The organism is Synechococcus sp. MU1611, assembly GCF_020514255.1.
In the GTDB taxonomy this organism is placed as follows: Bacteria; Cyanobacteriota; Cyanobacteriia; order PCC-6307; family Cyanobiaceae; genus Parasynechococcus.
Map to the genome: position 1 here is coordinate 225,323 of NZ_VTLC01000003.1, position 53,965 is coordinate 279,287.

Consider the following 53,965-nt stretch of genomic DNA (forward strand, 5'->3'; position numbering starts at 1 on the left):
TGCCTTCCCATGTGGAGGCGATTTTGATCAAAACGCGATCGTTGCTGATGCCGGCATCGTTGTACAAACGAATCAACTTGCGCCCTTTTTCAATCGTGGCGTCGGTATCGAAACTCAAGCGAGCATCCACCTCCGTTGACACACGACGGGGAACGATCTTGAGAATCTCCTTACCGAAGATCACACTGATTTCGTCCAGGGCTTCCCGCACCACGTCTTCCACCGGTGCATCGCTGCCCATCAGCTTGCGCGATGACCGCAGAGCCTCATCAATCAGGCTCTGATAGGCCGGAATCTGGGCGGCCGCAAGAATTAATGACGGGTTGGTGGTGGCATCCCGAGGGGTGAACTTACGGATCGCCTCCAGATCACCCGTGTCGGCAACGACCACGGTCATTTGTGAAAGCTGATCGAGCAGGCTGGCCATGATGTCGACGGCTCTTTACCCGTAACGTAGCGACGCTTTTTGATGCGTCAGCTGTTCAAAAGCTTGTTCAATTCAGCAGGTTTTGAGGGTGCAATGCGCTCCACAACCAGCAGGGCCTCAATGATTTGTTTGGCGACGGGAATGGCCACGGTGGATCCGTAAGCATTTTCACCTTGGGGCTCATCCACCACCACAAACACCACGTAACGGGGATCCTCAATCGGCAAGGTCGCCACGAAACTGCAGATTTTCGCGCCGGGAAGGTAAATCCCATTTAGGGCTTTTTGGGCCGTTCCCGTTTTGCCGCCGATCCGGTATCCCGGTGTTTTCACACCCTTGCCGCTGCCCTGCTCCACAACAGATTCCATCCACTGGAGCACCGTGCGGGTGACCTCTGGCTTCAGCAGCTGCTGACCGCTGGGTGCCGCCGCGGGAGCCAAAGCATCACCCGAGCGGAAGCCACGCGTGATGTGGGGGCTGATCAACTTGCCGCCATTCGCCAGCATCGCGTGGAGCTGCACCAGTTTGAGCGGTGTGAGTGAAAAACCCTGGCCAAATGCCGTCGTTGCCGGCTCAATCGGCTGACTGGTGAACTGCTCTTTGCTCTTGAGTTGGCCGGCCACCGCACCAGGGAGGTCGGTATCTGGACGCTGATCGATGCCGAGACGCTGCATCCAGTTCCAGTAGGCGTCATCGTTAAGACGGCGCATGGCCTGGACCATGCCGACATTGCTCGACACCTGCAGCACGGTGGCGAAATCCACGAGCCCATTGGCACGCTTGTCGTGGTTAAAAATCGGCCAACCACCAATGGTGAGCTGGCCAACGTCATTCACCCGATCCGTCGGCTGGATGGCGCCGTCCTGGAGCGCCAAAGCCAGATTGATCGGCTTGAACGTTGATCCCGGCTCATAGAGATCCTGAACGGACCATTCCCGAAAACGCCCGGTGGGGAAATCCCAGTACCGGTTGGGGTCATACGTGGGTGTCGATGCCAGCACCAACAGCTCACCATTGGTGGCATCCATCACGATCGCGGCGCCCTTTTGCGCTTTCCACTTAGCGACCTGCTCAGCCAGGGCGGTCAGAGCCACCTGCTGGAGCCTGGAGTCCAGCGTCAACTGCAAACGCAAATCGTCGCCGTAAAAGGCACCCGGGGCGAGATTGGCCGGCAACGGGGTGCCATCGGCTCCTCGACGGAGATATCGGGTCTGCTCATGGCGGGCAAGATCACCATCACGGCTCTGCTCAAGGCCTGCTTGAGGTTGCCGCTCCGCATTGAGAAAACCGACCACATTGGCGAACAACGATGCCTGGGGATAAACCCGCTGGGGATAGGGCTCCAAATCCAGGCCACTGATGCCGAGAGCACCGATGCGATCAGCTGTCTCAGGATCAAGCTCTTCGGCAAGTTTGATCCCCGACGCCTGAGTTCCCATCGCTTCAAGTAGCTCGGACGCGGGGCGGGCTAACGGATCAGCCAACACCGCTGCAACATCCTCAACAGGGCGGACAGCATTGGGGGCATCTCCAGGCATGTTGAAGTAACGGGGATGGGCCCAAAGCCGAAATCGCTTTTCATCCATGGCGACCAGGCGGCCGGTGCGATCGACGATCGGGCGCCGCTGCCCCAGAGGCTGGGTGCGCTGCGTCTGCAGTTGACGGGCACGCTGCTCCAAGGCTGGAGCTTGCACCAACTGCAGCCATGCCATGCGACCGATCAGGCCCAGCAGCCCTGCCGCCAAAATCCAGAAAATGATCAACAACCGCTTCGGCGGAACCTGCGTCAGAGGAACGACCCGTGCGCGGGAACGTCGCGAACGAACAGGTCGACGCCCTGACGACCGCGTCATCAGTACCCCGACCTAATGGGCTGATCTCCCAGCTCCTGAAACGAAACCATCGGAGAGGGAGTGGTCGGCTGGAGCGAATGGGAAGCGGGTCGATCGAGATGAACCAAGTTGGCCACCTGGGTGGGCACAAGGCTGTTCGGTTGTTGGGAACGTTGCAGCAGATGCTGTTCCATGACAGCAGTTGATTCCGTCAATCGATGCGCCTGGGTGTGTGTCGCCTCCAGAAGGCGGTAAGCCAGGGTCCAGCGATGCTGCCAGTGCAACGTCAGTCCCGCCAGAACAGCAACTGCCGCGATCAAGCCAAGCAGAGTGCCGTCCATCAAGCGATGGAGTCCCCCAAGGAGAGGGGATCGTCGTGCAATCCGTCCAGAGGACAGTGAACCTTGGATCAGCTCAAAAGCTGTGGTCGATGCACGCTGTTCCGGAGCGGCAACCACCGGGATCACAGGCGAATAGGCCAGTGAACCACCTGTGGAAAGGCGGGGCAAGGCTCAGAGCAGCAACAGATTCAAGAACGTCACTGCATTCCAAAGGCCATGCATCAGCACTGACGGCCACAACCGTCCGCTGCGAAGCCGCACCAACCCCAGCCCAACCCCGAGCACGGTGAGGGGTGCCAGCTCTCCAACACTGATATGGGCCATGGCAAACAACAGGCCACTGAGCAAGACACCCGCTAGGGGACCAAACCGGACCGCCAGAACTGGCAGCAGGGCGCCGCGAAAAATCGTCTCTTCGAAGAGCGGAGCTAGCACAACCGCTGTCAGAGCGAGCAAGCCGAGAGCGATCGGATCATGGCTGCCCAGCACCAACTCCAGCAGCGGATTGCTCCCCCCTGGATCCCCCACCAAGCGCACGAGCAACCATCCCGTGAGCATCACCAGGGGGGTCACCATCAACCAACCCGCCACTGCATCCAGCAGAGCGGAGATCAAAGGCCGCAGCCGCCACTGCATCCAGCCCAATGGTGGCGCACTCTGCTTCGGCAGGGCCCGCAATTGCCGCCAGAGGATCAGCAGGCTTGGCAGGGCCATCACGCCGTAGTTGATCACCACGCCCACGGCTTCACGGCGGGGACTGGCAAGCCCAGCCGTGAGGGCACCGACCAAGGGGAACGCCACCAATGGGACGCCAACGGCACTGATGACGACGAAGCCACCGGCCACCAACAAGGCCATATCAATCAAGGTCAGGTCCGGACCCTGAACCACTGGCCAGGCCATCAGACGCCCCCGCACCAGCCGCCAGGCCTGACCGATCAGCAGCAGACCACCGAGCAGGGCGGTCACCAGGGGCAGCACCGTGCTGAACGCCAAACGCAACGCCGCTTGGCCCGCCGCTGCACCATCAATGCAGAGCCCCGGATCAGACGCGCTGACTTCGCACAGCAGCTGCTGGAGCAGGGGATCTTCGGGTTCGCGTTCACGGTCTGCAGAGGCAGGAGTCTGGCCCTGCAAGAGCAGGAGCATCCGTTGCTGCCGCTCACTGCGATCCTCGGATGAGATCCCCTCCAGGGCTTTGATCAGCGCATCCCGCGGCGACTCCCCCAGCAAGGCTTCTCTCAACGAGGACGGCACCGCTGGCTCCGCCAGGAGCGTCAGCTCCTGCTGCTGAAGGCTCAGGGCCGGAGCCACCGATGGTCTGGACAAACTGTCAACCAAGCCCGACAGCCAGATAAAACCGGCCAGGGCCAGGGATAGGGCCGCCAGAAGCCCCTTCCAGCGCGGGGAAACCGGTCGTGGGGAACTGGGCACCAGCTGGCGTCAACTCCCCACGATTGTCCCCCCGAAAGGCCGCTTCCATACGATGGCCGCGCCCTGACGCTGAGCTGAACCGTGCCCCTTCGTCTTCTTTTGGTCCGCCACGGTCTCAGCAGTTTCAACAAGGAGCGGCGGATCCAGGGTCGAGATGATCTTTCGAACCTCAGTGATGAGGGTCATGAACAGGCAAGGGCCCTGGGCCGCTCGCTGCAGGAGGTGAGCTTCCAGGCCATCTACAGCTCGCCGTTGCAACGGGCTGCCGCCACAACCGCAAGCCTGCTGGAGGCCCATGCCGGTCAGGCACCGGATGTTGTGCTCGATGACGGCCTGCTTGAAGTGGATCTGGAACCCTGGTCCGGTCAAACCATCGATGAGCTCATCGAAGGGTCACCAGAGGCTTACAGCATCTGGAAACAGCAACCGATGAGGTTGGAACTTCAACGTCGGGACGGTTCGTCTTACAAGCCCCTGGCGGAGCTGATGGGGCAGGCGCGTGGATTCATCACCAACCTGCTGCAGCGCCATCCCGTCGATGGCAATGACACGGTGCTGGTGGTGGCCCACAACGCCATCCTGCGCTGCCTGATGCTGGTGTTATTAGGTGAGCCCGACAACGGGTTCCGGCGGCTCCGCGTCGACAACACCTCCCTCTCGATCTTCAACCTCCATCCCGGCGTTGATCGCCCCCAGGTGCAGATCGAATGCCTGAACAGCACCACACACCTGCAACCTCTGCCTGAGAAAGGCAAGAACGCCAGGCTGATCCTGGTGCGGCACGGCGAGACCGACTGGAACAAGGCAGGCCGCTTCCAGGGACAAATCGATATTCCGCTTAACAGCAACGGTCGCCGTCAAGCCGCGGCCGCCCGCGATTTCCTCAAAGACATCCCCATCGATCGGGCCTGGAGCAGCACCCTGTCGCGGCCAACGGAAACGGCACAGATCATTCTCGAGGCGCATCCCGATGTGCCCCTGACCCAGATCAATGGACTGGTGGAGATCGGGCACGGACTGTGGGAAGGCAAGCTCGAATCTGAGATCAGAGACGGCTGGTCGGAGCTGCTGGACACCTGGAAGCGTGCTCCAGAAACCGTGCAGATGCCTGAAGGGGAGACCATCCAGGACGTGTGGGCCCGTTCCGTCCGGAGCTGGGGAGAGATCTCTGGTGAGCTGAAGCCTGAGGAAACGGTGCTGGTGGTGGCCCACGACGCCGTCAACAAGACGATTCTGTGCGACCTCCTTGGCCTAACTCCGGCCGACATCTGGGCCGTCAAACAGGGCAACGGTGGCGTCACGGTGGTCGACATTGCCGCCGATCCAGGCCAGCCTGCAGTGGTGACCTGTCTGAACCTCACCTCCCATTTCGGAAGCGTGATTGACCGAACGGCAGCAGGCGCTCTCTGACGTCATGAACGACACCTTGCTTCTGGATCCGGTGCGCGTCCTGCGTGGCCCCGGACAACCGGTGATGCTCGGTGCAGTCCTGATCGATCAGGGGGTGCTGGTCGGCTTTGATGACGAGGCCCGGCAGCAAGCCCTTGGCCGGGGCATCAAGGCCAGCCCAGCACCGGATCAACTGGTCGCCCCCTGCCTGGTTGATCCCCATTCCATCCTTGAGACCCCCTTCAGCGGGGATCAGGAAACAGCCGTGAGCCTGCGTCACTGCGCTGCAGCGGCGGGCTATGGCCAGATTGCCCTGCTCCCCCGCAGCAACACCTGGCGCGATCGTCCGGAACGGCTGCAGGGATTCAGCGTCGATCAAGATCAGACGGCAACGGTTCGCCTGCACCTTTGGGGAGGCTTCAGCCGCGGCGGCAAGGCGGATGAACTTGCCCCCCATGGCGATCTTCTCGAACACGGTGCCATCGGACTGGCGGATGATGACGCCATGGTTCCAACCCCGTTGCTGGAACGGGGACTGCTGCTCGGAGAGATGGGGGGATGCCCAGTGCTTGTGGCACCCCGCGATCCCGCTCTGCAGGGGGAGGGGCTGGTGCGGGAAGGAGTGGAGACGCTTCGGGCCGGGTGGCCAAAGGATCCGATCACCAGCGAGACCGTTCCGCTCAGCCAGTTGCTGCTGCTGCATCAACGCCATCCGGAACAACAGCTGCGGCTGATGAACCTCTCCACAGCAGCAGCGGTGCAGCAGCTTTCAGGCTGCGAGTTCCCTCCCCTGAGCAGCGTGAGCTGGTGGCATCTCCTGACCGACCGCAGCATGCTGGCCAGCAGCGATCCAGGCTGGCGCGTCTGCCCCTCCCTCGGGGGTCCGGAGGATCGTGACCAGTTGATCCAGGCCGTTCAACAGCGAATCATTACTGCCGTGGCTGTCCATGCTGTGCCTCTGGATGCCGAGGACATGCTGTTGCCGGGTGACCAGCGTCCGGCAGGCCTCAGCGGCCACCATCTGGTGCTGCCAGCGCTTTGGAATGCTCTGGTGCAATCGGGCCGCTGGACCGTTGAAGATCTTTGGCAAGCCCTCAGCTTTGGGCCGTCGGCCCTGATCGATCAGCCCCCTGAACAGCTTGAGCAGGGCAGCCGGCGCTGGCTGCTGTTCGATCCCGAGCAACGCTGGTCGGTCGAGAGAAGCACGCCTGGAGCTCCGCGCGCTGCCAACATTCCCTGGCTGGGACGTGAACTTCAGGGCAGTGTTGTGGCCTGCGGACTCAGTTGCTGAGCGGACCGATCCGCGCAGGCGGCCAGAAGCGGAAGACAGCACGCCCGATGATCTGATCGTCGGGCAGGAACGGCCCCCCGGGCCAACGACGTGCATCCTGGCTGTTGCGACGGTTGTCACCCAAAACGACAACGTTGCCTTCGGGGACGACGGCATACAGACCTTTGCAGCCGATCATTCCATCGCGATCCGAACAGAAGTTGGTGACGTAAGGCTCTTTGAAGGCTGTGCCGTTGATGCTCACAGCGCCGCGACTGTTGACCTCAACAACATCGCCAGGCACACCGACCACCCGTTTAATCCAGGCCTCACATTCGGGATAGCGCTGCACCAGAACCCGATCGACAACCCAACTGATGCCTGGGAAGGTGACGATGCCGCACTTCAGTGGATTCGGTTGCCCCGACTCCAATTTCCAGACGGGATCAAACGCACTTGGGGAATTGAACACGACGATCTCACCACGCTGGGGAGGGCGGGACCGATACGAAAGTTTCTCAACGATCAACTTGTCGCCAACCTGCAGGCCAGGAAGCATCGATCCCGATGGGATGTAACGCGCTTCAAAGGCGAATTGCCGAAGCAAGAGATACAGCGAGACCGTGAACAGAAACGGGGCCCAGAACTCCCAAATCGCGCTCACTCTGCCCTTCACATCAGAAGGCCCTTTCTCCGCGTTCAATGTGGGCAGGCTCAATCTTTCGAACCACGATAGGGGGAGCCTGCAGGCCCCATGATCCGTCCACGCTGGCAAGCACTTAAGCCCCATCGAGGCCTGCTCAGCTGGCGCCGCTGGGACCAGGCCATTGCCGTGATCGCCGCAATCAATCTCAGCTGGGTCGCTCTTGACCTCACCTACATCCCCCTGCGCACTTTCTGGCTTCAACGCAATCTTTATCCGGTTCCATCGCTGCCCCTGGTGGTCCCTCTGCCCTGGCTGCCGGACATCACCCCACTTCTGGACCCCTTAAAGGGCATAGAACCCCATCGCGACACAGAGGCTTATCTCAAGGCCTACAGCGCCCTGGATCAAGCACTCCTGAAAAGCGGTTTGCGTACACCTGAAAGCAGCGATCTGCTGAAGCAGCAGGCGGCTCTAACCACGGGGCTGATGTACAGCAACCCGTTCATCAGTTCAGGCAATGCCGGTGCGCTTGAGAAATTCAAGAACCGACTCCGAGCTCGTACCGGCCTGGAATCAGCTCGCGCATCGGCCAACCTTCTACTGAGCCCCGAGCATCTCGAGAAATCCCCCTGGAGCCAGGAGCGTCAGTTCTGGAGCCAGCAGATCGTGCCCCTGGTGGAAAGCAATTACTGGCGAAGCATCGACGAAAACGGACGCCCCAGCGATCTGAGCTGGCGCATCGACACTCCGTTTCAACTCCTGTTCCTGCTCGACATCCTTCTGCGGACCCTGCGCCTGAAACAGCGCTACCCCGCGATCCGCTGGCGCGACGCCCTGTTACGTCGCTGGATCGACCTGCCACTGCTGCTTCCATTTGCGCGCTGGCTCAGGGTGATCCCTGTCACAGAACGCCTTTGCGGAGCAGGGCTGCTGCAATTGGAACCTCTTCGTGCGGTCATCAGCCGCGGCGTGGTGGCCCTGTTGGCGGTGGAACTGTTTGAGGTCATCGCCATCCGACTCGTCGACACACTCCAGCAATTGATCCGATCTCCGCAATTGCCAGAGAGGGTGCGGGGACTGTGCAGTTACCAAAGCAGTGATCTAAATGATGAGCGGGAGGTGGTCGAGCTGCTGCGGCTATGGGTGCCACTGCTGCTGACCCGTGTTGGCCCAGCCATGCGCCCGCAACTGCAAGCCTTGATCAGCCATCTGGTGCAGCAGAGTTTGGACCGGAACGTGGTGCCTGACGCCTTACGGCGGCTCCCCGGACTGCAAAACGCCGAATCGGAATTCAGCCGCCAGATGGCGGAAAGCATGGTGACCTCCGTCCTCGACCTCTCGAAGGGAGCCGGCAACCGCATCGGTCAGCGCGACCCTGTCCTCGAATCCCTGGGATCAGAGGCCCTCGATCGACTGTGGGAGGAACTTGCACACATGCTGGAACAAGGCCCTGTATTGACTCGAAGTCAGGATTTGCTCGTGGCCCTGCTGGAAGACATCAAACGATCGAGCTTCCGCCAAATCCGTGACCAAGGAGATGTCGATGCTCTGATCAGCGAATTGGATGGATTGAATTTCAGCCCTGGAGCGTCGACTCCCAGAGATCAGGCTTAAAGCCGATCAGAAACGTGGAGGAATCCACCACCACAAAAGGGCGTTTGATCAGTTTTCCGTCGGCAGCCAGAGCATCAAGAGCCTCGTCATCGGTGAGGGCCTTCACCGATGCAGCTCCCATGGCTCGATAGCTCTGGCCACTGGTGTTGAACAACAGCTTCCGCTCACCAAAACATTGATAAGCCGCCGACAGCAGCTCCCTAGACGGTGGGTTCAGGGTGATGTCGTGGACGTCGTGGGCGATTCCTCGCTCAGACAGCCATGCCAACGCCTTCCGACAGGTGCTGCAGCGGTTGTAGCTGTAGACCTGGAGAATTCCCGCCAAGACTCAGCGGCCAAACAGGGATTTGATCGCACCAACCAGGCTGTTGGAGCCGCGGCCAACACCTTCGGCCGGACGGGTGCGAACCGTCACATCACCGTTCACAGTGGTGCGGCAGCTCAAGCGGAAATTCGCAGGTCGGTCAGCCAGGTACACCTCTTCGACGTCGCTGCGGGGTGAAAGGTTGCCCTGACCTTCAACCACCTCCATCACACAGGTGCCGCACTGACCAACGCCACTGCAGTTGTTGAGGTTGTTGAGGCTCTTGTAGGGGTTGATCCCTGCATCAAGTGCAGCTTTTCGCAGATTCGCGCCCTCGATGCAGCCAACCTGCTGGTCTTCCTGCTCGAATCGGATGGTGGGCACAGTTTCGGCGAATCTCAATGCGCACCAACCTACAAGCAACTGGCCGAATCAAGCGGACCTTTTCTGAGATCAGTTGGCCGCTTTGATACAGAAATCCAGTAAGGGCTGGACCGCATCGATGTCGCGCCAACCATCAATCGACACAACTCCGCCTTGCAGCGTGCGGTATGTCCTGAAAAATTCAGCGACCTCCTCAAGCTGTGATGCCGCAATCTGGCGAATGCTACGGATCTCGTCTTGACGGGGATCCGCATCGGGAACACACAAGATCTTCCCGTCGTAGACATCCAGGTCATACAGATCCAAAACCCCGATAGGGCGGGCCTTGATCAGACAGCCAGCAAAAGTGGGCTCGGCCATGATGACCATGGCATCAAGGGGAGATCCATCGTCCGCCTGAGTGTTGGGAATGAAGCCGTAATCGAACGGGTAACGCACCGAGGAGTGCATCACCCTGTCCAGCACCATGACGCCAGCCTCAGCCAGATATTCGTATTTATTTCTGCTTCCTGCCGGAATCTCCACGATGAGATTCACCAATCCTTGCGAAGGAGACGGGGGGAGCTGATGGAGATCCATTCCGATGCGAGGCGGTTGGGATCAGTCGCGGAGAGGAGAAGGGTCGATCCGTGATCACAGCCACCAAAGGAGCACTGAAGCTGACAACAGCAATCAGCAGTCCAGTTAAGGCCGTCAAAGAGGCGCTACGACTAAACGGCTCATCCGTCTCAGACGACGCGATGGCGTCATCGCCAGACGGGAGGAAAGCATCTGAGGCCATAGAACGGGGAGTCACAAGGGCTCCCTCTTCTCATCACAACGTTGATCAATTCATTCTGTCACTGCCCAAAGACAGATGCATGGATCATTAAGCAGCTGGACGATCTTGCTGGTCGAGACGTGCACTTAGATCAGAAGGGGGCTGCACGCTGCCTTCGAGATGGGTGCGAATCAGACGGAGCTCTTCAAGGATTGATCCCAGAATCTGTTGCGTCGCCGTTGACGGAGAATTCAACACCTCAACAGTGACTTCCTTGATGCGCAGAACGTCCTTGGCGAAGCGTGCAACTTCGTTGGGATGGAACATCAGCGGATCTTTCTGATCACTGCGGTATTCCGGATTCAGCTTGCGGGGATTGAAGGGAGGATTGAGGTTGCGAGGGTCTGTGTTGGTGTAGCGATAGACCGATGCGCGAGAACGATTGAGAGATTTCTGAACGTCGTCAATGCCCACCAAGGCCTCAGGTTGCGCGGAAGCTTGGGCTGAATCCATGGAAAGTTCTGCCTGTTGTTGAACGTGTGACGCCACAGATTCAACGGACCGAGGAAACATGAGACGGGCCTAGGACAGGCTGGAATGAGCTGGACGGTAGCAGCCGAGACTCAGGGCGCACAGTGGAATCCCAGCAAAACGGACACTTCTGCGATCGGCATGCTTCCGGAGCGGTGATAGCTTCCAAATCTCGTTTTCTTGCGATCGATGCGCGTCTCCCGCCTGCTGCTGGTGACGCTTCGGGATGTTCCCGCCGAAGCGGAGATCACCTCGCATCAGTTGCTTCTGCGTGCTGGGTACATCCGTCGCATTGGATCAGGGATTTACGCCTATCTACCTCTGATGTGGAGGGTGCTTCAAAAAATCACAGCCGTGGTGCGTGAGGAGATGAACCGCGCCGGCGCCCAGGAGACCCTGCTTCCACAGCTGCACCCTGCAGAGCTCTGGCAGAAAAGCGGTCGCTGGCAGGGCTACACAGCTGGCGAGGGAATCATGTTTCACCTCGAAGACCGGCAAGGCAGAGAGCTGGGGCTTGGACCAACCCACGAAGAAGTCATCACGAACCTGGCAGGTGAGCTGTTGAGGTCGTACCGGCAGCTTCCGGTGAACCTTTATCAAATCCAGACCAAATTCCGAGACGAGATCCGTCCTCGCTTCGGTCTGATGCGAGGTCGAGAATTCATCATGAAAGACGCCTACTCCTTTCATGCCAGCGAAGCGGACCTTCGCGAGACCTACGGGTTGATGGATCAGGCCTATCGCCGCATTTTTGAACGTTGCGGACTCGATGCCGTCCCTGTCGATGCCGACAGCGGAGCGATCGGAGGTGCTGCCTCCCAGGAGTTCATGGTGACGGCGGATGCCGGGGAAGACCTGATCCTGATCAGCGATGACGGGCAATACGCGGCCAATCAGGAGAAGGCTGTTTCGATTGCCCCAGCGGCATCGCCCCTACCCGAAGGCCCTGAGGAGTGCATCCCGACCCCTGGCTTGGGGAGCATCGAGAGCCTCTGCGACGCCAAAGGCTGGGATCCAAGCCAAGTGGTGAAGGTGCTGCTTTGTGTGGCGGCCTTGGACGACGACACGCTCCAACCCCTGCTGATCAGCCTTCGTGGTGACCAGGACCTGAACCCCACCAAAGTCGTCAACGCCGTCAGCGGCATCCTGGGCAAGGGCGTCCTCGATTGCCGTTCGATCACGCCAGACGACCAAAACCGCCAACAAATCGATCCAATCCCCTTCGGATCCATCGGGCCTGACTTGTCCGATGACGTCCTGCAGGGAGCGAAGACCTGGGAGCCAACCTTCCTGCGTCTGGCAGACGAAACAGCCCTTGAGTTGGGCCATTTTGTCTGTGGTGCCAATACGCCTGATCAGCACCGTTTCAACACCAGCTGGGCCGCCCTCAAGCAACAGCCAACAAGGTTGGATCTGCGCAATGCAAGGGCGGGCGACGCCTGTCGACACAACGCGGAATCACGGCTGACTGAAAAACGTGGCATCGAAGTCGGCCACATTTTTCAGTTGGGCCGGAAATATTCCGAAGCCATGGATAGTCGCTTCACCAACGAGAACGGCAAGACCGAACCGTTCTGGATGGGTTGCTATGGGATCGGTGTTTCCAGGCTGGCGCAGGCTGCCGTCGAACAGCATCACGATGACGGTGGCATCTGCTGGCCACCCACAATCGCCCCATTCGAAGCGATTGTGGTCGTCGCCAACATCCAGGACGAGACCCAGGCCCAGCTGGGGGAAACGCTCTATGAGCAACTTCAGAAGGCAGGGGTCGAGGTGCTCATCGACGACCGAAAGGAACGAGCGGGCGTCAAATTCAAAGACGCGGATTTGATCGGTATTCCCTGGCGGATCGTGGTGGGACGGGACGCAACCGATGGCGTCGTTGAGCTTGTTCAGCGCAGCAACCGAGAGGTACAGAAGCTTCACCACGCAGAGGCCTTGTCTTGCCTGATCAAGGCACTCCACCCCTAAAGTCAGCAGATTCTCAAGGGTTTCATGCTCTCCGCACTGACACGCCTGCTTCGCCCCTTGAGCCGGGCTGCTGTAGCCCTCGGCCTGGGCTTATGCCTTTTTCTAACCGCCTGCAGTGGTGATGCTGAAGCCCGTTTGAGCGGCAATTACGTGGAAGACACCGTGGCGGTCTCCCGCACGTTGCGAACGGTGATCGACCTGCCCCAGGACGATCCAACCCACGCCGAAGCCGAAGCGGACGCTCGGTCACTGATCAACGACTACATGTCCCGCTACCGGCCTCAGCCGCGCGTGAACGGACTCAGCTCCTTCACAACAATGCAGACCGCACTGAACTCTCTGGCGGGTCACTACACCTCCTATGCCAACCGTCCCCTTCCTGAGGCACTCCATGACCGGATCGCCAAGGAATTAAGCAAAGCCGAGAAGTCTGTGGTCCGGGGCAGCTGAGCCCCTGGACACACGCTTTGACGAGGCCACCCGAGATCTGAGATACTCGCGGATTGTGCAGATCTGCGGCTTCGGGCCGCCGTGTTCTTGGCCAACGTTGTCGTCATCGGAGCGCAGTGGGGTGACGAGGGAAAAGGAAAGATCACCGATCTCCTCAGCCGCTCGGCCGATGTGGTGGTGCGCTATCAGGGTGGTGTGAATGCAGGCCACACGATCGTCGTTGACGAACGTGTCCTGAAATTGCACCTCATTCCCTCTGGAATCCTCTATCCCGACACGATCTGCCTGATTGGGTCAGGAACGGTCGTGGATCCCAAGGTGATGCTTGGTGAGCTCGACATGCTCATCGCCAATGACATCGATATTTCGGGCCTGCGCTTGGCATCCACGGCTCACGTGACGATGCCGTACCACCGCCTGCTCGATCAGGCCATGGAGAAGCAACGCGGAGCGCGTCGGATCGGAACAACTGGCCGCGGAATCGGCCCCACCTATGCGGACAAGTCGCAACGCAGCGGCATCCGCGTGATCGACCTGCTGGACGAACAACGGCTGAGGGAACGCCTTGAGGGGCCTCTGCAGGAAAAGAACGAACTTCTTGAAACCATCTACGGCGTTGCTCCTCTGAACGCCGAGGATGTCATCAAGGAATATCTGGAATACGGGAAGCGCCTCGCACCCCACGTTGTGGAGTGCACCCAGGCCATTCACCAGGCTGCCAGGGATCGCAAAAACATCCTGTTCGAAGGAGCCCAGGGCACGCTGTTGGACCTGGACCATGGCACCTACCCCTACGTCACCTCGTCCAATCCCGTCTCCGGAGGGGCCTGCATCGGTGCGGGCGTCGGTCCGACTCTGATTGACCGTGTTATCGGCGTCGCCAAGGCCTACACCACCCGTGTGGGTGAGGGCCCCTTCCCAACGGAACTGAGCGGGAGCCTGAATGATCAGCTCACCGAACGCGGTGGGGAATTCGGAACCACCACTGGCCGGCGGCGGCGCTGCGGTTGGTTTGACGGTGTGATCGGTCGCTATGCCGTGCAGGTGAACGGCTTGGACTGTCTGGCCGTGACCAAGCTGGATGTTCTGGATGAACTCGACGAGATCCAGGTTTGCGTGGCCTATGAGCTCAACGGCGAGCGGATCGAGCACTTCCCTAGCAGTGCCGAGGACTTCGCCCAGTGCAAGCCCATCTTCAAAACACTGCCTGGCTGGCAATGCTCAACCGAGGAATGCCGCAGTCTTGAGGATCTCCCCAAACCGGCCATGGATTACCTGCGCTTCCTCGCGGATTTGATGGAAGTGCCGATCGCCATCGTCTCGCTTGGTGCCAGCCGTGATCAGACCATCGTTGTGGAAGATCCGATCCATGGCCCGAAACGCGCGTTGTTGAGCGCCTGAGCCTCTGAGGTTCATACTTCGGGGCTGTCTTCACAGCACCGATGTCGCCTGAGACCCGTTTCCCCAGCACCTGCAATCTCGATGTCGTTGGCATCGGCAACGCGATCGTGGACGTTCTGGTTCAGACGGACGACAGCTTCATCTCTGACAACGGCCTCCAGAAAGGAGGCATGGCGTTAATCGATGAACAACAGGCCGAGACCCTCTACAAGGCGAGCGGTCCTGGCCTTGAGACCTCCGGCGGATCTGTCGCCAACACCATGGTCGGGATCGCCCAGCTCGGCGGTCGCGCTGGTTTCATCGGTCGTGTCCGTGACGACCAGCTCGGCACCATTTTCAGCCACGACATCCGAGCCGTTGGTGCACGCTTTGAAACCCCAGCCGCCACCAGCGGAGCCACAACAGCGCGCTGCCTGATTTACGTCACGCCCGACGCGGAGCGGACCATGTGCACCTTCCTGGGAGCCTCCACCCAGCTGGAGCCGGAGGATCTCGATCTGTCGATGGTCAAGCAGGCCAAGGTGCTCTATCTGGAGGGGTACCTCTGGGACAGCCCAGCCGCCAAGCGAGCCTTCATCGCCGCCGCAGAAGCCTGCCGAGAATCAGGAGGACAAGTGGCCCTCTCCCTATCGGATGGCTTCTGCGTGGATCGGCATAGGGAGAGTTTCCTCGAGCTGGTCAATGGCCATGTGGATGTGCTGTTCGCCAACGATGTCGAGATTCAGTCGCTCTACGAAACCGAGGATTTCGATCAGGCCCTCGACCGGGTCCGCGGCTGCTGCTCGGTGATCGCGATCACCCGTGGAGCCCAGGGATCCGTCGTGCTGAGTGGAGACGAACGCTGGGATATCGGCATCTTCGGCCTGGGCGACCTGGTGGACACCACAGGAGCAGGCGACCTCTATGCCGGGGGATTCCTGCATGCCTTCACCCAGGGCGAGTCCCTCGAACGCTGTGGTCAGCTCGGTGCTCTCTGCGCTGGTCAAATCGTGACGCAACTGGGGGCACGCTCCCAGGTCTCCCTCAAGCAGCTGGCGGCGACGCATCTGAACTGAGCTCAGCCAGGGCCCAAGCCCCATAGGCCGGTGAAGCCGTCACCGGCCAGCTCAACCACTCGGGTGTGTCATAGCTGTGCAGTTCTGACACAGCCAAGCGAACCGCCTCCAGATGCTGGGCGGAGGTCTTCATCAGCAGTTGGACCTCATCGGAATGCTCCAGCGCGCCCTCCCAGCGGTAGAAAGACTGAACGGGGTGAATGGAGACACACGCCACAAGATGGCGCTCCAGCAAGACCTCAGCCAGCTGTTGGGCGCGCTCGGCGTCCGCTTCCGTGGTGAGGGCAAGCACCATCCCACTCGCTTCAATCTCGCTCAAGCCGATCCAAAAGGCTGCTTACATCCTCGACACAAGCCATGCCATCGGGGGGGGATGGACGGCGCAACAGCACCAAGTTCAGCCCCAGCTCTGTTGTGAGTTGATGCCAGAGCTGTTCCGTCACACCACCAGACTGGCGGCACAACACCACGCTGATGCCCCAGCGTTGGCAGAGGGCTCGCTCGATCGCCCCTGGCACCTCCCCCTGCAGGGGACGCACCACGGCGAGGTGATCCGGATCCAAACCCGCCCGCAGGGCTGCGCGCAATCCATCAGGGGACGGAAGTGCACGGCCATAGGGGATGGCCCCAGCGCGGCGTACAGCAGCAGCCATCGCCGGAAGATGGCGACCCCCAATAGCCAGCAGCAGGTGCTGGCCCTGGAACGGCTGCACTGCCAATGCCTTGGCATCAGCCACCAGGGAGGCAGCTCCAAGCGGTTCGCGGCGACGCTCATAACGCAGCAGCGGTTGGTCCACCGAAGCACAGGCGGTGACCAGGGAATGGCTGATCTGAGCTGCAAAGGGATGCGTGGCATCCACCACCCAACGAAAAGGCCCGGCCTGGTGCAGAGCGGCAATGATTCCGCCAACACCTTGCAGGGCACCGATCGAGATCCGCTCCAGCGGCAGTCCCGCGTAAGCCTTCGCCGCACTTGAGGTCACCACGCTCACGCTCACACGCCAATTGCAGCGAGAGAGCTCCTGCACCAAGCGCGGCCCCTCACCGGTTCCAGCCAGCAACAGGACACGACGCTGGTCATTCGCGGGCCCTTGCATCAGGATGTGCGCCGACACCAGCTCAAGCCATGAACCATTGCGTGCTCGAAGTGGAGGTGATCGACGCACCGACGGTTCGATACACCCAAGACAACCAGACTCCCATTGCGGAGATGGCCGTGCGCTTTGACCCCCTGCGGGAGGGTGATCCGCCAGGCGAATTGAAGGTGGTTGGCTGGGGCAACCTGGCCCAGGAGCTACAGAACCGTGTGCAGACAGGGCAGCGGCTGCTGATTGAAGGCCGGCTGCGGATGAACACCATGCCCCGAGGCGATGGCATGAAGGAGAAACGGGCTGAATTCACCCTGGCTCGGCTCCATCCGATCGGCGCTTCAGCCACGGGTGCTCCCCCCGCCGGCAACCCCTCAGCCCCGGCCCCAGTCCGACAGGCCCCCGCAGCTGCGGCGACGAAAGTGGCGAAAGAGCCAGAACCAGCCAGCTGGAATGCTGCGCCCCTGGTTCCCGACACCGACGACATTCCGTTCTGAATCAGAGGATGTTCTCGGTTCGGAGCGGTTCAACGATCGGCTTCGTCCTGCAGCTCTGAAGCTCGGGTGATCAGTTGCCCGAGCTCTCGCTCGAGGGCCGCCAGGTCAAGCCGGAGCTCGGGCCAACGACCGCCATCAATCTGCTGCAACAACCAGCTGCGATCGCGATCGAGCTGCTGGAGCAGATCATCCATGCCGGTCGACGATGGATCAGGCATCTAGCTCGAGGCAGTGGATCTCCATCCTGATGGCCTAGAGGTCAAAATGACGATCAAGCCAAGGCCTTCATGAAGGATTTCTTCTCCCCCGGCAGCCTCGTCACCATCGCCGGAGGCGTGCTGACAGTGATCGGTGCCACCGCTTACGCGACGGGAAGCGCCAACCTCAGCCTGCCCACAATTTTCTATGGAATTCCCATCTTGTTGGGGGGACTGGCCCTGAAATCCTCGGAGCTGCCACCCGCTATCCGGGTGACACCCATCAAGACCTTTCAAAAAGAACGGGAAGCGGCAGCCCCTGAACTGGGCAAGCTTCTCGGGGATGTGACGCGCTGGCGCTACGGCCAGAAGGCCCATCTGGAGTCGTCACTCGAAGCGCTCAAGCTCTGGGATGAGGACACCCCGCCGCAGTTGGAGGAGATCGAAGAGCTGCATTCCGACGCTGGCTATGGCCTTCGGCTGCGTTTTCTGCTTGGAGCCGTTCCCCTCGAACGCTGGCAAGAGCGGCAGGAGCGTCTCGGGCGTTTCTTCGCCAAGGGAATGCGAGCGGAACTCAAGGAACTGGATGAGCAGCGGTTGGATGTTGTTCTGCTTCCCGCGGGTGAGGCATAAGCCATGGCCCAGTCAACCCAGAACAACGATGACGCCCTCAGGGTGTCGGTGCTCAGCGAAGCCCTTCCTTATATCCAGCGTTTCGCCGGACGGCGCATCGTGATCAAGTACGGCGGAGCGGCCATGGCCCATTCCGAACTGCGTGCTGCCGTCTTTCGCGATCTGGCTCTGCTTGCCTGTGTTGGGGTCCAACCCGTCGTGGTTCATGGCGGCGGGCCGGAAATCAACCAGTGGCTGCAGCGTCTGGAAATTCCAGCCGAATTCCGCGACGGATTGCGCGTCACTGACGCCGACACCATGGATGTGGTGGAGATGGTGCTGGTGGGTCGCGTCAACAAACAGATCGTGAATGGGCTCAATCAGCTCGGCACCCGTGCCGTTGGCTTGAGCGGAAGTGACGGAAGCCTGGTCGAGGCTCGCCCCTGGGGGGATGGCAGCCATGGGCTGGTGGGAGACGTTGCCCGCGTCAATCCCGATGTGCTGGAACCGCTGCTGGAGAAGGGCTACGTGCCCGTCATTTCCAGCGTTGCCGCAACCCCCGATGACGGGCGCGCCCACAACATCAATGCCGACACAGTGGCGGGAGAACTGGCGGCGGCCCTGGAGGCCGAAAAACTGATCCTGCTGACCGACACCCCCGGCATCCTCAAGGACCGAAACGATGCTGACTCCTTGATCCGCAAACTGCGCCTCTCAGAGGCGAGACAATTGATCGAAGACGGCGTCGTCGCAGGAGGCATGACCCCAAAAACGGAATGCTGCATCCGCGCCTTGGCGCAAGGCGTCGCAGCCGCCCACATCATTGACGGCAGGGTTCCCCACGCCCTGTTGCTCGAAGTCTTTACGGACGCTGGCATCGGCACCATGGTTGTGGGACGCGGCTGAAGGGTGAGCGAAAAAGACTCAGGACTGGACCTTTCCGAAGCGGAAGCAGCCCTCGAGCGCGGGGACTATGGACAGTGCCTGGATCTGCTCCTCCCCCTAGCGGAAACCCACCCGCCCAACAGTCCCGAGGGGCCCCGGCTGCGTTACTTGATGATCACCGCCTGGATGGGGCAGGGGCAGGACGACAAGGCCATCGCCACCTGTCGTCTGCTCAGTCGCTGCCGAGATCCCAAGTTGCGCCAGCAAGCGCAACAACTACTCGAGATTCTCGAGGCCCCCAGCCTGGATCGTCCGGAACGCTGGTCGATGACGATGCCGCAACTGGAGATGAATGCCTCCGGCAGCGGGCAGCCGAGCACCATGCGACGGCGGCGCTCCCGGCGCCCCGAACCACCGCCTCCGCCACCGACGGGGCCGACGCGACCACCGGCGGCCGGATTCGCCGTGCTGGTCCTGGCAGTTCTGCTGGGGATCACTCTGCTGTTGAGTGGCTGCGTAAGGATCCAGGCCGATCTCGAGCTTCGCGGTCCGGATCGACTGGCCCTCACCTGGGACGTGCAGAGCACCCAGGAACGCTCCCTGCCCTGGCAAGACCAGTTTGAACGCGATTTGGAACGGGAGGTGTCCGGGCTGAAGATCAAGCAGTCGGGGCCTGGACAACAGCACATCAGTAGCGGCGTTGCGTCATCGCATGATCTGGCGCAACAGATGGCCGCTGTGGTTGAGGTGGCTGGCCGCGCGGCAGGACTCTCTCTCCCTGCACCGGTGCTCAAGCTCGAGGAACGCAACTGGCTGCTGGGGGTGCAGCAGCACTTGCAACTGATCGTCGACCTCAGCGATTTGCCCGAGATTCCTGGGCTGGACCTGCATCTAAGCCTCAACCATGGGCGGATTCAAAGCACAGCGCATTCCGGAACAACCACCGAGATCAACTGGCGGGGCTGGCGCTGGAATCCTCTCGGCCTTGGTGGGCTGGTGATTCTGATGCTGCTGACGTGCAGCATGCTCCTGCAGGTCGTGCGGCGGAAGTTGGGCTTTGGCTTCCCGGAACTGCCCTCTTGATCAAAGCTGCTGCGGATCAGGATCCACGGTGAGCGCCACACCCCTGGGCAAGCCCTCCCAAAGGTCCTGCCCAGGAGGCAACGGAAGAGAGGAGCCCGACGGTCCATGCAAGAGCAGCTGCCATCGGCTCCGTCCTGCCACGCGGGCCACCGGAGCAGGGGCAGGCCCCAGCAGCCACCAACTCTGGCTCTGACACATCGGCCGGATCCGCTCAGCAAGAACCGCTGCCGCCGTTGCTGTTTTGCTGGGGGAATCTCCAGACAGACGCAACAGACAAGCGCGACTGAAGGGCACCAAGCCGGCCTCCTTCCGAAGAGCCACTTCCTGAGCAAGGAACGCCTCATAACGACCATCCACCAGGTGTTGAATCACCGGATGCTCCGGGGTGTACGTCTGGACAAGCACCTGTCCCGGTCGCTCGCCCCGGCCAGCTCGGCCCGCCAACTGCAACAACAACTGCAGTGCCTGCTCACCTGCGCGGAGGTCGGGGCGATGCAGAAGCCCATCCGCTGCGAGCACCGCCGCCAGGGTGACCCGCGGCAGATCCATACCCTTGGCCAGCATCTGCGTTCCGATCAAGACATCCGCCTCCCCGGCGGCAAAGCGGTCCAGCAGGCGTCGATGACCATCACGCCCCCCGGTGGAGTCCCGATCGAAACGGAGCAAGCGAAGGCCTTCAAGTTCCTGGGAAAGGAGTTCCAAGACCTTCTGCGTCCCCGCTCCAAAGGGCTTGAATGCCGTGGAACCACAGTGACTGCAGCGGCTCTCCAGCTCCTCACGATGGTCACACCAATGGCATCGCAGCCACTGGCGTCCACCTTGTCCACGGTGGACGGTGAGAGCCACATCGCAATGGGGGCACATCACCACCTCGCCGCAACTGCGGCAGCTCAAAAAAGGGCTATATCCCCGACGTGGCACCAAAACCACCGCCTGTTCGCCCTGCTCCGGCAGCGCCGCAAGACGGTCCATCAAGGCACGACTCACCAGACGTTTGTGCCCTTCAGCCAACTCATGGCGCATGTCAATCACATGCACGGGAGGTAGGGCCTGCCGCGAAATGCGCTGGGTCAAACGCACCAAGGTCAAGGCACCATCGGAGCCAGATTGAACCCAACTCTCAAGCGACGGTGTGGCACTGCCCAGCACAAGCCGTGCTTTTTGCATCACAACCCGATCCAAGGCCAAGTCGCGGGCGTGATAGCAGGGCATCGGAGCGTCTTGCTTGTAGGAGCTGTCGTGCTCCTCATCAAGAACGATCAATCCAAGCGGCTTCAGAGGAACAAACACGGCGGAGCGAGTTCCAACAACCACCAATGGCTGTTCCGCGGAAAGACAGCGGCGCCAGGTCCGGACCCGCTCAGCGTCACCACAACCGCTGTGGTATTCAACGACGCGCGAGCCGAAGCGTTTACGGCAGCGATCGACGAGTTGGGGAATCAAACCGATCTCGGGGGTCAGCAACAAGACATGGCGGCCCCGCTCCAGCTCTTGGGCAGCGAGTTGGAGGTACACCTCAGTCTTGCCGGAACCCGTAATTCCCCACAGCAACAGCCCACGCCCGGGAGAAAGCTGTTGGTAGGCATCGACCACGGCATGCTGCTCAGCGGTCAAGGCCTGGGGATGCTCCCGGAGATCAGCACCCCCAGCGACCTTGTCCTCCGCCAGCCGACGCTCACGCACCAGGTAACCCTGTTGAACCAGGGGGGGCAGCAAATGAGCACCAAATCCACTAGCCACAAGATCCCGTTGCCAGACGCCACCGCCTTGGGCCTTCAACCAAGCCAGAAGTTCCCGCTGGCGGGGGCTGGGTTGATCCGCGTCATCGAAGGGATCACAGCCCTGCACCCACCACATCTGACGTCCTCCCGCCAGCGAGCGCTGACCGGCCTGACCAATCCATCCCGCCGGCAGAGCCGCCTTCAACGTGCGAAAGGCGCTCAGGTGGCAGCGGTCCGCCACCCCCTCCAACCAGCCGTACCAATCAGGGTCAACAGCAGCCCGCTGTAGGAGTGCTTCCACCGGCTGCAGTTCTGGGGGTTCATCCGCTCCCCACTCCCGCTGCGCGACCACCAACCCATGCATGGCACGACCTCTCAGGCGCACCCGCACCAGGTCTCCTGGCATCAATCCCATGGACGGATCAGCGGAGTAGGTGAAGGACCGCCCCTCCCGCCCGGCCTCAAGCCAGACATCAACGCAGCGCCTTGGATGCGACAGGACCTTGCAAACTTCGGAAGACTTCATTAACGTGAGGAGGTTGGTCGTTTTCTGCCAACCCTGCGCTCGATCCAGAGGGAAGACACAGAGTCTGAAGTCAAGGTCTTGTCCTTGCCACTTTGACCGGTCTGAGACCACCCCGGGCAGCACAGACAATTAGTCCAAGCGTTTCGTCGACTCGCGGACACCACCATCAGCCCATGATCTCCGTCTCAGCGTCAGCTGCGTCGTTCTCTTCCGTTGTGACAGAAGATCAGGCTTTTTGGGCCTGAGCCCTTGGTGTGCTGTTGCCGCTTTTGCGTCCCCCCTTCATCCGACTTCGACTTTCACCATGACCCCAGCTGCCACCAAAGCTGCCAAGCCGGACATCGTTCTTCTGGCCAATGCTGACGGCACAGTGAAGGAAGTCTCGAGCAAAGAATCCAAAAAAGCCCCCGCGCGCCGCCGAGCCAGCAAGTCAAGCGCGAATGACCTGAGCGCCGCGGCAGATGAACTGCTCGCAGCAGCGGATCAGGCCAAGTCTTCCGGAACAACGAAGAAAGCAGCAGCCAAAACCGCCAAGGCAAAAACCACCACAAAGACCACAAAGAAAGCAGCAACCGCCAAGAAGACCACCACCAAGGCATCAACAGCTAAAAAATCGACCGCCAAGGCAGCTACAGCTCAACCAACAGCTGAAGAGAAGGCCAAAACAGCCGCTGCCGAGAAGGAAGCCAAGGCCAAAGCCCTGGCGAGCATCAAAATCGGCCCCAAAGGCGTTTACACCGAAGACTCCATTCGGGTCTATCTGCAGGAAATCGGACGGATCCGCCTTCTGCGTCCCGACGAAGAGATCGAACTCGCTCGCAAAATCGCGGATCTCCTCTACCTCGAAGAGCTGGCGTCTCAATTTGAAAGCGACAACGGCCGGGAACCCGACAAAAAAGAGTGGGCCGCGTTGGTTGAGATGCCGCTCATCCGCTTCCGCCGTCGCTTAATGCTGGGCCGACGAGCCAAGGAAAAAATGGTGCAATCCAACTTGCGCCTCGTTGTCTCGATTGCCAAGAAGTACATGAATCGGGGCCTGAGTTTTCAGGATCTGATTCAGGAGGGCAGCCTTGGCCTGATTCGAGCAGCTGAAAAGTTCGACCACGAAAAGGGCTACAAGTTCTCCACCTACGCCACCTGGTGGATTCGTCAGGCAATCACGCGAGCGATCGCGGACCAGAGCCGGACCATTCGCCTACCGGTTCACCTCTACGAAACGATCTCCAGGATCAAGAAAACCACCAAGGTTCTCTCCCAGGAATTCGGTCGTAAGCCAACGGAAGAGGAAATCGCTGAATCGATGGAAATGACCATCGAGAAACTGCGGTTCATCGCCAAGAGTGCCCAGCTGCCGATCTCGCTCGAGACCCCCATCGGCAAAGAAGAGGATTCCCGTCTGGGCGATTTCATCGAAGCAGACATCGAGAACCCCGAACAAGACGTCGCCAAGAACCTGCTACGTGAAGACCTCGAGGGAGTTTTGGCAACCCTCAGCCCCCGCGAGCGCGATGTGCTTCGACTCCGCTACGGATTGGACGACGGACGCATGAAAACCCTTGAGGAAATCGGCCAGATTTTCGACGTGACCCGCGAAAGGATCCGTCAGATCGAAGCCAAGGCCCTGCGCAAGCTGCGCCATCCCAACCGCAATGGGGTGCTCAAGGAATACATCAAGTAGGTCACGAACCCGAGGCTGTCATCGAACAGTCTTGGGAGTAATACATAAGTACATAACCCCTAGCTCAAAGCCCCAATGGGCTCCTATAACGATCTTGAGGGAATTGAGACGCCCTCCTCACACGGAAGAGATCAAACCTCAGTCTGAGACTGGGGTTTTCCTTTGGGAGAAAATAAAAATTCGGTGCATCAGTGTGGATTACGAAGGGCTTTCGAAGGTCTCCGTAAATTCCTGAAAGGCACGCTTCAAGCGCTCCACCGGTGTCTCCTCAAGAGGACATTCCTGACGCGTCTCCAAGGCATAGGCCTGAAGCAGACGTGGATCGGGCTCAAGCACAGAGGCGACTGCCGCCTTGAACAGCACAAGGTTGTGCTGGGACGTAAGCCCCGCCAGATAAGGCTGAAGCACCCAGCTCAGCTGACCATCCTCCGGGGGTTGTACAGCCGAGCGAACCAGACGCGGCCGGAGCAACTGATAGGCGTGATCACCATCACGATCGGTGGTGTGCCGAAGCCGCGCCATCAAGACGTCACCACTGCACAACAGGATCAAACGAATGCATCCCTCGGCCACCAAGGGGAGCATGGTCTCCTGCTCCTGGGGTTCAGGGGCAACCGAGCCGATCGCTCCCACCTGACGAACGCCATTCACAACGGGGCCTGGCATGAGGGTCCTACGCGGCACACGAATGTTACGTGTTCTTCACATAGGCGGCCTTCTCTTTCGAAGCTTCACAACCTCAAGGCTGCCAATCAATGGAGACCTGCCCAAAAGCGTAGGCTGGGCGGCTGATTCGCCTTGTACATGGCCCTCACCGAACTGCGCATCGCCTCACGACGCAGCCAGCTGGCCATGGTGCAGACCAATTGGGTCAAAGCGGAACTGGAAAAAGCGCATCCAGGCTTAAAAATCACCGTGGAAGCCATGGCGACCCAGGGCGACAAAATCCTGGACGTTGCCCTGGCCAAGATCGGCGACAAAGGCCTGTTCACGAAAGAACTGGAAGCCCAGATGTTGGTGGATCGTGCGGACATCGCCGTCCACTCCCTGAAAGACCTTCCCACCAACCTTCCTGAGGGGCTGATGCTCGGCATCATCACCGAGCGGGAAGACCCGGCTGACGCACTTGTCGTGAATGCCAAAAACCAGGCCTACAAGCTCGACACGCTTCCTGAAGGATCTGTGGTGGGAACCAGCTCCCTGCGGCGCCTGGCCCAGCTGCGTCACCACTACCCCCACCTGATCTTCAAGGACGTGCGGGGGAACGTGATCACCCGGCTGGAGAAGCTGGACAGCGGCGATTACGACTGCCTAATCCTCGCTGCAGCAGGTCTTGGCCGCCTGGGCTTTGCCGATCGGATCCACCAACTGATCCCCGGCGACATCTCCCTGCACGCCGTTGGCCAGGGAGCACTGGGCATTGAATGCGTGGAGGGCAAGCCTGAAGTTATGGAGGCAATCAAGGTGCTGGAGCACATGCCCACCTCCCAGCGCTGCCTGGCCGAACGCGCTTTTCTGCGGGAACTGGAGGGCGGCTGTCAGGTTCCCATCGGCGTGAACACCCGCTTCGAAGGCGATCAACTGATCCTCATCGGCATGGTGGCCAGCCTCGACGGCAAACGCTTGATCCGCGACCAAGCCAGCGGCCCCGCCAGCGACCCCGAGGCCATCGGCCTCTCCCTCGCCCACACCCTCAAAGATCAGGGCGCAGGAGAGATCCTTAAAGAGATCTTCGACACCGTTCGCCCCGAAGCCTGATCAACTGCGAATCTCAAGGCGTGTTCCCACATCCACGGCTTCAAACAGCTGCCGGATGTGGCTGTTGAGCATGCGCACGCAGCCAAGGCTCACGGCAGCACGGATCTGAACCCAATGCGGCCACGCCGTTCCATGGATTCCAAATTCGCCGCGCCCATTGCGGTGAAAAGCCATGTAGCGATCGCCGATGGGACTGCTGGGTCCGCGTAACTCGCGCCGCTGGCCCGACTTGTTCGTCACATAGATGGGATCAACTTTCTTGGTGAGAATGGCGAACTCCCCCTTGGGGGTGGGCGTCTTGGGATCTCCGATCGCTACCGGCCACGATCCAAGCCGCTGGCCACCCCGGACAAGAGAGATCTGTCGCTTGCTGAGGTCGAGAACGATGCGCGACTCCCGCGGAACACGCTGCAACGCCACTTCAGCGGCGTCAGCGGAAAGCGACGGCAGCAGGGATCCAGCCAACACACCGCCCAAGAGCACTGGAAACAACGACCACTTCATGAGACGCGCAAGACCCATTGGTCTCAACGTATTCATCGCTGCGCGAAAAAACCGCAGTGCCCAGTGACCAAGCCAATCTCTTCAGATTCTTTTCGGTCTCAAGCGTGACACCTGCGATCCAGCGGTACTCTTCTCCAACCCTCTTTCCTGCGTGTTGACCTCCACGGCGATCGCACCGGCACGGCCAACCCTTCTCGAAGGCAATGCCCTCAGCCAGGAGGTCCAGTCGATCAGTTTTCGCTTCTCCGACCTCCTCAGCAACCGCAGAACCTTCCTTGCCGCTGCCTGGACGCTGCGTCGACGGGGGATCATTTGCCTACGGGAAGCCGCAACTCCTGAACTGATCGCATCGATCAACAGGGATGTTGGCGAGCTGCTCGAAGAAATCGAATCAGGAAATCACGGTCGCCTCGCCTCCCTGGCCCATCTCAATCTTCCCGATCACCGTGTGCTGAAGGGCTACAACCAGTTCCGCGATGCGGATCGGGCCGTCATCAACTACCGGGTCAAACGCCCCGATGGCCGCAGCGGCAGCGATGCGGGAATGATCGACATCTTTCATCCCGAGCGCCTCTCAGAGAGCCTGAACTCCAGCATCCGAGAATGTCTTCAGGAATCCATGATTCAGAGGTTGCTTCTGGCAAGCAGCTTCAATCGTCTGCGGGTGAAGTGCCGCAATCTCTACATCAACAGGGGTGTTCAGGACACGCGCAGCTACCACTGCGATGGACGCTCCCTGAAGTTCAAATCCTTCGTTTACCTCAGTGATGTGCAATCGCTGGCCGATGGGCCCTATTGCTTTGTGCCCAAGTCCCAACGCCGACGACGGCTCTGGTGGCGCAATGCCAGCTACAACAAACGCCACGGTCTGGGACCATTTGAATTCAGTCAGCTCCAAGGGACTGAAGCCATCGCCTTGTATGCCAAGGCGGGAGACATGGTGCTCTCATCGCAGCGCGGCGCCCACTGCGGTCACCCGCAACGCCCCCAGGCACGCCGTGCCGTCCTGGTGAACATGTTCCAGCGCTGAGACATGAAAAAAGGCGGGGAAATCCCCCGCCCGATCACCAGCCGAAAACTGGCTTGTTCAGTCCACCAGCTTGGGATCGATCTCAGCCATGTAACGGGCCTCACAGCTCTTGATGATCTCAATGGCTTTTTCGGTTCCAAAGAAACCGTTCACAGTGCAGGTGCCAGGCTTCTTCAGATCCTTGTAGTGCTCCCAGTAATAGGTGGTCTCTTTCTTCCAGTGATCACCGAGATCTTCCCAGCTCTTGATGTGATCCATGCGCTTGTCATCAGCAAGAACAGCGATCACCTTGTCGTCAACTTCGCCACCGTCGTCGAAAGTCATGATCCCGATGATGCGGGCTTCCACAATCGAACCAGGAATCAAGGGCTCAGTGACACCAACAATCTCGATGTCGAGAGGATCACCGTCTTCATCCCAGGTGCGGGGAATGCATCCGTAGGCGAAGGGGTAAGACAGAGAGGAGTAACCGACGCGGTCAAGCTTGAGATGGCCTGTTTCAGTGATCAGCTCGTACTTGTTGATCGTGTTGGAGTTGAGCTCCACGATCGTGTTGAGACGAAGTTCGGCTTCATCAGCGAAGGCCGGCAGCACGTGCAGCAGGTTGGGCATACTGCGGCTGGGTGCCTGATCGAGGTTGGCCATAAACGGCGATGGACAGCGCGGCGCATCCTACGGGCCGCCTCGGCCAATCAAACCTGTAGAGGCTGGGACGCCTGGTGCAAGCGATCAAGTTTGCTCTCCAAATAGCCAAGGAAGGCTTCGGTGCTCAAGGGGCGACCGCTGACTTTTTCAACCAATTGCTCCGCATTCACACTGCGTCCCAGCGGGTGCACGTGCTCACGGAGCCAATCCAGTAGGGGCGTGACATCACCGCGATGCACATGGTCTTCTGGAGCACCGATGGCCTCCGTCATCGCTTCACTCAATTGCGCACTAATCAGGTGCCCCAACAGGTACGACGGGAAATAGCCAAACAGGCCTTCGCTCCAATGCACATCCTGAAGACATCCCTCCGCATCATTCATGGGGCGAACCCCCAAGAGCTCCCCATAACGCGTGTTCCACTCGCCGGGAAGATCCTTCACAGCCAAGCCCTTCTCGAGCAATGCGATCTCGAGATCAGTGCGGATCAGGATGTGTAAGCCGTAGCTGAGTTCATCAGCTTCAACGCGGTTCAAGCCGGGCGAGATGGGATTCATGGCCTGCCACATGTCCTGGGCACAGGTGAAGGGAGCTCCAGCCTGAGCAAAACGGGTCCACCACTGCTCCGCGAACGGACGACTCCGGGCAACGCGGTTCTCCCAGAACAACGACTGACTTTCATGAACGGCCATCGAGGTGGCCTGACCCAGCGGCCAGGCAAACCACTGATGGCTCTGGTCCGGGAGCCCTTGTTCATAGAGGGAGTGTCCCCATTCATGGGCGGTGGCCAGGAAGCACGACAACGGCTGACCTGGCACCACACGCGTGGTGATCCTGTAATCCGCGGGTCCCAACGTGATGGAGAAGGGGTGGGGAGAGCGGGCCATACAGGTGATGGCGGAGTTGCGGCCCCAGGCCTGCAGGAGCGCGTCACAGAGATGCTGCTGGCTCGACTCCTCGAGATCCCAGTCCGCTGATCGTGGGCGTGGGCGGGTGGATGCCTGAGCGACCAATTGCGGCAACCGTTGCCTTAACGGAGCAAACAGAGCCTCGAGACGCTCAAGCCGAAGGTCCGGTTCGAAGGGTTGAGCCAGGGTTTCCCAGCACGATCGAAGCTCGTCCAGCTGGTTGGCCTGCTCCTGGCGCAGGTCAATCAACGTCTGAAGCGCCGGTGCAAAAAGACTGAAATCAGACGCTGCTCGAGCCTGCTGCCACAGGTTGTACCCCTTGGCTTTGGCCGTCGCCAATGCAGCGACCAGGGCTGGATCGAGAGCCTGCTGCCTGCACAGGTCCTGCTCCAGCAAATCCAAATTGCGGCCCTGTTCGGGGCATCGTTCACCGGAGTTCCAATGCTCACGAGCTACGGCCAGCAGATCCGCATAGGCCGCGGAGCTCTGACGTGCATGAAGCTGGGTCGCCAGAAGCGTGAGCTGCTCACCTCGCCAGGGTGCACCACCAGAGGGCATGCGGGTGTTCTGGTCCCAATACAGGGTGCTCTGAATCGAACCCAGCAGCTGTGTTTCACGCAAATGGGCTCCCAGCTGCCCCCAAGCCGTTGCGGCAGAAGCCATCTCGCTCTCCTTTCAATCAATTTAACGACCTTGGGGGTGGCATCGAAGCTGCGATGCAGGGCATGGTGAAGCAGTTCAGTCTTCCTGCATCGATGCGCCGACTGATGCTGCGCGCAGCCTTTGGGCTCGCCCTTCCCATGGCTCTTTGGCCGCTCAAACTGATCTATCGACAGCCATCGACCATCCCGTAAGCCGATCAGTTCAACTCACATCGGCCTCGGCACAGGGTCTCCAAATCCGCTCGCCCCGTGATCTGAAGCCGCCGGGACGCCCAAATCCCATAGATCCAATTGACCACGCCGCCGATCAACGGCCAGCGGGTCGGTGCATACAGCCACCCCAGACCAATCAGGCGGTACGCCTCGCGGAAGACGGCCACATCCCGGAGCACCTCACCGGAGCCCGCAATGGCATGAATGCGGCCCATGGCCTCCCGGTAGCTGATGCCGGCATGGGCCTCAGGGTCGTAATCCGCAGCATCGATATCGACAAATTCCAGCCGGCCCAGAGAGTCACGCCGCTGCAGAAAACGAACTTCACGCACGCACAACGGACAGCCCCCGTCAAAAAGCAGCGTCAGTTCGGGGGCAGAGGGACTGGCCATGGGGTCAGACGGAGCTGAAGCACGCAAAGTAAGAAGAGAACGCTATAGAGCGGTGGGAGTTCAGCAGATCCTGCATCAGATCTCAGTCCAAACCCCTGGGAAGGGCTTCACCCGTCTGGACGGTCGGTTGAACACCTGGATCCGCAACACAGGCCTTGACCAGGGCGTACTGCACCTCACGTGCCTGCACACGAGCGCAAGCCTCACGATCAACGAGAACGCTGATCCACGGGTTCTGCAAGACCTTGATGCATGGATGGCGGATGCCGTTCCAGAACACCGCCGGTATCTCCATGACGACGAAGGAGCGGATGACATGCCGGCCCATATCCGAACAGCACTCACCAGCCAGACCCTCAGCCTGAGCGTCAGTGGAGGACAGCTGCTGCTGGGCACCTGGCAAGCCGTGTACCTCTGGGAGCACCGCAGCGCTGCTCACAACAGAACGATCGCCTGCCACCTTTTCGGCGAACCATCCAGCGTCACGGCACCTCGTTCCACGACGCAGAACGCCTCAGCCAAGCCTCAAACCCTGTTGAGTCTTCGCAATGTGGAAAGAATCAATCAAGCCATTCAGGTACGACATGACCCCAATGCCTGGGAAACAGACAACGGCATCGATACAGACACCGATCTGATGATTGATCGATTGCATGACTTAAGTGATTGAGGATCAGCTCCATGACATTCGGACAGATTTGTCGGATTGTTGTCATCAGCGTTTTGATCGTCCTGTTCTGGTTTTGGATCGATCCAGCGTTTGCGGTCGTACTCGGAATCATTTCTATGGCGGTGCTGAGCGTTGCCAACCTCCATCCCAAGCCGCGTTGGGTCCGAAAATTTTGGGCTTATTGCATTGATCTGGGGCAGCACGACAGAGAGCTCCCTTAGGGGCCACGATCCCGCCACGATGGAGGGGTGAATCAGAGATCGCATGCCGATGGAACGTCTCGACGCCACCCAGATGTCGGCGCTCGCCACAGAACTACCCAACTGGAGAGTGCAGGGCGAACGGCTGCACCGCGATCTGCAATTCAAGAGCTTCGTGGAGGCGTTTGGATTCATGGCACAGGTGGCCCTACTGGCCGAATCCAAAAATCACCATCCGAACTGGAGCAATGTCTACAACCGCGTGTCGATCGATCTAACCACCCATGATCTCGGTGGGCTCAGCAGGCTCGATGTGGAACTGGCCACCGCAATCGACGGACTGTTGCCAGCATGAGTGCTGAGGGTCCTTGCGCATGACCACTGCACCAGCCACCTCCAACGTCCCCGTCACCATTCTCAGCGGCTTCCTCGGAGCAGGGAAGACCACGCTGCTGAACCACATCCTGACCAATCAGCAGGGGGTGAAGACTGCGGTGCTGGTGAACGAATTCGGCGAAATCGGAATCGACAACGATCTGATCGTCACCACCGATGAAGACATGGTGGAGCTAAGCAACGGTTGCATCTGCTGCTCGATCAACGACGAACTGATGGAGGCAGTGGAACGGGTCATGGAACGCCCTGAACCTCTCGACTACATCGTCGTCGAAACCACTGGTCTGGCCGATCCCCTGCCGGTTGCGATGACTTTTCTCGGCAGTGAACTGCGCGATCAGACCCGCCTTGATTCGATCATCACGTTGATCGATGCAGAAAACTTCGATGAAGTCGTGCTCGAGACGGAAGTTGGCCGAGCCCAGGTGATTTATGGCGACATCCTGCTGCTGAACAAGTGTGATCTCGTCTCCGAAGAGCGGCTTGAGGCCGTTGAGCAGAAACTCAGAGACGTCAAGAACGATGCCCGCATCCTGCGATCGGTGAAAGGGGATGTCCCCCTGGCCTTGCTGCTCAGTGTCGGCCTGTTCGAATCCGACAAGGTGAGTGCCCCCGCCGAGGATCCGAGCCTGAATCACAGCGACCACGACCACGAGCACGGTCATGGCCACAGTCATCACCACGACCACGGTCACGAACACGGGCACGACCATGGGCACGGGCACAATCATCACCACGACCACAGCCATCACCATGACCACAGCCATGGTGATCACGCGGACCATCAGGCGATCGAGGGATTCACCTCCGTGTCGTTCCAGAGTGATGGACCTTTCTCCTTGCGCAAGTTCCAGAACTTCCTCGACAACCAAATGCCCCAGGAGGTGTTCAGAGCCAAGGGAATCCTCTGGTTCAACGAAAGCGAACGACGCCATGTGTTCCATCTGGCAGGCAAACGGTTTTCGATCGACGACACCGACTGGACCGGTGATCGCAAGAACCAATTGGTGCTGATTGGCCGTGACATCGACCACAAGACCCTGCGGGAGCAACTCCAGGCTTGTGTGGCACCTGATGCGGGAAAAGGTTTCAGCTGATTCAGCAGAACCCATGAATGCTGCTTATTGTGCGTGCCATGGAAGACACCTCAATGGTCGAACCGCTGTTGCTCGGAACAGTCTTTGTTCTTGCAAGTTTGTTGTTGTGGCTTCTGGCTGACTCCGATGACGACAACGGTGGAGGCGGCCTGCGACAGCCTGTCCTTGTACCGATTCCTGTCCGTCATCACCAACGCTGAACACGTCGACAGCTCTTACTTAATCCCCCACTGAGATGGGGGATTTTTTATGGCAATGCGCGGCCACCGGTACGGCCGCTCCTCGGCTCAGCTCACGTCGGCATGCGGAAGCAACGTGACTCTGGCCCCATCCCGGAACGTGAGCCGGCAACGGGTTTGTGGAGGATGCTCCTGATCAATCGGACAGTGGGCACGCACCAATACATCGGCGATTCGGATTCGGTATTCCCATGCATCGCCCAGAAATTCACGCCCCAGAACACTGGCCTCTCCTTCGGCATCAGCGATGACATTGATGTCGTGAGGGTCTACCAGAACACAACAATCACCGGATGCTCGGCGGTCTGCCAACACCATGGGCTTCGCTTCATCCAGATCGCCCAGCAGACAGGACAACTGCCCTCGCTCCCGCGACTGAACGGGAATCAAGTTGCGTTGAAGCACGAAGGACCCCACAAACGGCGTCGCCGGTGATCGCACAATGTCTTGTGGAGAGGCGCATTGATGCAAAACGCCATCCCTCATGACAGCGACGCGATCGCAGATCGCCAAGGCTTCTCCCGGATCATGGGTGACGATCACGCCGCTGGCGCCACAGGCGTCCAGCACAGAAGCGAGCTCACTTCGCAGTCGCAGCCTCACCTCCACATCCAGACTGGAGAAGGGCTCATCCAGGAGCACAACCCTTGGAGCTGGGGCCAGGGCTCGCGCCAAGGCCAGCCGTTGACGCTGACCACCGGACAGCTGGTGCGGATAGCGCTGCTCCAATCCATGCAACCCCAGCAACTCAAACAGCCAGGCCACCCGCTCAGGGTTGGGGTGCCGCTGGGGCAGACCAAAACTGGCGTTCTGCCAGGCATTCAGATGAGGAAACAGCGCATAGTCCTGAAAGACCATGCCAACACCCCTGCGTTCTGGCTCCATCCATGCCCCTTCCCCAGCCACGGTGCGCTGGGCCAGCTTCACCGTGCCCCGCTGAGGGCGCTCAAAGCCAGCAATCAAGCGCAGGAGGGTGGTTTTACCGCAACCGGAGGGGCCGAGTAAACCCAGCAGCTCCCCTTGCGCCACTTGAAGATCGACCCCCTGAAGGGTCCAGCCCTCGGAAGCATTGCCGTAGCAATGCCAGACACCGTTCAACTCAACCGTCGGCTCCATCGGGAGCAGCTGTTCCACAGATCCAAGCAGCTTGGGAACGGACAGAGCATATGAGTGTGCCAAATGATCGATGCTGGTGTGCGTTTTGCACGTCCTGGGCTGACCAACCATCAACGCCTTGTCCGCCATCGGACGCACTGATCGCTGGGATGAATGGTTTGCTGATCGTCTGCCTGACCAACCCCCTTTATCGCCAGACTCATTCCAGGGCAATGTCGCAACGACGGTGTCCGGCCCATCGCTCAATTGACGTTGCTGACCAACCGGATTGTTCCAAGCCCGAGCCGGCTGGCCCTCTTTCTGCTCGCTTCGATCACAGCCCTGATTGCCATCTGGCCGGTGCTGACGTTGGTGCAGGAGGCCATCAAAACCCTGCAGAGCGGCTTCACCGATCTTGGCCCCGATGGGATGCGCCAGGTGCTGGGCACGATCAAGCTGCTCCTAGGAACAGCCACATTGGGCACCGTGCTGGGCACGACCAATGGATGGCTGCTGTGCAACTGCCGTTTTCCTGGCCGCCAATGGCTGCGGATTGCCCAGCTGATTCCGCTGGCAACACCGGCCTATCTGCTCTCAGCAACACTGATCGATCTGGGGAGTCGCCACAGCTGGACCATTCACGGCATGGGCTGGGGCATCACTGTCATGGCCTTGACCACCTACCCCTACGTGTTTCTGCTGAGCACAGAAAATTTCTCCGTCAGCGGCCGGCGTCAGCTGGAGGCGTGTCGCAGCCTGGGGGTCGGCCCGTGGTCAGCCTTCGGTCGCGTTGCCTTACCGATCGCTCTTCCCGCGATCGGGGCCGGTGTCGCCCTGATGGGGATGGAAGTTGTCAATGAGCTCGGTGCTGTTCAGCTCCTCGGGATACCAAGCCTCTCCGCGGGCATCCTCGAAACCTGGCAATCCGACGGCAATCCTTCTGGAGCCATCAGCTTGGCCTTGATCACGTTGGTGATCGTGCTGGGTTTGGTGATCTGTGAACGCAGCCTGCGCAGCCGCAGTCGGCGCTGGTGTGATGGGGTGGCCGGTGGAGATTCAACGGCCTGGCCCCTGAATGGAATACGGGCAGTGGTGGCTCAACTGCTGGCGATCATCCCTCCTGTGTTGAGCCTGGGAACCCCACTGCTGTGGGCCGCCACAAACCTGGATCAGCTCCAAAACGGCTGGAACGACGATCTGATCAGCCTGAGTGGGCGCAGTCTCCTACTGGCCCTGGCTGCCGCCGTTATGGCGGTTGCGGCAGCTCTGGTGCTGGCCATCGCCAAACGCTGGTCTGATGCCCGATGGCTGAAAAGCCTCACCTTCCTGGCGGGAACGGGCTACGCAATCCCCGGCACCGTTCTGGCTCTAGCCCTGCTGCTCACCGGAGCCCCCTGGCAGGTCGCCCCGTTGCTTCTGCTCCTATGGGGATACAGCGTCCGTTTTCTGGCAGTAGCAAAAGGGGGGTTAGACGCTGCACTCGAGCGGATCAGCCCAAGCCTCGATGAAGCGGCCACGGGGATGGGTTCCCCGTGGCAAAGCGTGCTCCAACGGGTGCACTTGCCTCTGCTGCGCGGGCCTATCACCGTCGGCTTGTTGCTGGTCTTTGTCGACACAGTGAAAGAGCTTCCCCTCACCTTTGCCCTGCGGCCGTTCGACTTCGACACCCTCTCAGTGCGGGTGTTCCAATACGCCGGCGATGAACGGTTGGCCGAAGCACTGTTGCCGGCCCTGATGATCCTCGTGCTGGGGCTGATCGCCGCAATGGCTCTGGTGCCGACGCTGGATCACGCCTCCAGCAGGGACGGGTCGTCATCCCCGCAGCAACCTCTCTGAGGAATTGCGCTGGAGCTCCCCGGCACGGGTGTTGAGACGGAGAGGGAGTGTCGACCAGGACAGCGGCTGTCCCGTTGAAACGGCATAGGTGGTTTCTTTGATGTCACCCCTCAACCCATCCATCTCCAACAACGTGAAGGTCTGCTGAGCTGAAGTTCCACCGTCCAGCAAGCGCCGGGGGCCACTGCCCAGCGCACCGAGCTGGATGAGATCGAGCTGGCCACGGCGACCGGAGAACCAAGCGTGATGGTGACCACTGATGTAGCCCTGCACTCCGGCGTTCTCCATCAGGGCCTGGAGCGCGCTCCCCCGGTCCAATACCTCACCAGGGCGATCCTTACCCTGACCAACACCGACCAGGGGCAGATGACCAACCACGAATCGTGCACGAGCGGTTTGTGCCTTCGTACTGGCCAACTGTTGTTGTGCCCAAACCAGCTGGTCCTCAGGAACACGGGCTGAGCTGGCATCCCAGACCAGCCAGAAGATCCCGTCCTGCAGCACCGTGTAGCGAAATGGGAACTGAGAGGCATCCACAAACGCCAATCCCAAGCGTGAACGGATCGGGGTCCAGAACCGGGAAACAGCGGCACGATCAGCCGGAAAACCCGGTGAACCGTCATGGTTCCCGATCGCCGGCAGCAGCGGGATGCCGGCCGTCTGAAGCAGCCGTAGAACCGACGTTTCGAACCCCCGCCACATCGCATCGAGCTGCAGCCCCGTGAGGCCTCGCATCTGGCCCGCGACCATGTCCCCTGCACACACGACCAGATCCGGCTGAAGGGCAATCAGCTGGTCCAGCCCCTGATGAACGGCAGGGATGTAGCTGGTGGCTCCATAACTGCTGTTGAGATCACTGATCAAGCCGACACGTAGCGCCGCCCGCCTGGCAGCGCTCAAGGGCAGGGCCACGGCACTGAGACCGGTGCCAAGCACCAGCTGCAGCATCCGGCGACGACTCAGCACCACAACAGCCAGGGGGTCAGCATGAACGTTTCAAACGTTGCTCCACCAGCCGATCCGCCACAAGTGCCGCGCTGGCAACAACATCCGCAAGGGTGGACAAGAGCCGATAACTGAGCACGACGGCCAGCAACTGCGCTTCCGGCACGGCAGGACCCAACCGAAGCAACAAGGTGGCTTCAAAGACCCCCAGACCACCAGGGGCACCGGGGACCACCAGCCCAACGGCATAGGCCAGTCCAAATGCTGCGAGCCAGGTGAATGGCGCCGGGCTGCGAATGCCAAAGGCCTGCACGCTGCACCAGAACCCGGCAAAGCGGCAGAGCACAAACAGCAGCTGAAGCGTGAGTGGCCACCAGGGGTAGCCGCCGCGACCGCTCCCCTCACTCTCCAGTGGCCCGCCGCCAGCGGACTGCAACTGCGCCGCCTTCGAACGCTCCAGCCGACGCAGGAGCGGCTCCCGCCACCGCGGAATCATCAGGAGCGCTGGCAAGGGAGCGAGCAGTGCGAGGCCCTGCTGCCATCCACCAGCAACCACAACAAGAACGGACGCCGCCACGATCAGGAGCGGATCAAGAATCACACCGGCCAGGGCCGGTCCACCGCCAATCACCGGGCGCAGCACCCGGACCCGCTCCACCAGATGCCAGATTCCACCTGGCAGGTACTTCAGCAGGTTGCTGCGCACAAAAAGCGGCACCACCGCGAGGCCTTGGGGAGGGTGCTTCAACCAGACCAGCAGGTCGCGCCAGGCCAGACCATTGATCAGGATGCTGAGCCAAGTCAGGCCCAGACCCAACAACAGCCACCACCAACCATTGGCCACCAGGCTCAGCTGGCGAAGCTGGTCAGCCTGCTGGGCCATGGCCACAGCGATGAAGACCAGGCTGGCCAGCGTGATCCAGAGCTTGGGTTGGCGAAGGATTTTGCCCATCAGGTCCAGTCTTCCGTGCTGACAAACGGTGCAGCAGCTGCGGCAGCCCTCAACTCATCAAGACCACACCCAGTGCTGGCCTGAAGAGCCTCCAGGGCATCAGCTTCGGCTTTGACAGTGCAACGACCATCCGGGCGCCGCACTTGTTTGGCGGCGAGGGGACCCCAGGGGGTGTCGAGCACACCATGGCGCCTCGGCAACACCCAGCGTCCCTGGCGCCGCTCCCGCAAACCAATGCTGCTGCCAGCACTGAGCCAAAGCCGGCGCATCTCGTCGGCATCACCATCCCGCACCAACGCAGTTATGGCCTGACCACTGCGGCCCTTTTTCATCAACAACGGCTGCACCGCCACATCAATCGCCCCCGCATCTCGCAACCGATTGGCCAATGCCGCAACCTCCTCAGGGGTGGCGTCATCAATCCAGGCTTCCTGAACGACCAGCGACTCCCAGCGGGGACCTGCAACTGCATCCACCGACGGGGTGTGGAGCACCAAGCGCACCAGGTTGGGGCGATCCAGCTGGCGATGGCCGAGGCCGACGCCGATTTTTTCGGCCACCAGAACATCAGGGGCCACAAAGCGATCCGCCAGCACCGACACCAAGGCCAGACCCGTGGGCGTCACCAATTCCCCGGTGGGCAGGTCACCACCCTGTAGAAGCGGAATGCGGTGACGACGCGCCAGTTCAAGCACTGCAGGAACGGGGACGGGCAACAGGCCATGGGCTGTTGACACCGTCCCGCTCCCGGCAGGCAACGGGGAACAGACCACCTCTCCCGGGGTGAGATCTTGCATCGCGGCACAGACCCCCACCACATCCACAAGGGCATCGATGGCCCCCACTTCATGGAAGTGAACGGCCTCCGCCGAGGTCCCATGCACCGTGGCTTCGGCTTCCGCCAGGCGGGTGAACACGGCAAGAACGGTTTGCTTCAGCGATGGAGCCAAGGCAGCTGCATGGATCTGATCGCGGATCTCCGACCAGTGGCGGTGGGGAGGCTGATCCTCGATCCCCTGCACATCAACGCGGATCCCCCGCAGTCCGCCGCTGCGCGCCTCGTGCTGGGTGAGGCGGTAGCGCCCTGCCAAACCGAGGGCCGCCAGGGGCGACTCCACAACGGCCTGATCCACACCGAGATCCAACAGGGCGGCAAGGAGCATGTCCCCCGCCAAACCCGTTGGCGCATCAATCCAGAGCGCGCTCATCGCCCCAGACGCGGGGCCGCCTCCAACAGCGCAACCGCCTCACGGTCAAGCGCCTGACGCTGCTGACGCAGTTGCTGCTCGATCTCCCGACGGGCCCGACGCTGCTCCCGCTGAGCGGTGGCAACGTCATGGCCGGACAGTCCCCAGAGCCGTCCCAGCAAAGCGCGGTCATCTGCACCACCACGGGCCTGACCGAAGACCACGGTCTCCGCCGCGATGCCGGCCTGGAGCACCCGGCTCCAACGCCGCAGATCCTCGAGGGGCATCCGAACACTATCCGGCACGGTGAACTCAGTGGCACCACTGCTGCGCAGCCCAGCACGCACACAGGCAAGGGTTCCAACCAGCACCTGCTGCACCGGAAGTTGCTCCTCTTCCGCAATCAGGACATGGCCCGCCTCATGCACCGCAATCCGACGCAGACGCTCCTGACCACCGGGCAAGGCTTCGGCCAGGATGTGGCCACCCATGCCCTGCCAGGTGGCGGCATCAACACTGAGAGTGACCAGAGCACCCCCAACAGCCACCACAATCCAAGCGGAGGACAGACCCAAGGCAGGGCCAAAGGCTCCGAGAACGGTGATGCCGGCAACAGCGACACCAGCGCGCAATACCCCCGTGGACCCCTGCCCCCCCTCCGCCATCAGCTCCGAACGCGGGAGGTGGCACGACCTCGGCCTCCCTTGGATTTGCCACCACGCGTCGGCATCGGGGCAATCACCTCGTGCTGTTCCAGATGAAGTTCCTGTCCCTGCCGGCGAAGGTCAAGGCTGACGAAGTGGCGCAGGTTTTCCATGGGAAGCTCACCCTTGATCTGGAGCTTGAAGGGGAGCGGCCGCTGGCCGTCAGCCCGGGCCTGCTGCCGCACCTTCACCACCATTTCGCCGGTCTCGGGCTTGGTGAAGATCAACTCCCCTCTGATGGAGAAGTAGTCGTCTCCCTCGGGCAAGGTATCTGAGGCGTCCGCTTGCTCCGGCGAAAGAGTGCTGGGTTCCCAGACACCAGCAATCTGAAGATGGAGATGATCACTTTCGCGGCTTCTGGGGTACACCACCCAGAGGTGCGGTTGATCCAAGGGCAGATGCCGCCGGATCAAGGTGAGCACTCGACCGAGCACGACGGTTTCCAGGGGGACCCCCTGGGCATCGGTCAACGTGCCGCGGGTGAGTTGGTCGGGATCGGTAGGGGCGTAGGTGCCCCGAACGAGACCGATGGCCCGGTACTGCAACGGCTCTGTGACCGGGGGAATCGGATGGGCGCGCATTGATCCAGATCCGGGTGGAGTTAAAAGCCCTTGTGAAGACTGTAGCCAGCCCACCGCAATCACCTCAGACTGAAATAGCTGATTGGTGATCGGATGCAGAGCCCGCGCCGGATCCTGTTGCTGCTGGTGTCCATGGTTGGAGCTGCACTGGTCGGTTGGATCGCTGCTGCCTCCATGGCCCCTGAAACCCGCGCCCGCGGAAGTCGTCTGGCTGAAGATCCTCAGGTCGAATCCCTGATGCAGCAACTCCAGCTCCAGGAGGAGCTCAGCGAGGCAGAACGTGTTCTCCTTCTGGAACGTTTGATTGCTCTGGAACGCCTTCAGGAAGCCGAAGTGGCGCTGCAACCGTGGATCACGGCTCGTTCTACCCCCCGCGAACTCACCTTGTTCAAAGCGGAGCTGCAACGCCTCAATGGCCAGCCCGAGGCAGCCCGACGCAGCCTCAATCAATTGATGCGCTTGCATCCGAATGATCCGCAGGTTTTGCAATTGCTGGTGCTGCTGGATCAGCAGCGGGGACGCCAAATTCAGGCCAAGACTGAACTCACCACCCGTTTCAAGAGCCTGGAACCGGGACAACGTCTGGAGATCGGTCTGCTTCTTGCCGATCTCTTACGTCAAAGCGGATCCCACCAGGAAGCGGTCAACCTGTATCGCCAACTGGCTGCAGAGGAGCCGAGCAACACAAGGCCCTTGCTGGCCCTTGCGCTGTTGCAGCAGGACAAAGGCCACACAAAGGATGTTGAAGATCTGCTGAAGCAAGCCCGCCAACGGCGGGATTCAAACGGACAGATCGATCCATTGATCGATGTTCTGGCAGGACGGCTCGGATTGAGCGCTGCACGCAATGCCGCCTCGGAACAACCTGGTCCTACGGCGATTCGGGCTGATTCTGAAAGGCCTTGAGGGCCTCATCAATGGCATCGGAAGGTGGCGTGGCGTCATCCATGGCCGTCGACCTCCGGATCCTGTTCATCAGATCCATGGGGTTAGCGGCGTCGAGAACGGAGCCGTTGTCATTGGTGTTTCCGTAAATCTCTCGTTCTTCGCGGTTCTGATAAGGCGCATCCACCTGGGCGTTTGCGCCAACAGGGATGGTCGCTGCGATCAGGCAGGGCAGAACAAGTTGTGCGACAGCCGCAAGACGGGAGGACATCAGCGGATTTCGGGGTGGGCTGATGCTAAGGGTCTTTTTCACCACCGGATCAACCGTGCAGATCGCCACCTGGAACGTGAATTCCGTTCGCACGCGACTAGATCAGGTGCTCAGTTGGCTGGAGAACGAGCAACCGGATCTTCTTTGTCTGCAGGAAACCAAGGTTGATGACCCGCTGTTTCCTTTGCAGGACTTCAAATCTGCTGGCTGGCACGTGCACATCCATGGCCAGAAGGCTTACAACGGCGTCGCCCTGATCAGCCGCGACCCCTTGGAGGATGTGCGCTGCGGATTCGTTGGGGAGCTCCCTGAAGAGGCTGAAGCTGCGGATCTCGGCGAACAGAAACGCGTGATCAGCGCACTGCTAAATGGCGTCCGCGTGCTCAACCTCTATGTGCCGAATGGATCAAGCCTGAAATCAGAGAAATATCCCTACAAGCTGACCTGGCTTGGTTGCCTCAAGCGTTACCTCGAGGCCCAGCAGGAGCGCGGCGAACCGCTGTGCATGGTCGGTGACTTCAACATCGGGCTTGAAGCACGCGACCTTCCCGACCCCGACCGACAAACCGGCGGCATCATGGCCAGCGATGCTGAACGCAGTGCTCTTCGTGCCGCCCTTGGGGAGCGTCTTCAGGACGTGTTCAGGGTCTTCGAGCCAGATTCCGGCCACTGGAGCTGGTGGGATTACCGCAGCGGCGCCTGGGACCGGGACCGCGGCTGGCGCATTGATCACATTTATCTCTGCGAGGAACTGCTGGGGCTCGCCCGGAGCTGCATCATTCACAAAGGCATGCGCGGCAACGTGCAACCCAGTGACCACGCACCGGTCAGCGTTGACCTCGATTGGCCTCCATCCGATGACGACAACGATGACCTGCTGTTCTGATGGCCGTCAGTAGAGCTCCACGCCTGCTGGCAGCGTGACCATGCGTTTGGCCGATTCCCCACAGGTGCGCGGCGTGGGCAGCACCTTGCCGGGATTGGCGCGGTTGTCGGGGTCGAAGGCAGAGCGCAACAGACCCATCGTCTCCAGATCATCCGGGCCGAACATCCAGTCGAGATAACAACGCTTGTCGGCCCCGACACCATGCTCACCGCTGATGCTGCCCCCGGCGTCGAGACACACCCGCAGGATGGCGGCACCGAGTTCCTTCACGCTCCGCTCCACATCGGGCTGATCCAGGGAATACAGGATCAATGGATGAAGGTTGCCATCACCCGCATGGAAAACATTGGCCACGGGCAGGCCGTGCTCCTGGCTGAGCCGTTCAATCGCGGCAAGCACCGACGGAAGGCTGCTGCGAGGCACCACACCGTCTTGCACGTAGTAGGTGGGCGTGATTTTGCCGACCGCTGAAAAGGCAGATTTACGCCCTTTCCAGAGCACAGCGCACTCCGTGGGGTCCTGGGCCCGACGCAGGCCACGGGCCCCCGCTGCCCGACACAGCTCATCGGCACGTTCTGCTGATGCCTGAACCTCAGCGTCCTGGCCATCCAGCTCAATCAACAGCACCGCTGCAGCGTCACGGGGGTACTCGTCGTAACCGAAAAAATCGTTCACGGCGTTGATGGTGACGTTATCCATGATTTCCATCCCGGCCGGCAGCAAACCGCTCGCGGTCACAGATCGCACCGCTTCCCCCGCAGCTTCCATCGTGGCGAAATCCGCCAACAGCACGTTCACGCACTCCGGCGCCCGGAGCAGGCGCAGGGTGATGGCCGTCGCGATGCCCAGCGTCCCTTCACTGCCGATGAAGGCACCACGTAGATCCAACTCGCAGGATTCCGCCAGCCCGTTACCCAGCTGGGTGGTTGTTCCGTCGGGCAACACCACTTCAAGCCCCAGCACGTGGTTGCTGGTCACGCCGTACTTGAGGCAGTGCACCCCTCCTGAATTTTCTGCCACGTTGCCGCCAATGCTGCAGACCACCTGACTGGACGGATCCGGGGCGTAATAGAACCCTTCACCCGCCACAGCCCGCGTCACCCAGCTGTTGATGACCCCAGGCTGAACCTTGACCCGCTGATTGGCTAAATCAAGCTCGAGCACCCGACGCATCCGACTGGTAACCACCAAGAGCGCTTGCTGATCCACCAGCGCTCCCCCCGAAAGGCCGGTACCGCTGCCGCGAGCCACGAATGGGACACCGTGTTGATGGCAGCACCGCAGGACGGCGGAGACCTGATCAGTGGTTTCTGGCAGCACCGCAAGGGGTGGGCAATGACGCTCAAGCGTCAGTCCGTCACAGTCGTAACTCAGCAGTTCCTGACGCTTCGCCACGATGGCCCGAGGGGGCAGACAGCGGCGCAGATCCCTCTCCAGAACTGACCAGTCGTGGCTCACAGCGATCTCGATCTGACCCAAGACTACGCATCAAAAAGCTTGCGAAGTGGGCAATTAAGAAACACAGCAAACAGAACTGGACGTTCCTGAGTCAGGATGTTGCACGGTTTGCATCAGCCCTTTGGCGTCGGTTCCAGTGACAGCTCCCGCGTTGAACACCAGCCATTCCGAAGCCATCTTCGGAGCAGCACAGGCCCTGATGCCCGGAGGCGTCAGCTCCCCTGTGCGGGCGTTCAAGTCGGTCGGCGGTCAGCCGATCGTGTTCGATCGGGTCAAGGGTCCCTACGCCTGGGACGTGGATGGGAATAAATACATCGACTACATCGGCAGCTGGGGGCCTGCTATCTGCGGCCACGCCCACCCCGAGGTGATCGCAGCACTGCAGGAGGCGGTCGAAAAGGGCACCAGCTTCGGAGCTCCTTGTGCCCTGGAGAACACCCTGGCCGAGATGGTGATCGACGCTGTTCCCAGCGTTGAGATGGTGCGGTTTGTCAACAGCGGTACGGAAGCCTGCATGGCTGTGCTGCGACTGATGCGCGCCTACACCGGCCGCGACAAGGTGATCAAGTTCGAGGGCTGCTACCACGGCCATGCGGACATGTTCCTGGTAAAGGCTGGTTCCGGAGTGGCAACCCTTGGGCTGCCCGATTCTCCAGGCGTGCCCCGCAGCACCACCGCCAACACCCTGACGGCTCCATACAACGATCTAGAGGCCGTTAAAGCTCTGTTTGCAGAGAACCCCGACGCCATCTCTGGCGTCATTCTCGAGCCGATCGTCGGTAACGCTGGTTTCATTCAGCCGGAACCGGGCTTCCTCGAGGGGCTACGCGAACTCACCAAGGAGAACGGAGCTCTGCTCGTGTTCGACGAAGTGATGACGGGATTCCGGATCAGCTACGGCGGCGCCCAAGCCCATTTCGGTGTCACCCCAGACCTCACAACCATGGGCAAGGTGATTGGTGGTGGTCTGCCCGTTGGCGCCTATGGCGGCCGCGCCGACATCATGGGAATGGTGGCGCCTGCAGGCCCGATGTATCAGGCCGGAACCCTCAGCGGTAATCCCTTAGCGATGACTGCAGGTATCAAGACCCTTGAATTGCTCAAGCAGCCCGGTACCTACGACAAGCTGACCGCCACCACCCAGAAGCTCGTGGCGGGCATCAAGGAAGCAGCACAGGCCGCCGGCGTGCCGATTACAACCGCCAGTGTCAGCGCCATGTTCGGCTTCTTCCTCTGCGAAGGCCCTGTGCGTAACTTCGAGGAAGCCAAGGCCACGGATTCGGAACGGTTCGGCAGGCTGCACCGCGCCATGCTCGAGCGGGGCGTCTATCTCGCACCTTCCGCCTTCGAAGCCGGCTTCACCTCCCTGGCGCACTCCGACGCCGACATCGAAGCCACGATCAATGCCTTCCGCGAAAGCTTCGCGGCCGCGGCCTGATCCCGCCGTGGTGGCCTCAGCACCTCCGCCCCCTCCACTGGTCTGCACCATCCAGACCGTGGAGAGCCGGTGGTCAGACCAACCCATTCCTGGCATTCGTCAGCTTGAACAACAGCAATTCCAGATTGATCGGGGTGGTGGCAAACCCAGCATCGATCCGGCCACGGTGATCGAGAGCAGGCTCACACCTCTGGTGGAACGATTCAGCAGTTCCGGTGTTGAGCAGATTGAACGCTCAGGGATGACCTATCACTGGTCCTACGAAGCCCCCTTGGGTCCTCTCCAATTCAGCAATGGCGGGGGATCAACAAGCCCAGGCCGCGACAGTCGTGTCGCCGTGAGCGGCGATCTGATTATCGACGTGCAAAACGGTTTCAAACTCAGTCAGCAATCCCGCCTAACCCAATCCGGTGGGACACAAACCCTGAGCAGCCTTCTTGAAACAGCCCATGGCTCCTGCCGCGAACAACGCTGAGGCGCTTCTGGTGCAGGCTCGGCAAGCCGCCAAGCGTGCCCATTGCCCTTATTCGAACTTCCATGTGGGTGCCGCCGTGCGGTGCGAAGACGGGAGCGTGATCGACGGCTGCAACGTTGAAAACGCCAGCTATGGACTGAGCATCTGCGCGGAGCGCGTTGCGCTGTTTACTGCCATCAGCCTGGGCAAACGACCAATTGCACTGGCCGTGAGCTGTATCGATGCCCAGACCGATGCCTTGCCTAACTCACGCATGCCATGCGGCGCTTGCCGCCAGGTGATGCAAGAACTCCTTCCGAGCGATGCCCATGTCAGCATCGACGGTGTTGGCACCATGCAGCTTGACCAACTTCTCCCAGCACCATTTCAGCTTGGCGCGCCAAACAGCAATCGATAATTACAAAAATAAATTCGAATCAATTGATCAACAGGGCAACATTTTGATCAAGATCATTACCCATACAACTAAGCCTCGCACAGTCGAATCAAAAGACACATGAAAACACCTCAAACAAAATTTCATCGCTCCCGCCAGCACCACAATAAGCTTCTAGAAAAACAATATTTCTATTAATTTTTACCATTCAGCCCAAAAAGAAAACACAGAACTACGCTGTTGATTCGCAGACAAAAATCAAGAGTGAGCCCAGCGTGCCAAGGCTTTCTGAGGATCACTAATTTCAGACAAGTCGCTATAAACGTACTGCGGCCATTCAACCTCTGGAAGGCCTGCAAATAACATCAAATTGAGTGGATATTCTTCAGAATCCGTACAGCGACGGAAGTCATCCCGAAACAGGAATGTTGGCTTACCAAGAGCAATCGCGGCACCAAGTTCCACCATCACCCCTTCATCAGGTGGCGTTCCATTCACGATCGCGAACAGGGCATCAGCATCACGCACATCCTGCAAGTCCCGCTGGGCAACGCGATAGGCCCAACCGGGTTCCGCCAAATTCACCTGACCATTTCGCGCAAAGGGCTCCCACACCTCTAACCCCAGGGCTTCCAACGCCCCGATGAACTCTGGCAACAACAGCCGCTTCCACTGGGCGGAAAAGCCGTAAGGAGACGCCAAATAAATCGTGCGCAAGGACGTCATCACAGCCCACGCGAGGAGCGATAGGCCTGCTCATCCGCACGAGCCTTTTCGAGGTTTTCCCAGGGGAACACCACCCATTCCGACGACTCTGCAACCACGGCTGCCGTCCACCAGTTAGGACAGCTCTTGCTAACCCACACGGCAAAGGATGCCTGAGGCACCTGAGTCTTCAACACCTTCAACGTGCGCCCGGTTTCATAGACATCATCCACAATCAACGCCGATTGTTCTGGTGATGACAGCATGGGGCGATCCATGGCATGGCTCAGTGCAACCGCGAGGCAAAGCCCCCCTCTAGGGACCCCGTAAACCCCGGTCACCGCTGAATTTGCAAACCGTGAAGCCAACAGCTGCACAGCCTGATCAAACTGGGCCCAGCTAAGGATCTGCATAGCCGGAGAATGGCACATCAACGCTGTAATGCACTTTGAGCCGAGACGTCCCCCCCCAGGAGCAAACCCGCAAATGGTTTCGCAGCCATCTGCTGAACCGGGAGCTGGAATTGCAGGAGCTGTATGACCTGCCGCAAGGAGAACTTGATCTTCTGATGGCCGAAACCGCAGAGATCCGCTCGGACACAGAAAACCGATCCCGCAGTCACGGCCGCTGGTGCACAGCGGGCTATGTGCTGGAACTCGCCCGGATCATTGACGGGCGACGGGCCCGAGATCATGACACTTTCAGGTAAATCATTCGATCATGCCGTGAACGATGACTCTGACCACCAAGTTGAGATGCAGGCCTACAACCACCCTTCAGGCTTACGAGCCATCTCTAAACATCAACAACGAATCCCGAGCATTTTCAATAAATCCAAGCCATGACCGACGAAATTTAAAATCACCACGAAGCAATTTCAGCACTCTTTTCTGATAGCTGACCTTATGTGGGTCAGAAGCAAGCAGTTGCTGCGTCGCCCTAATCTCTCGATCAATCGTGCGATGCCGATACACCTTTTGGATCTTCACAACGCTTTCGCGAAGCTCTTGTTTGGCCGCCTCTGGGTCACCATCAACATTGTCCCGAAGATGATTCAACATGGACCGATCCAACGACATGCAGTAGGGGTCGATCTGCTCGGGCATGGAATCGAGAACATTTAATAGGAATGCCACACGAGCATGACGGCTTGGGAAATCCATCGAATCATTATTCGCATTCAGATTCACCTGCTTACGCCCTGAACTCTGTGCAAGAGTTCGCTTAACCACACCGCCTTCTTTCAACAGGAGATCATCCAGACCACGGAGGTAGTAGTGCTGAACAGGAAATTGTTGACCCTGGTCAACACCAAGGCAACGACCGGATCCATGGGTGTTAGATGCATGAAGACGAAGCCGCTTAAGTGCAGATGTTTTGACGATTGATTTCACCTGGGGGAAAACAAAAAATCTCTTTTGAGCAGACTCAAAGAAATCATCATCCATGGATGCTGTCAGTCTCCATGGCATCAGGAGAGATTCAATATTTTCCTCTTCAAGGAATCGGAACAAACCTGGATGCAAGTATTCATCAGCATCAATAACAGCAACATAATCCTCTCGAATCAGATCCTGAACACTGGAAATCTTTTGCCCTTCAGACTCATGGAATTGAATCTCATTTTTTGCGAATATCTCTCTGCACAATGGCGCCGCTCCTGGAGCAATCACAGGATAAAAAGCGTCAACACCAAGGCGACGATGATGATCAATAAAAGACTGCAAGTAAGGAGCCTCGCCATCAAAAACACGAACCGCGATGGCGTAACTACCCACTAAAACAAAGAAATTTAATTCAAATTACCACAACATGTCCCTTGGAAACATGTTGCCTCAAGGGCTTGCGTCATGGAATCCAAGCCTGCCTGCATCAAGAGACACTCCTGGGGATCCCCGCATCCATGCAACCAATCTCCACGAGTGGGGCGGTGAATCAACATGCTTTTGTTAGTGCAGGCATGATCGTTGCAATACATCCCAAGCCATTCGTCGGCTTTGGATCAACTCAACATCAGGCCCTGCATCCGTCTGATCAGCGATAGTTCTCAAACTGTAGAGGTACATCAAGTTCATCTTCTTTGCTCTTTACAAGTTGAATAGCAGCCTGAAGATCGTCCTTATTCTTACCCGTGATCCGCACACTTTCACCCTGGATTGCAGCCGTCACCTTCTTCAGTTCGTCACGCACCATCTTGCTTAGTTTTTTAGCAATCTCCTGACTAAGGCCCTTACGCAGCTTCACCACCTGCTTCACCCGATTTCCCCCCGCCGTTTCAGGAGTTTGAAAATCAAAAATTTTGAGTGAAAGGTTGCGTTTGGTCGCTTTGGTTCGAAGCACATCCTCCACAGCTTGAAGCGTCATATCACTGGCTGTGGTGATCACCAGCTCTGTCTCTTCCAGATCAATCTCAGTGTTGGAATCCTTGAGGTCATAACGGTTGCCCACATCGCGACGCACCTGATCGAGGGTGTTCACCAGCTCCTGACGGTCAAAGTCAGAGACCACGTCGAATGAATACGTACTGGCCATGTCGCGAGCGTGTCGATCGTCCAGCTTAGAAAGCCACCGCCCCCTTCAAGGTTGCAGTCATCCAAGGCCCGTTATGGTCGCCGGACCTGATCGAAATCGATGACTCCTGCGTTTGCCTGGGCCCTCTGTCTGATGGGAGGAGTCGTGATGGTGAGCATCGTGCTTACCGGCGCCGGAAGGGCCAAAGCAGACTTCACCATGGCTGATCTGCAGGCACCACGGGCGATGTTTGAGCGGCTGCCCGCCTTCGGTCAGCGCGCGGTCTGGGCACAGGAGAACAGCTGGGAAGCTCTCACTCTGGGTGCCCCTGCGATGCTGTTGTGTCTGATCAGTGGTGTCAGCAGCACCAGTGCAATCGCTGCAGCGTGGATCTGGCCAGGCATCCGTTTCGTCTATCTGTTCGCCTACGTCGGCAATGTGCCTCCCCTTAGGGGACTCTGTTGGGCGACTGGGGTGACGGCCGTCGGCGTCTGCTACGTCGAGGGGCTACGGGCCGTGATCAGCGCCGCTGGCTGATCAGTCGAAATAAAGAAGACTCACCACCTTCCCCATATCTTCTGCCGTTCGCGCACTTGCAAGCAGCGTTTCACTGTCATGAAACGCGAGGCAGATCAACTGATCACAGCGGTTGATGATCTCCTGATTGCACAAACTGCTGGCCATGGGCAAAGGCAGATCGTCCTGCTCGGGCTTATCAACAAGGTGCAGCACACGATCCAGGAGATCACGGATTTCAGGCACCTGCCGATCGAGGCTCTGGGGCAACAAAACCGTGAGCTTGGAGGGATCCACCTCCAGACATCCGCGAATCACCGCAGCGTTTACCCCCTGGGATCCTGATGTGAACAGGGAATGCCCTTCCTGAACGAGAGAGCGTGCCACCAACTCGATCAGATGAACCGCAACAACGGGGACATGGCGGCTACCAAGGATGGCGATCCTTCGCTGACTTTTGTCCTGCAACAGTGCAAGTTCCTGCGCCAGGGTGTCAACCCGATCGAGAGCTGGCAGATCCAGTGACTGACCCAAGGAAAACCCGCCGCCTGATTTCATCGGAAGCTAGCAACCATCAGGCGTGTTGAACCGTCAGATTCAATGCACTGAAGAGCTGATCCAGCTTGCAGTGCTCTTCCACAAGACGGAAGGCATAGGTCGCCTTCACAGCTTCATGCAGCCGCACATGTCCGAAGGCCTGCTCAATCACTTCCACCGTGGCGAGCGTGTCGTGCTCCACCTTGAGGAGGGGCACATCCAGCTCTTCAGCGCGGTTGATCAATTGAGGGAGAGGTTCCCCCGCTCCAGTCAGGATCAGGCACTGGGTTGAAGCCTCCAGAGCAGCCAGCTGGATATCAGTGCGATCCGCACCCGTGACGACAGCCATGTTGCGTCGTTTGCGGAAGAACTCCATGGCTGAATTCACATTCATCGCGCCAATACTCAGGGTTTCCACCAGCAGTTCTTGCCGTTCTGGGCAGCAAATCACCCGCGCATTCAGCCGTCTTACCAACTCACCGACGGTGACGCTGCGCAGCAATGGGGAACGCGGCATGACCCCGAACACCTGCAAGCCCAGGCCCTGCAAGGCAGGAACCACCTGACGCTCCAAGCTCTCGACCTCCTCGGGGGTGACAGCATTCAGGACGACACCGACCAGGCGATCTCCAAGGGTCTGCTTGGCCGCCAGAAGAGCATCCACGCTGCGACTGTCCTGCCACAGGTGCACCAGCACGACCTTGGCATCAAGACCTGTCGCCAATTGCGGCAGGCTGAGGCCATACAGCAGCCCCTCCTGCAGGCTTCCCGCGCACTCCAAAAGGGTGAGTCCTTCGCCGGCCTCTATTTGCTGCCGCAGTTCATCGAAACCTTCGCCTGCATCCAGCTCGCCCAGGCCAAGGCGCTGGGCAGCTGTTGTCGGAGACAGCAGATGCATCGATGGAATCAGACGCTCCGACGGCAGATTCAGCGTTTCACCAACAAAGCGAACGTCATCGTCGATGAGGGGTTCCGGCAACGGCCCCTGGTTTGGATCCCAATCCAGGCTGGTGGCCAAGGGCTTTCCAAAGCGGATCTGCTGTCCGGCTCGCGCAAGCTGCTGGGCAATTCCCAGAACTAGGGCCGACTTCCCACTGAACGGCTCGCACGATCCGATCAACAGTGTCGTTCCCATAGAGGTGATGCCTGTCATCAATGAATCTAGGCCTGCTCAGGAGCATCACTGCGCTCAATCAACAGCCACTGCCAGAACCCATCGGGGAGGTCCGGCTCCGATCGCTGCGGATGAGAGCGATCCATCAGCCAGGCCACCAGTTGATGAGTCACCAGAGAGAAATCAACATCCCCCTCTGTATGACCAGGAAAACGGAGTTCGCATTCCAGCCTCTCCAGGGGCGCAGCGACCCCGTTCCAGCGGAGTTCATAGGGGTATCCATCCATTCCGGCAACGGGACGCCGCCCCTCCAATTCACCGCGACGCAGGATCTGCAGGGCTGCGGCGAGATCCTGCTCACGACTGACACCACCGCAATAGGGAGCAAACAGAACCAGTTGGGCAGCATCTGACACAGCTGGTGTTGGGTTCCTGGTTCAGTCGATTCAAGGATGCCCCAAGCTGGCCCCATGGCCCAGTCCCCCTTCCACGGCCGAACCATCGGCATCACAGGCGCGCGCGGAGCTCTGGGCGTAGCCCTCTCCCGTTGCTTTCGTGGCGCAGGCGCCCACGTGATCGGTTTCACGCACGGTGCGACACCTCCAGAGCAAACGGATGGCCCCCACCGCTGGGTGAGCTGGAGCTGCGGCAACGAAGCCAGCCTGGACGCCGATCTCGCGGACATCGATGTTCTAGTTCTCAACCATGGAATCAATCCTCAGGGCGACCAAAGCCCTGACGTGATTAATCAAGCCCTGGAGATCAACACCCTGAGCAGCTGGCGGCTGATGCAGCGTTTTGAGGCCATCAGCAGAACCTCAACCCGGGGTTGTCCAAAAGAAGTGTGGGTCAACACCTCAGAAGCGGAAATTCAGCCTGCCGTCAGTCCGGTGTACGAACTCACCAAACGAATGTTGGGTCAGCTGGTGAGCATCCGTGGTGCTGTGCTCGATCCATCAGGGCGCGAAGCCCTGATCATGCGCAAGCTTGTGCTCGGCCCCTTCCGCTCATCGCTCAATCCCATTGGGGTCATGGGAGCCGATTTCGTTGCTGAACAGGTGCTGCGCCAAGCCGGCTGGGGGTTTCGCCTCGTGATCGTGACCCCAAACCCACTGACCTATGTCTTGATGCCCCTGACCGAGCTCGGACGGAGGATCTACAGCCAGATCCTCAGTCGCCCCGATCAGTGAGGATCTCGCACCCGTCGCTGGTGACCAGAACAGTGTGTTCCCACTGCGCGGAAAGCGATCCGTCGCGGGTGACGACAGTCCACTGATCTCGGAGTGTGCGGCATGCCTTACTGCCAGCATTGAGGATTGGCTCAATGGCCAGGGTCATGCCGGGACGCAGGGTGACGTTAGGAAGCTCATCGGTGCGGAAGTTGAACACGGAGGGTTCTTCGTGCAGGTTCCGGCCGACACCGTGGCCGGTGTAATCCTCCACGACACTGAAACCGTTGGCCTTGACGTGGTCTTCAACCGCTCCAGCGATATCCAGCAGGGTGTTACCGGCTTTGACTTGGCTGAGACCAGCCATCAAGGACTCCTTGGCAACACGGCTCAACGTCTGAGCTTCCTCGGGGGCATCACCCACGCAGATCGTGATGCAGCTGTCGCCGTGGTAGCCCTCGAAGTACGCGCCGGTGTCAACTTTCAGCAGATCGCCCTGCCGGATCACCCGCTTCGCACTGGGAATGCCATGCACCACCTCGTTGTTGATGCTGGCGCAGATGCTCGCTGGAAACCCGTGATATCCCTTAAAGCTCGGGGTCGCGCCCATTTCCCGAATGCGTTTTTCGGCGTAGGCATCGATATCCCCAGTGGTTTGACCAGGCTCCACCATTCCCATCACTTCGCGGAGCACGGTTGCAACGATGTGACTGGCTTGGCGCATGATCTTCACCTCGCGCGCCGATTTGATCTCAACACCTCGACGCTTCTGGATCCGCGGCCCGGTTGCTGTCACCTGCCCCTGCGCAGCCTGGGTGGATGCCAGAAGATCAGCAAAGAGATTCATGGCTCAACCGAATATCCGTCACGCTATCAACAGCAACCGAATTGATGCCGGTCATGACGCTGCTTGTGCGCTTGCGCGAACTGCACCGAAGCGTTGCACCATTCGTTCTGGCGCCACTGCTGGTGACGGTGTTCTCCGGCGTCAGTTATCGCTTGGCCCGTGATTGGTTCGGAGCGAGCCGCGAACAGGTGCACTGGTTGATGGTGGTGCATGAAGGGGAATGGCTTGGATCCACGCTGGAACCGGTCGTCGTGCTTCTCAACGCAGTTGGCCTGTTGTGGATGCTGATCACAGGCGCAGTGCTCCTGATCGAACGATGGCGCCGGAAGGTACACTCATAGTTTGGCGATTCAACGCGGAGCTGGGATGGCAGCCGATTCGAAGGACACAGTGGTGACCGACGAGAACACCGAAGCGGCTGTGGATACAGCACCTGAGGCCTCAGAGGCGAAGCCCAACAAGGCTGCTAGCTCTCCAACAAAAAAGCTGAGCGCCGAGGCTCTTATTCGCGGCTTTGAGACGGCTCAGCAGAAGGATGATCTTCCTGAGATCTACGTGGGCGACACGGTTCGTGTTGGCGTGCGGATCAGTGAGGGCAACAAAGAACGCGTGCAGCCCTACGAGGGCGTGGTGATCTCCAAACGCCATGGAGGCCTCAATCAGACCA

General features: G+C 59.8%; 64 protein-coding genes (2 of these 64 cut by a window edge). 30 read left to right on the forward strand and 34 right to left on the reverse strand.

Annotated elements, in window-relative coordinates:
• The 4 genes in view from FZZ92_RS07940 to FZZ92_RS07955 are tightly spaced (at most 47 nt apart) and all read right to left on the reverse strand, a layout consistent with a single transcriptional unit that may run on beyond the window.
• A protein-coding gene (locus FZZ92_RS07940; protein ID WP_115023950.1) for a transaldolase crosses the window boundary here: on the reverse strand, window positions 1-427 show its 5' end (the start). It extends 746 nt beyond the left edge of the window; the window shows 427 of its 1,173 coding nt (coding positions 1-427); it begins with the start codon at window positions 425-427; its stop codon lies off the left edge, out of view.
• Window positions 428-474: 47 nt separating this feature from the next.
• Window positions 475-2,280, reverse strand: coding sequence for a penicillin-binding protein 2 (locus FZZ92_RS07945; protein ID WP_226398793.1), 1,806 nt, complete (start codon window positions 2,278-2,280; stop codon window positions 475-477).
• Window positions 2,280-2,768 (reverse strand): hypothetical protein, encoded by a 489-nt coding sequence (locus tag FZZ92_RS07950; protein WP_255614171.1) that lies wholly within the window; start codon window positions 2,766-2,768, stop codon window positions 2,280-2,282. The genes FZZ92_RS07945 and FZZ92_RS07950 overlap by 1 nt, the downstream gene beginning before the upstream one ends.
• A gap of 3 nt (window positions 2,769-2,771) precedes the next feature.
• Window positions 2,772-4,034: a type II CAAX endopeptidase family protein gene (locus FZZ92_RS07955; RefSeq protein ID WP_226398792.1), complete on the reverse strand. Its 1,263-nt coding sequence runs from the start codon at window positions 4,032-4,034 to the stop codon at window positions 2,772-2,774.
• Between the two features lie 81 nt (window positions 4,035-4,115).
• Between FZZ92_RS07955 and FZZ92_RS07960 the strand changes: the two genes are divergently transcribed.
• Together FZZ92_RS07960 and FZZ92_RS07965 are read left to right on the forward strand one after the other, a co-directional pair.
• On the forward strand, window positions 4,116-5,444 hold the full coding sequence (locus FZZ92_RS07960) for a histidine phosphatase family protein (protein WP_226398791.1): 1,329 nt from the start codon (window positions 4,116-4,118) through the stop codon (window positions 5,442-5,444).
• Window positions 5,445-5,448: 4 nt separating this feature from the next.
• Entirely contained in the window at window positions 5,449-6,714 is a 1,266-nt protein-coding gene (locus FZZ92_RS07965; protein ID WP_226422968.1) for a dihydroorotase, read from the forward strand.
• Here FZZ92_RS07965 and lepB read toward each other — a convergent pair.
• Window positions 6,704-7,369, reverse strand: coding sequence for a signal peptidase I (lepB, locus tag FZZ92_RS07970; protein WP_115024334.1), 666 nt, complete (start codon window positions 7,367-7,369; stop codon window positions 6,704-6,706). The two genes, FZZ92_RS07965 and lepB, sit on opposite strands and share 11 nt — an antisense overlap.
• Window positions 7,370-7,447: 78 nt before the next feature.
• Between lepB and FZZ92_RS07975 the strand changes: the two genes are divergently transcribed.
• Window positions 7,448-8,953, forward strand: a complete 1,506-nt coding sequence (locus FZZ92_RS07975) for a hypothetical protein (protein WP_226422969.1) — start codon at window positions 7,448-7,450, stop codon at window positions 8,951-8,953.
• Here FZZ92_RS07975 and FZZ92_RS07980 read toward each other — a convergent pair.
• From FZZ92_RS07980 to FZZ92_RS07995, 4 genes are all read right to left on the reverse strand, one after another.
• A complete protein-coding gene (locus FZZ92_RS07980; RefSeq protein ID WP_115023960.1) occupies window positions 8,916-9,278 on the reverse strand; it encodes an arsenate reductase family protein in 363 nt (120 codons plus the stop codon). The two genes, FZZ92_RS07975 and FZZ92_RS07980, sit on opposite strands and share 38 nt — an antisense overlap.
• A gap of 3 nt (window positions 9,279-9,281) precedes the next feature.
• Window positions 9,282-9,641, reverse strand: coding sequence for a 2Fe-2S iron-sulfur cluster-binding protein (locus FZZ92_RS07985; RefSeq protein WP_115023962.1), 360 nt, complete (start codon window positions 9,639-9,641; stop codon window positions 9,282-9,284).
• A 69-nt stretch (window positions 9,642-9,710) separates the two neighbouring features.
• Window positions 9,711-10,220 carry an inorganic diphosphatase gene (locus tag FZZ92_RS07990; protein ID WP_115023963.1) on the reverse strand — a complete coding sequence of 170 codons (510 nt, stop codon included), beginning with the start codon at window positions 10,218-10,220 and terminating at the stop codon, window positions 9,711-9,713.
• A 289-nt stretch (window positions 10,221-10,509) separates the two neighbouring features.
• Window positions 10,510-10,914 (reverse strand): resolvase, encoded by a 405-nt coding sequence (locus FZZ92_RS07995; protein WP_226398787.1) that lies wholly within the window; start codon window positions 10,912-10,914, stop codon window positions 10,510-10,512.
• A 207-nt stretch (window positions 10,915-11,121) separates the two neighbouring features.
• Between FZZ92_RS07995 and FZZ92_RS08000 the strand changes: the two genes are divergently transcribed.
• The 4 genes from FZZ92_RS08000 to FZZ92_RS08015 all read left to right on the forward strand — a co-directional run bounded on the left by FZZ92_RS08000 (window position 11,122) and on the right by FZZ92_RS08015 (window position 15,809).
• Window positions 11,122-12,903: a proline--tRNA ligase gene (locus FZZ92_RS08000; protein WP_226422970.1), complete on the forward strand. Its 1,782-nt coding sequence runs from the start codon at window positions 11,122-11,124 to the stop codon at window positions 12,901-12,903.
• Between the two features lie 24 nt (window positions 12,904-12,927).
• Complete coding sequence (psb27, locus tag FZZ92_RS08005) at window positions 12,928-13,353, forward strand: photosystem II protein Psb27 (RefSeq protein ID WP_115023968.1); 426 nt, start codon at window positions 12,928-12,930, stop codon at window positions 13,351-13,353.
• Window positions 13,354-13,434: 81 nt separating this feature from the next.
• On the forward strand, window positions 13,435-14,754 hold the full coding sequence (locus FZZ92_RS08010) for an adenylosuccinate synthase (RefSeq protein ID WP_170952146.1): 1,320 nt from the start codon (window positions 13,435-13,437) through the stop codon (window positions 14,752-14,754).
• Between the two features lie 41 nt (window positions 14,755-14,795).
• Window positions 14,796-15,809 carry an adenosine kinase gene (locus FZZ92_RS08015; protein WP_115023969.1) on the forward strand — a complete coding sequence of 338 codons (1,014 nt, stop codon included), beginning with the start codon at window positions 14,796-14,798 and terminating at the stop codon, window positions 15,807-15,809.
• Here the strand turns inward: FZZ92_RS08015 and cutA are convergent.
• Together cutA and FZZ92_RS08025 are read right to left on the reverse strand one after the other, a co-directional pair.
• Window positions 15,778-16,104, reverse strand: a complete 327-nt coding sequence (cutA, locus tag FZZ92_RS08020; protein ID WP_115023971.1) for a divalent-cation tolerance protein CutA — start codon at window positions 16,102-16,104, stop codon at window positions 15,778-15,780. The genes FZZ92_RS08015 and cutA overlap by 32 nt on opposite strands.
• A gap of 10 nt (window positions 16,105-16,114) precedes the next feature.
• On the reverse strand, window positions 16,115-16,906 hold the full coding sequence (locus FZZ92_RS08025; RefSeq protein ID WP_226398829.1) for a precorrin-6A/cobalt-precorrin-6A reductase: 792 nt from the start codon (window positions 16,904-16,906) through the stop codon (window positions 16,115-16,117).
• A gap of 29 nt (window positions 16,907-16,935) precedes the next feature.
• Here FZZ92_RS08025 and FZZ92_RS08030 point away from each other — a divergent pair, with 29 nt between their 5' ends.
• Window positions 16,936-17,394: a single-stranded DNA-binding protein gene (locus FZZ92_RS08030; RefSeq protein WP_115023974.1), complete on the forward strand. Its 459-nt coding sequence runs from the start codon at window positions 16,936-16,938 to the stop codon at window positions 17,392-17,394.
• A gap of 29 nt (window positions 17,395-17,423) precedes the next feature.
• On the opposite strand, the gene FZZ92_RS08035 is transcribed toward FZZ92_RS08030, so the two are convergent.
• Entirely contained in the window at window positions 17,424-17,612 is a 189-nt protein-coding gene (locus tag FZZ92_RS08035) for a hypothetical protein (protein ID WP_115023976.1), read from the reverse strand.
• Between the two features lie 69 nt (window positions 17,613-17,681).
• Between FZZ92_RS08035 and FZZ92_RS08040 the strand changes: the two genes are divergently transcribed.
• The 3 genes from FZZ92_RS08040 to FZZ92_RS08050 are packed head-to-tail and all read left to right on the forward strand — an operon-like array spanning window position 17,682 to window position 20,171.
• Window positions 17,682-18,224 carry a DUF2854 domain-containing protein gene (locus FZZ92_RS08040; RefSeq protein ID WP_115023977.1) on the forward strand — a complete coding sequence of 181 codons (543 nt, stop codon included), beginning with the start codon at window positions 17,682-17,684 and terminating at the stop codon, window positions 18,222-18,224.
• Window positions 18,225-18,227: 3 nt separating this feature from the next.
• Window positions 18,228-19,109: an acetylglutamate kinase gene (gene argB, locus FZZ92_RS08045; protein ID WP_115023979.1), complete on the forward strand. Its 882-nt coding sequence runs from the start codon at window positions 18,228-18,230 to the stop codon at window positions 19,107-19,109.
• A 3-nt stretch (window positions 19,110-19,112) separates the two neighbouring features.
• Entirely contained in the window at window positions 19,113-20,171 is a 1,059-nt protein-coding gene (locus FZZ92_RS08050; protein WP_226398258.1) for a DUF3153 domain-containing protein, read from the forward strand.
• On the opposite strand, the gene priA is transcribed toward FZZ92_RS08050, so the two are convergent.
• Window positions 20,172-22,418, reverse strand: a complete 2,247-nt coding sequence (gene priA, locus FZZ92_RS08055) for a primosomal protein N' (protein WP_226398259.1) — start codon at window positions 22,416-22,418, stop codon at window positions 20,172-20,174. It lies immediately after the preceding gene.
• A 304-nt stretch (window positions 22,419-22,722) separates the two neighbouring features.
• Here priA and rpoD point away from each other — a divergent pair, with 304 nt between their 5' ends.
• Entirely contained in the window at window positions 22,723-24,096 is a 1,374-nt protein-coding gene (gene rpoD, locus FZZ92_RS08060; RefSeq protein WP_226398260.1) for an RNA polymerase sigma factor RpoD, read from the forward strand.
• 198 nt (window positions 24,097-24,294) lie between these two features.
• Here the strand turns inward: rpoD and FZZ92_RS08065 are convergent, their stop codons facing one another.
• A complete protein-coding gene (locus FZZ92_RS08065) occupies window positions 24,295-24,762 on the reverse strand; it encodes a hypothetical protein (RefSeq protein WP_226422971.1) in 468 nt (155 codons plus the stop codon).
• Window positions 24,763-24,900: 138 nt separating this feature from the next.
• Between FZZ92_RS08065 and hemC the strand changes: the two genes are divergently transcribed.
• On the forward strand, window positions 24,901-25,854 hold the full coding sequence (hemC, locus tag FZZ92_RS08070) for a hydroxymethylbilane synthase (protein ID WP_115023987.1): 954 nt from the start codon (window positions 24,901-24,903) through the stop codon (window positions 25,852-25,854).
• Here the strand turns inward: hemC and FZZ92_RS08075 are convergent, their stop codons facing one another.
• Window positions 25,855-26,376, reverse strand: coding sequence for a L,D-transpeptidase (locus tag FZZ92_RS08075; protein WP_226422972.1), 522 nt, complete (start codon window positions 26,374-26,376; stop codon window positions 25,855-25,857).
• A 133-nt stretch (window positions 26,377-26,509) separates the two neighbouring features.
• Between FZZ92_RS08075 and FZZ92_RS08080 the strand changes: the two genes are divergently transcribed.
• Entirely contained in the window at window positions 26,510-27,388 is an 879-nt protein-coding gene (locus FZZ92_RS08080; protein ID WP_226422973.1) for a hypothetical protein, read from the forward strand.
• 57 nt (window positions 27,389-27,445) lie between these two features.
• On the opposite strand, the gene FZZ92_RS08085 is transcribed toward FZZ92_RS08080, so the two are convergent.
• Both FZZ92_RS08085 and FZZ92_RS08090 read right to left on the reverse strand, forming a co-directional pair.
• Window positions 27,446-28,033, reverse strand: a complete 588-nt coding sequence (locus FZZ92_RS08085; RefSeq protein WP_226398263.1) for an inorganic diphosphatase — start codon at window positions 28,031-28,033, stop codon at window positions 27,446-27,448.
• A 47-nt stretch (window positions 28,034-28,080) separates the two neighbouring features.
• Window positions 28,081-29,604, reverse strand: a complete 1,524-nt coding sequence (locus tag FZZ92_RS08090) for a carboxypeptidase M32 (RefSeq protein ID WP_226422974.1) — start codon at window positions 29,602-29,604, stop codon at window positions 28,081-28,083.
• Window positions 29,605-29,666: 62 nt separating this feature from the next.
• On the opposite strand from FZZ92_RS08090, the gene FZZ92_RS13140 reads away from it, so the two are divergent.
• On the forward strand, window positions 29,667-29,795 hold the full coding sequence (locus tag FZZ92_RS13140) for a hypothetical protein (protein WP_255614175.1): 129 nt from the start codon (window positions 29,667-29,669) through the stop codon (window positions 29,793-29,795).
• 5 nt (window positions 29,796-29,800) lie between these two features.
• Here the strand turns inward: FZZ92_RS13140 and FZZ92_RS08095 are convergent, their stop codons facing one another.
• Complete coding sequence (locus FZZ92_RS08095) at window positions 29,801-30,208, reverse strand: thiol-disulfide oxidoreductase DCC family protein (protein WP_226422975.1); 408 nt, start codon at window positions 30,206-30,208, stop codon at window positions 29,801-29,803.
• Here FZZ92_RS08095 and FZZ92_RS08100 point away from each other — a divergent pair.
• The 4 genes from FZZ92_RS08100 to FZZ92_RS08115 all read left to right on the forward strand — a co-directional run bounded on the left by FZZ92_RS08100 (window position 30,207) and on the right by FZZ92_RS08115 (window position 32,771).
• The gene (locus tag FZZ92_RS08100) at window positions 30,207-30,878 is read left to right on the forward strand and encodes a secondary thiamine-phosphate synthase enzyme YjbQ (protein ID WP_255614177.1); all 672 of its coding nucleotides are present in this window, start codon (window positions 30,207-30,209) and stop codon (window positions 30,876-30,878) included. The genes FZZ92_RS08095 and FZZ92_RS08100 overlap by 2 nt on opposite strands.
• A 264-nt stretch (window positions 30,879-31,142) precedes the next feature.
• Entirely contained in the window at window positions 31,143-31,433 is a 291-nt protein-coding gene (locus FZZ92_RS08105; RefSeq protein WP_115023999.1) for a 4a-hydroxytetrahydrobiopterin dehydratase, read from the forward strand.
• 19 nt (window positions 31,434-31,452) lie between these two features.
• A complete protein-coding gene (locus tag FZZ92_RS08110) occupies window positions 31,453-32,571 on the forward strand; it encodes a GTP-binding protein (RefSeq protein WP_226398267.1) in 1,119 nt (372 codons plus the stop codon).
• Window positions 32,572-32,588: 17 nt separating this feature from the next.
• Window positions 32,589-32,771: a hypothetical protein gene (locus tag FZZ92_RS08115; RefSeq protein ID WP_115024002.1), complete on the forward strand. Its 183-nt coding sequence runs from the start codon at window positions 32,589-32,591 to the stop codon at window positions 32,769-32,771.
• A gap of 87 nt (window positions 32,772-32,858) precedes the next feature.
• On the opposite strand, the gene FZZ92_RS08120 is transcribed toward FZZ92_RS08115, so the two are convergent.
• Entirely contained in the window at window positions 32,859-33,926 is a 1,068-nt protein-coding gene (locus tag FZZ92_RS08120; protein ID WP_115024339.1) for an ABC transporter ATP-binding protein, read from the reverse strand.
• Between the two features lie 246 nt (window positions 33,927-34,172).
• Between FZZ92_RS08120 and FZZ92_RS08125 the strand changes: the two genes are divergently transcribed.
• Window positions 34,173-35,741 (forward strand): iron ABC transporter permease, encoded by a 1,569-nt coding sequence (locus FZZ92_RS08125; RefSeq protein ID WP_226422976.1) that lies wholly within the window; start codon window positions 34,173-34,175, stop codon window positions 35,739-35,741.
• Here FZZ92_RS08125 and FZZ92_RS08130 read toward each other — a convergent pair.
• From FZZ92_RS08130 to FZZ92_RS08150, 5 genes are read right to left on the reverse strand one after another with little or no spacing between them, the layout of a single operon-like run.
• Entirely contained in the window at window positions 35,718-36,689 is a 972-nt protein-coding gene (locus FZZ92_RS08130; protein WP_115024341.1) for a metallophosphoesterase, read from the reverse strand. The genes FZZ92_RS08125 and FZZ92_RS08130 overlap by 24 nt on opposite strands.
• Window positions 36,690-36,723: 34 nt before the next feature.
• Window positions 36,724-37,638 (reverse strand): lysylphosphatidylglycerol synthase domain-containing protein, encoded by a 915-nt coding sequence (locus tag FZZ92_RS08135; protein ID WP_115024004.1) that lies wholly within the window; start codon window positions 37,636-37,638, stop codon window positions 36,724-36,726.
• The gene (gene larC, locus FZZ92_RS08140) at window positions 37,638-38,846 is read right to left on the reverse strand and encodes a nickel pincer cofactor biosynthesis protein LarC (protein WP_226422978.1); all 1,209 of its coding nucleotides are present in this window, start codon (window positions 38,844-38,846) and stop codon (window positions 37,638-37,640) included. Before larC ends, FZZ92_RS08135 begins: the two co-directional genes overlap by 1 nt.
• Entirely contained in the window at window positions 38,843-39,490 is a 648-nt protein-coding gene (locus tag FZZ92_RS08145) for a hypothetical protein (RefSeq protein ID WP_226398271.1), read from the reverse strand. Before FZZ92_RS08145 ends, larC begins: the two co-directional genes overlap by 4 nt.
• Window positions 39,490-40,110 carry a hypothetical protein gene (locus FZZ92_RS08150; RefSeq protein WP_226422979.1) on the reverse strand — a complete coding sequence of 207 codons (621 nt, stop codon included), beginning with the start codon at window positions 40,108-40,110 and terminating at the stop codon, window positions 39,490-39,492. Before FZZ92_RS08150 ends, FZZ92_RS08145 begins: the two co-directional genes overlap by 1 nt.
• 93 nt (window positions 40,111-40,203) lie before the next feature.
• On the opposite strand from FZZ92_RS08150, the gene FZZ92_RS08155 reads away from it, so the two are divergent.
• Window positions 40,204-41,016, forward strand: coding sequence for a tetratricopeptide repeat protein (locus FZZ92_RS08155; protein WP_226422980.1), 813 nt, complete (start codon window positions 40,204-40,206; stop codon window positions 41,014-41,016).
• On the opposite strand, the gene FZZ92_RS08160 is transcribed toward FZZ92_RS08155, so the two are convergent.
• Window positions 40,982-41,266 carry a hypothetical protein gene (locus FZZ92_RS08160; RefSeq protein ID WP_115024011.1) on the reverse strand — a complete coding sequence of 95 codons (285 nt, stop codon included), beginning with the start codon at window positions 41,264-41,266 and terminating at the stop codon, window positions 40,982-40,984. The genes FZZ92_RS08155 and FZZ92_RS08160 overlap by 35 nt on opposite strands.
• A 55-nt stretch (window positions 41,267-41,321) precedes the next feature.
• On the opposite strand from FZZ92_RS08160, the gene xth reads away from it, so the two are divergent.
• Window positions 41,322-42,152, forward strand: a complete 831-nt coding sequence (xth, locus tag FZZ92_RS08165; RefSeq protein WP_226398339.1) for an exodeoxyribonuclease III — start codon at window positions 41,322-41,324, stop codon at window positions 42,150-42,152.
• 6 nt (window positions 42,153-42,158) lie between these two features.
• Here the strand turns inward: xth and FZZ92_RS08170 are convergent, their stop codons facing one another.
• A complete protein-coding gene (locus FZZ92_RS08170; protein ID WP_226398340.1) occupies window positions 42,159-43,610 on the reverse strand; it encodes an FAD-linked oxidase C-terminal domain-containing protein in 1,452 nt (483 codons plus the stop codon).
• Window positions 43,611-43,746: 136 nt separating this feature from the next.
• On the opposite strand from FZZ92_RS08170, the gene hemL reads away from it, so the two are divergent.
• From hemL to FZZ92_RS08185, 3 genes are read left to right on the forward strand one after another with little or no spacing between them, the layout of a single operon-like run.
• The gene (gene hemL / locus FZZ92_RS08175) at window positions 43,747-45,048 is read left to right on the forward strand and encodes a glutamate-1-semialdehyde 2,1-aminomutase (RefSeq protein ID WP_226423016.1); all 1,302 of its coding nucleotides are present in this window, start codon (window positions 43,747-43,749) and stop codon (window positions 45,046-45,048) included.
• Window positions 45,049-45,058: 10 nt separating this feature from the next.
• A complete protein-coding gene (locus FZZ92_RS08180; protein WP_226422981.1) occupies window positions 45,059-45,523 on the forward strand; it encodes a hypothetical protein in 465 nt (154 codons plus the stop codon).
• Complete coding sequence (locus FZZ92_RS08185; protein ID WP_226422982.1) at window positions 45,498-45,920, forward strand: cytidine deaminase; 423 nt, start codon at window positions 45,498-45,500, stop codon at window positions 45,918-45,920. Before FZZ92_RS08180 ends, FZZ92_RS08185 begins: the two co-directional genes overlap by 26 nt.
• 237 nt (window positions 45,921-46,157) lie before the next feature.
• On the opposite strand, the gene FZZ92_RS08190 is transcribed toward FZZ92_RS08185, so the two are convergent.
• Both FZZ92_RS08190 and FZZ92_RS08195 read right to left on the reverse strand, forming a co-directional pair.
• Window positions 46,158-46,625, reverse strand: a complete 468-nt coding sequence (locus tag FZZ92_RS08190; protein WP_226398277.1) for a nucleoside 2-deoxyribosyltransferase — start codon at window positions 46,623-46,625, stop codon at window positions 46,158-46,160.
• The gene (locus tag FZZ92_RS08195; protein WP_370631257.1) at window positions 46,625-46,882 is read right to left on the reverse strand and encodes a hypothetical protein; all 258 of its coding nucleotides are present in this window, start codon (window positions 46,880-46,882) and stop codon (window positions 46,625-46,627) included. The genes FZZ92_RS08190 and FZZ92_RS08195 overlap by 1 nt, the downstream gene beginning before the upstream one ends.
• Before the next feature lie 170 nt (window positions 46,883-47,052).
• Here FZZ92_RS08195 and FZZ92_RS08200 point away from each other — a divergent pair, with 170 nt between their 5' ends.
• Window positions 47,053-47,313 carry a hypothetical protein gene (locus FZZ92_RS08200; RefSeq protein WP_115024021.1) on the forward strand — a complete coding sequence of 87 codons (261 nt, stop codon included), beginning with the start codon at window positions 47,053-47,055 and terminating at the stop codon, window positions 47,311-47,313.
• A gap of 73 nt (window positions 47,314-47,386) precedes the next feature.
• Here the strand turns inward: FZZ92_RS08200 and FZZ92_RS08205 are convergent, their stop codons facing one another.
• Window positions 47,387-48,382: a glycosyltransferase family 2 protein gene (locus FZZ92_RS08205; protein ID WP_226422983.1), complete on the reverse strand. Its 996-nt coding sequence runs from the start codon at window positions 48,380-48,382 to the stop codon at window positions 47,387-47,389.
• 256 nt (window positions 48,383-48,638) lie between these two features.
• A complete protein-coding gene (locus FZZ92_RS08210) occupies window positions 48,639-49,136 on the reverse strand; it encodes a YajQ family cyclic di-GMP-binding protein (protein WP_115024024.1) in 498 nt (165 codons plus the stop codon).
• A gap of 99 nt (window positions 49,137-49,235) precedes the next feature.
• Between FZZ92_RS08210 and FZZ92_RS08215 the strand changes: the two genes are divergently transcribed.
• The gene (locus tag FZZ92_RS08215) at window positions 49,236-49,652 is read left to right on the forward strand and encodes an MAPEG family protein (RefSeq protein WP_115024025.1); all 417 of its coding nucleotides are present in this window, start codon (window positions 49,236-49,238) and stop codon (window positions 49,650-49,652) included.
• Here FZZ92_RS08215 and FZZ92_RS08220 read toward each other — a convergent pair whose 3' ends face one another.
• From FZZ92_RS08220 to ebsA, 3 genes are read right to left on the reverse strand one after another with little or no spacing between them, the layout of a single operon-like run.
• Entirely contained in the window at window positions 49,653-50,189 is a 537-nt protein-coding gene (locus tag FZZ92_RS08220) for a DNA-protecting protein DprA (protein ID WP_226422984.1), read from the reverse strand.
• Between the two features lie 16 nt (window positions 50,190-50,205).
• Window positions 50,206-51,303, reverse strand: a complete 1,098-nt coding sequence (locus tag FZZ92_RS08225) for a phosphotransacetylase family protein (RefSeq protein ID WP_115024027.1) — start codon at window positions 51,301-51,303, stop codon at window positions 50,206-50,208.
• 26 nt (window positions 51,304-51,329) lie between these two features.
• Window positions 51,330-51,698 carry a type IV pilus biogenesis protein EbsA gene (ebsA, locus tag FZZ92_RS08230; protein ID WP_115024028.1) on the reverse strand — a complete coding sequence of 123 codons (369 nt, stop codon included), beginning with the start codon at window positions 51,696-51,698 and terminating at the stop codon, window positions 51,330-51,332.
• A 36-nt stretch (window positions 51,699-51,734) separates the two neighbouring features.
• Here ebsA and FZZ92_RS08235 point away from each other — a divergent pair, with 36 nt between their 5' ends.
• Window positions 51,735-52,472: an SDR family oxidoreductase gene (locus FZZ92_RS08235; RefSeq protein WP_226422985.1), complete on the forward strand. Its 738-nt coding sequence runs from the start codon at window positions 51,735-51,737 to the stop codon at window positions 52,470-52,472.
• On the opposite strand, the gene map is transcribed toward FZZ92_RS08235, so the two are convergent.
• Window positions 52,453-53,298 (reverse strand): type I methionyl aminopeptidase, encoded by an 846-nt coding sequence (gene map / locus FZZ92_RS08240; RefSeq protein WP_115024032.1) that lies wholly within the window; start codon window positions 53,296-53,298, stop codon window positions 52,453-52,455. The two genes, FZZ92_RS08235 and map, sit on opposite strands and share 20 nt — an antisense overlap.
• Window positions 53,299-53,351: 53 nt before the next feature.
• Between map and FZZ92_RS08245 the strand changes: the two genes are divergently transcribed.
• Both FZZ92_RS08245 and rplS read left to right on the forward strand, forming a co-directional pair.
• Window positions 53,352-53,639: a PepSY domain-containing protein gene (locus FZZ92_RS08245; RefSeq protein WP_115024033.1), complete on the forward strand. Its 288-nt coding sequence runs from the start codon at window positions 53,352-53,354 to the stop codon at window positions 53,637-53,639.
• A gap of 25 nt (window positions 53,640-53,664) precedes the next feature.
• Window positions 53,665-53,965, forward strand: the 5' portion of a protein-coding gene (rplS, locus tag FZZ92_RS08250) for a 50S ribosomal protein L19 (RefSeq protein WP_226398280.1). 176 nt of this gene lie beyond the right edge of the window; 301 of the gene's 477 nt are visible here — the first part of the coding sequence; the start codon lies at window positions 53,665-53,667; the stop codon falls past the right edge of the window.

Coding starts and splice junctions, on each gene's coding strand:
- FZZ92_RS07945 (WP_226398793.1), bottom strand. CDS start 2,280: ATGACGCGGTCGTCAGGGCGTCGACCTGTTCGTTCGCGACGTTCCCGC.
- FZZ92_RS07965 (WP_226422968.1), top strand. CDS start 5,449: ATGAACGACACCTTGCTTCTGGATCCGGTGCGCGTCCTGCGTGGCCCC.
- FZZ92_RS07975 (WP_226422969.1), top strand. CDS start 7,448: ATGATCCGTCCACGCTGGCAAGCACTTAAGCCCCATCGAGGCCTGCTC.
- FZZ92_RS07990 (WP_115023963.1), bottom strand. CDS start 10,220: ATGGATCTCCATCAGCTCCCCCCGTCTCCTTCGCAAGGATTGGTGAAT.
- FZZ92_RS07995 (WP_226398787.1), bottom strand. CDS start 10,914: ATGGATTCAGCCCAAGCTTCCGCGCAACCTGAGGCCTTGGTGGGCATT.
- FZZ92_RS08000 (WP_226422970.1), top strand. CDS start 11,122: ATGCGCGTCTCCCGCCTGCTGCTGGTGACGCTTCGGGATGTTCCCGCC.
- psb27 (WP_115023968.1), top strand. CDS start 12,928: ATGCTCTCCGCACTGACACGCCTGCTTCGCCCCTTGAGCCGGGCTGCT.
- FZZ92_RS08015 (WP_115023969.1), top strand. CDS start 14,796: ATGTCGCCTGAGACCCGTTTCCCCAGCACCTGCAATCTCGATGTCGTT.
- cutA (WP_115023971.1), bottom strand. CDS start 16,104: ATGGTGCTTGCCCTCACCACGGAAGCGGACGCCGAGCGCGCCCAACAG.
- FZZ92_RS08025 (WP_226398829.1), bottom strand. CDS start 16,906: ATGCAAGGGCCCGCGAATGACCAGCGTCGTGTCCTGTTGCTGGCTGGA.
- FZZ92_RS08030 (WP_115023974.1), top strand. CDS start 16,936: ATGAACCATTGCGTGCTCGAAGTGGAGGTGATCGACGCACCGACGGTT.
- FZZ92_RS08035 (WP_115023976.1), bottom strand. CDS start 17,612: ATGCCTGATCCATCGTCGACCGGCATGGATGATCTGCTCCAGCAGCTC.
- FZZ92_RS08040 (WP_115023977.1), top strand. CDS start 17,682: ATGAAGGATTTCTTCTCCCCCGGCAGCCTCGTCACCATCGCCGGAGGC.
- argB (WP_115023979.1), top strand. CDS start 18,228: ATGGCCCAGTCAACCCAGAACAACGATGACGCCCTCAGGGTGTCGGTG.
- priA (WP_226398259.1), bottom strand. CDS start 22,418: ATGAAGTCTTCCGAAGTTTGCAAGGTCCTGTCGCATCCAAGGCGCTGC.
- rpoD (WP_226398260.1), top strand. CDS start 22,723: ATGACCCCAGCTGCCACCAAAGCTGCCAAGCCGGACATCGTTCTTCTG.
- FZZ92_RS08065 (WP_226422971.1), bottom strand. CDS start 24,762: ATGCCAGGCCCCGTTGTGAATGGCGTTCGTCAGGTGGGAGCGATCGGC.
- hemC (WP_115023987.1), top strand. CDS start 24,901: ATGGCCCTCACCGAACTGCGCATCGCCTCACGACGCAGCCAGCTGGCC.
- FZZ92_RS08075 (WP_226422972.1), bottom strand. CDS start 26,376: ATGGGTCTTGCGCGTCTCATGAAGTGGTCGTTGTTTCCAGTGCTCTTG.
- FZZ92_RS08085 (WP_226398263.1), bottom strand. CDS start 28,033: ATGGCCAACCTCGATCAGGCACCCAGCCGCAGTATGCCCAACCTGCTG.
- FZZ92_RS08090 (WP_226422974.1), bottom strand. CDS start 29,604: ATGGCTTCTGCCGCAACGGCTTGGGGGCAGCTGGGAGCCCATTTGCGT.
- FZZ92_RS13140 (WP_255614175.1), top strand. CDS start 29,667: ATGGTGAAGCAGTTCAGTCTTCCTGCATCGATGCGCCGACTGATGCTG.
- FZZ92_RS08100 (WP_255614177.1), top strand. CDS start 30,207: ATGGGGTCAGACGGAGCTGAAGCACGCAAAGTAAGAAGAGAACGCTAT.
- FZZ92_RS08095 (WP_226422975.1), bottom strand. CDS start 30,208: ATGGCCAGTCCCTCTGCCCCCGAACTGACGCTGCTTTTTGACGGGGGC.
- FZZ92_RS08105 (WP_115023999.1), top strand. CDS start 31,143: ATGCCGATGGAACGTCTCGACGCCACCCAGATGTCGGCGCTCGCCACA.
- FZZ92_RS08110 (WP_226398267.1), top strand. CDS start 31,453: ATGACCACTGCACCAGCCACCTCCAACGTCCCCGTCACCATTCTCAGC.
- FZZ92_RS08115 (WP_115024002.1), top strand. CDS start 32,589: ATGCTGCTTATTGTGCGTGCCATGGAAGACACCTCAATGGTCGAACCG.
- FZZ92_RS08120 (WP_115024339.1), bottom strand. CDS start 33,926: ATGGAGCCGACGGTTGAGTTGAACGGTGTCTGGCATTGCTACGGCAAT.
- FZZ92_RS08130 (WP_115024341.1), bottom strand. CDS start 36,689: ATGCTGCAGCTGGTGCTTGGCACCGGTCTCAGTGCCGTGGCCCTGCCC.
- FZZ92_RS08135 (WP_115024004.1), bottom strand. CDS start 37,638: ATGGGCAAAATCCTTCGCCAACCCAAGCTCTGGATCACGCTGGCCAGC.
- larC (WP_226422978.1), bottom strand. CDS start 38,846: ATGAGCGCGCTCTGGATTGATGCGCCAACGGGTTTGGCGGGGGACATG.
- FZZ92_RS08145 (WP_226398271.1), bottom strand. CDS start 39,490: ATGGCGGAGGGGGGGCAGGGGTCCACGGGGGTATTGCGCGCTGGTGTC.
- FZZ92_RS08150 (WP_226422979.1), bottom strand. CDS start 40,110: ATGCGCGCCCATCCGATTCCCCCGGTCACAGAGCCGTTGCAGTACCGG.
- FZZ92_RS08155 (WP_226422980.1), top strand. CDS start 40,204: ATGCAGAGCCCGCGCCGGATCCTGTTGCTGCTGGTGTCCATGGTTGGA.
- FZZ92_RS08160 (WP_115024011.1), bottom strand. CDS start 41,266: ATGTCCTCCCGTCTTGCGGCTGTCGCACAACTTGTTCTGCCCTGCCTG.
- FZZ92_RS08185 (WP_226422982.1), top strand. CDS start 45,498: ATGGCTCCTGCCGCGAACAACGCTGAGGCGCTTCTGGTGCAGGCTCGG.
- FZZ92_RS08190 (WP_226398277.1), bottom strand. CDS start 46,625: ATGACGTCCTTGCGCACGATTTATTTGGCGTCTCCTTACGGCTTTTCC.
- FZZ92_RS08195 (WP_370631257.1), bottom strand. CDS start 46,882: ATGGATCGCCCCATGCTGTCATCACCAGAACAATCGGCGTTGATTGTG.
- FZZ92_RS08210 (WP_115024024.1), bottom strand. CDS start 49,136: ATGGCCAGTACGTATTCATTCGACGTGGTCTCTGACTTTGACCGTCAG.
- FZZ92_RS08215 (WP_115024025.1), top strand. CDS start 49,236: ATGACTCCTGCGTTTGCCTGGGCCCTCTGTCTGATGGGAGGAGTCGTG.
- FZZ92_RS08220 (WP_226422984.1), bottom strand. CDS start 50,189: ATGAAATCAGGCGGCGGGTTTTCCTTGGGTCAGTCACTGGATCTGCCA.
- FZZ92_RS08225 (WP_115024027.1), bottom strand. CDS start 51,303: ATGGGAACGACACTGTTGATCGGATCGTGCGAGCCGTTCAGTGGGAAG.
- FZZ92_RS08235 (WP_226422985.1), top strand. CDS start 51,735: ATGCCCCAAGCTGGCCCCATGGCCCAGTCCCCCTTCCACGGCCGAACC.
- map (WP_115024032.1), bottom strand. CDS start 53,298: ATGAATCTCTTTGCTGATCTTCTGGCATCCACCCAGGCTGCGCAGGGG.
- FZZ92_RS08245 (WP_115024033.1), top strand. CDS start 53,352: ATGACGCTGCTTGTGCGCTTGCGCGAACTGCACCGAAGCGTTGCACCA.